A 57,303-nucleotide genomic window follows, 5' to 3' on the forward strand; every position below is an offset into this window, starting at 1 on the left:
TCGCCGACGAGGATGACGGGGATGCCCGCCTCGTCGAAGACCGACGCGGTCATCGCGTCGTAGGCGGTCAGCATGGGCCACTTCTCGCCGCGTGTCCTGGCGGCGGCGATGTCGTGGACGGTGATGCGGCGCGTGCCCGTGCCTCCGTACAGCGCCTTGCTGCTGTCGGGGGACTTCGGGGCAGGCTGAAGCGTCATGGTGAACGGCTCCTTCGTCATCTCGAGGCGCCCTGACGGCGTCCCCGGATCACGTCCATGGTGGCACTTCGCGCGGCGGTGGGGGAAGTACGCCGGAGTGGTGCTCTTCACACGGCGTACGGCCCAAGAATCCGATACGAGACGGTCTCGTATCGGAATTGGGTTAGCCTGAGGCCATGTCGCAGCCGTCCGCCGTACCCTCGGCACCCCGGGTCCCCGAGGCAGTCCACCGCCGCCGCTGGGTGGTGCTCGGCGTCCTGACGCTCAGCCTGCTGATCGTCGTCCTCGACAACTCGATCCTGAACGTCGCCGTCAAGACGATCGCCAGCCCCGCGCCCACCGGCATCGGCGCCAGCCAGAGCGCGCTGGAGTGGTCGATCAACTCCTACACCCTCGTGTTCGCCGGTCTGCTGTTCACCGCCGGCCTGCTGGGCGACCGCCTCGGCCGGAAGAAGGTCCTGCTCAGCGGCATCGTCGTGTTCGGTGTGGGCTCCGCGCTCGCCGCGTTCTCCGGATCGCCCGGAGAGCTCATCGCCTACAGGGCCGTGATGGGCCTCGGCGCGGCGTTCGTGATGCCCGCGACCCTCGCCGTCCTGATGAACGTCTTCGAACGCGAGGAACAGCCCCGGGCCATCGGCATCTGGGCCGGCAGTGTCGGTGTGGCCATCGCGATCGGTCCCATCACCGGCGGCATCCTGCTGGAACACTTCTGGTGGGGCTCGATCTTCCTCGTCAACGTGCCCGTCGTGCTCCTCGCCCTGGTACTCATGACCTGGCTGGTACCGGACTCCCGCGACCCCGTGCCCGGCCGGATCGACCTTCCCGGCGTGCTGCTGTCCGTCCTCGGACTCGTCCTCCTCGTGTACGGGATCATCCGCGGCGGCGAACTGGCGGACTTCACCGATCCCACCGTCCTCGCCCCGCTGCTCGCCGGCCTCGCGGTCCTCGTCGGGTTCGTGCTGCACGAGAAGCGCAGCGACCATCCGGCGATCGACGTCACGTACTTCAGGAAGCCCGCGTTCTCCGCGGCCGTGGCCGCCATCGCGCTGGTCTTCTTCGCCCTGATGGGCGTCACCTTCTTCTCCGCCTTCTACCTGCAGAGCGTGCGCGGCTACAGCGCGCTGCAGGCGGGGCTGCTCATCCTGCCCATCGCGATCGCGCAGCTGGTGTTCTCCCCCCGGGCACGGCTGGCCGTCGAACGCTTCGGCGCACGGGTGACGTGCGCCGCCGGCATGCTGCTCGTCGGCGTCGGCCTGGCCGCCTTCGCTTTCTTCGACGCGGACACACCGGTGTGGCTGCTGGAACTGGTCTTCTTCGCCCAGGGCGTCGGAATGGCGCACATCATGCCGCCGGTGACCGTCGCGGTGATGCAGTCCCTGCCCCGGGAGAAGGCGGGCTCCGGCTCGGCCATCAACAACACCTTCCGGCAGGTCGGCGGCGCGCTCGGGGTGGCGGTGCTCGGCTCCGTGCTGTCCACGACCTACCGGGGCGAGATCGAGGGACATCTGGCCGGACTGCCCCCGGAGCTGCGGGAGAAGGCGGGGGAGTCGGTCGAGGCCACCCTCGGCGTCGCCGCACGGCTCGGCCCGGCGGGGAAGGCGCTGACGGCCCCCGCGCACGAAGCGTTCCTGGACGCCATGCACGTCACGGCGGTCGGCTCGGCCTCGGTCGCGCTGATCGGCACGGTCGTCGTGGCCGCCTTCCTCCCCGGCCGGACGGCCGGAGCGCCGGGAGGCCCCTCCGGGCCCGCCGCGCCCGGAGGGGCCGACGACCCGGAGTGGGACCGTGCGAGCGGCCGGGAGGCGGCGGACGAGTCCGGCGGGCGGGCGTCCGTGCCGCGATCCGGGCCGATGTCCGGGTAGGAGCCCCCCGCGAGGCCCGCGCCGCGCGGAGCGACAACCGGCCCGCGCCTCCGCCGCACCCCGCTCCGTCACCGCCGTCCGGCCCCGGGCCGTGGCCGGAAACCGGGGCTCCCGTCCGGGCTGTCCCCAAGGGCGCGGGAGAATCGAACACGTGACAGCGGGCGGCCCGACGGCCCGACGGCGAAAGGTGGAGCGGACGTGTCCCTCGAAGACGGCGGCACCCCGGAGAGACCGCGCGGCCCGGCGACCGCGCGTCGCGGCAGGCCCCGCAGCGAGGCCGCCGACCAGGCGATCCTCGACGCGGCGACCTCGCTCCTGGAGTCCGGCGTGCCGCTCGCCGACCTGTCCATCGAGAAGATCGCCCGCACCGCCGGAGTCGGCAAGGCGACCATCTACCGGCGTTGGGCGGGCAAGGAGGAACTCTTCGTCGACCTCCTGCGCTCCGTCGAACCCCCCGACCCCGTCCTGCCCGGCACATCCGTCCGCGACGACCTCGTCACCCTCCTGGAATCGCTGCGACGGCGCGGACTCGCCAAGCGCAGTTCCGCCCTGCTGCACAACGTGTTCTCGCAGATGCAGCACTACCCGAAGCTGTGGGAGGCATACCACGCGACCGTGATCGAGCCGCGCCGGCGCCTCGGTCTGGACGTCCTGCGGCGCGGCGTGGAATCCGGCGAGATCCGGGCCGATCTCGACCTCGGCCTCCTCAACGACCTCTTCGTCGGGCCGCTGCTGCTGCGCACCGTCATCAGGCCCGGCGCCCCGCTGGACCCCGGCCTGCCCGAGCGGGTCGTCGACGCCGTCCTGGACGGCGTACGCCGCGGAAGCTGATCGATCCGTACGAATGTGCGCGTTCTGTCACAGCCTCTCCGCGTCCTTCACCTGCAGGAACCCGCCGCGCCCCCGCTGTCGTCTCCCGTGGCAGTACGACGGACCCGTCATCACCTAGTGTCGACGTCGGGTCACCGAGCAAGGCAGTGAGGACAGAGCGATGGCGCGGGTGGACATGACGGAGACCGGGAGCGGCGGCGCTACGGGCGAGCGCTCCGGGTCGCGGTTCCGGTCGGTGCTCGGGCGCCGGCTCCGCGAACCGGGCGTCTGGCGCCGGGGGATCCTGCTGGCCGGGTGCTCCGTGCTGTTGACGCTGCTGATGGTCCTCCACTCCGACATCCCCAACCGCATCGGCAACCTCGGCAGCCTCACCGAGACCTTCCTGCCGTGGCTGGGCCTCTGCGTGCCGGTGCTGCTCGTCCTCGCGCTGCTGCGGCGCTCGGCGACCGCGCTGATCGCCCTTCTGCTGCCGTCCGTGGTCTGGCTCAACCTCTTCGGCGGTCTGATCACGGACAAGTCCGCCGGCGGCGGGGACCTCACCGTCGCCACCCACAACGTGAACGCCGACAACCCCGACCCCGGGGGAACCGCCCGCCGGATCGCCGAGTCCGGCGCCGACGTGGTCGCCCTGGAGGAACTCAAGAGCGAGATGGTCCCGATCTACGAGCGGGGCCTGTCCGGCACCTACCCGTACCACTCCGTGCAGGGCACCGTCGGCCTGTGGAGCAAGTTCCCGATGCGCGACACGCGCGACGTCGATATCCGGCTCGGCTGGACGCGGGCGATGCGCTCCACCGTCACGACGCCCCAGGGCGAGGTGGCCGTGTACGTCGCTCACCTGCCGTCCGTACGGGTCAAGCTGAACGCCGGCTTCACCGCCAACCAGCGCGACAAGAGCGCCGACGCCCTGGGTGAGGCCATCGCGGGCGACCCGCACCGCAGGATCGTCCTCCTCGGCGATCTCAACGGCACCATGAACGACCGCTCGCTCAACGCCGTCACCTCGCAGCTGCGCTCCACGCAGGGTGCGTCCGGCGACGGCTTCGGCTTCAGCTGGCCCGCCTCGTTCCCGATGGCACGGATCGACCAGATCATGGTGAAGGGTGTGGAGCCGGTGTCCTCCTGGACCCTGCCGGAGACCGAGAGCGACCACCTGCCCATCGCGGCGCGCATCCGCCTGACGGCGTAGCCGGGGGTCTCACGCGCGGGAGACCCGCCGGCCTGCTCCCGCGTCGCGGGGCGCCCGCCGAGCGGCCGGCCAGGAGGCCGCCGGACCGCGACCGCCGTCGGCGCCCCCCGTCAGCCCGCCGTCGTCTCCCGCCAGCGGTTCGTGATCGGCAGCCGGCGGTCCTTGCCGAAGCCCTTCGCCGAGATCTTGGTCCCCGGCGGGTACTGGCGCCGCTTGTACTCCGCGGTGTCCACCATCCGCAGCGTCCGGGCCACCAGCTCCTCGTCGAACCCGGCGGCCACGATCGCGTCCTTGCCCTGGTCGCGGTCGACGTACAGCGCCAGCACACGGTCCAGGACGGCGTAGTCCGGCAGCGAGTCGGTGTCGACCTGCCCCGGCCGCAGCTCGGCGCTGGGCGGCTTGTTGAGGGAGTTCTCCGGGATCGGCGGCGTCTGCCCGCGCTCCTCGGCCGCCCGGTTGCGCCAGCGCGCCAGCCGGAACACGTCCGACTTGTACACGTCCTTGATCGGCCCGTAGGCGCCGACCGAGTCGCCGTACAGCGTCGAATACCCCACCGCCAGCTCCGACTTGTTGCCCGGTGCCAGGACGATGTGGCCCTCCTGGTTGGAGAGCGCCATCAGCAGGGTGCCGCGCAGCCGGGACTGGAGGTTCTCCTCGGCCAGACCGGAAAGGCCGAGCGCCCCCATGTAGGCGTCGAACATCGGCTCGATCGACACCGTGCGGAAGTTGAGCCCGGTGCGCCGGGCCAGTTCGGCGGCGTCCCCCCGGGAATGGTCCGAGGAGTAGCGGGACGGCATCGAGACGCCGTACACGTTCGCCGCGCCGACCGCGTCGCAGGCGATCGCCGCGACCAGCGCCGAGTCGATGCCGCCGGAGAGGCCGATGAGCACCGAACGGAAGCCGTTCTTCGCGGCGTACGCGCGCAGACCCACGACCAGCGCCGAGTACACCTCCTCGTCGTCGTCCAGCCGGTCCGCGTACCCGCCCGTCAGCTCCGGCTCGTAACGGGGCAGTGGATCCCCGGAGAGGACGACCCGGTCGATCCGCAGCCCGTCGTCCACGACACCGGTCGGCGCGTCGGCCTCGGCGGCCGGCAGATCGAGATCGAGGATGACGCAGCCCTCGGAGAACTGCGGCGCGCGGGCGACGACCTCGCCACCGGCGTCCACGACGATCGAGTCGCCGTCGAAGACCAGCTCGTCCTGCCCGCCGATCATCGCCAGGTACGCCGTGGTACATCCGGCCTCCTGGGCGCGTTTGCGGACCAGTTCGAGCCGGGTGTCGTCCTTGTCCCGCTCATAGGGCGAGGCGTTGACGGAGACGAGCAGCCCCGCCTTCGCGCTGCGGGCCGCGGGCACCCGGCCGCCGTCCTGCCAGAGGTCCTCGCAGATCGCGAGGGCGACGTCGATCCCGTGGACCCGGACCACGGGCAGGGTGTCGCCCTGGACGAAGTAGCGGTACTCGTCGAAGACGCCGTAGTTGGGCAGGTGGTGCTTCGCGAACCGCAGCACCACCTCGCCACGGTGCAGTACGGCGGCGGCGTTCTCGGGCGATCCGGCGGGCCGCCCGAGCCGGGGACGGTCCTGCTCGGAACGGTCGAGGTAGCCGACGATCACCGGCAGTTCGCCGAGCCCTTCGGCGGCGAGCCGCCCGGCGAGCGCTCGCAGGGCGTCCCGGGACGCCTCGACGAAGGAGGAGCGCAGCGCCAGGTCCTCGACGGGGTAACCGGTCAGCACCATCTCGGGGAACGCGACCAGATGCGCGCCCTGCCCGGCGGCGTGCCGGGTCCAGTGGACGATCGCCCCGGCGTTCCCGGCGAGGTCGCCGACGGTCGAGTCGATCTGATTCAGAGCGAGGCGTAGTTGAGGCACGGGCCCAGTGTAATCGTCAGACCGACGCTATGCCTGCGAACGCCGGTCCCGCCGCCCGGAGGCCCCCGGCCGGAACCGCCGGGCCGGACCGGGGACGGGACCTCACGCGGTCCTGCCGCGCACCGCTCCTACTTCGTCGGGCCCGTCCAGATCGCGTCCTCGTACTCCAGAAGCTTCGGGCCCACCTCCAGCTGCATCTCGCCGTCGGAACCGGCGGGCAGCGAGAAGGTGAACGCGTGCTTGGCCTGCTTGCCGGGCAGCAGCATGCCCGTGAACGGCTCGGAGGCGTTGCTGCCGTCGAAGACCTGGTCCGCCGGCGACCCGTCGGCGTCCTCGACGCTGGGCAGGGCCGTCGTGATGTCCACGGCCTTCTCGCTGCCGTTGACGATGGTGATGGTCACCTGGAAGGCGCTGTTGCCCTTGGCATGACCGGCCGCGAACTGGTCCGGCCGGTAGGCGCGCGGCTTGGAGACGGTCACCTTCATGCCGTCCTCGTACGTGTGGGTGTCGCCGAACGCGAGCACCGCCGGGGTGTCCTCCGCGGGCGGTGCGTCGTCCGTGCCGGGGCCGGGCTCGGACGGAGCGGACGTGACCGTCCCCTGCTCCTGGATCTCCTCGCGCATGTCGTCGGCGACCTCGCCGACCGCCACCACGATGACGACCAGCCAGACCAGCGAGACGACGATCGTGACCGCGCCGAGGATGACGCCGGCCAGCGCCGCGCCCTTGTCGCTCGCCTCACCCCGGCGTGCGCGCGCGTGCCCGACCAGGCCGAGCACCAGGGCCACGACGCCCATCACGCCCCCCAGCCAGAACAGGAACGGGATGATGCCGAGGACCAGCCCCACGATGCCGGTGACCATCGCGGCGATGCCGAGGCCGTTGCGGGCCTGGCGCATCGGCGGTGGCGGGCCCCACGGCGTCTGGGCGGGGGCGTTGGGGGGCGTGGTCATGCGACGTCCTTCACTGCGGGAACAGGAGAACCGGGAAGGCTCCTTCGACGGCGCACGACGCGCAAGCCCCCCTGGCGGACATGACCGTAAGGCAGCAGTGAGGCCGAAAGCCAGGGGGTTTCCCCGACGACCGGTCCCGGTACCGCCTTGCCGGGCGGCCCGGGAGACGCGATGAGGCCGGGCCGCCGGTTCCTTACGGACGGGGCGGCCCGGCGGAGTTTCAGGACGAGGCGTAGACGCTCGCGCAGAACGACTGCATCTGCTCGTCCGACAGATGCATGGCCAGGTCGGCCTCGCTGATCATGCCGATGAGCCTCTTCTCCTCGATGACGGGCAGGCGGCGGATCTGATGGCCCTGCATCTCCTCCAGGACCGCGCCCACGTCCGCGCCCGCCTCGATCCAGCGCGGGGTGCCGTGGGCCATCTCGCCGCAGGTGACCTTCGACGGGTCGTGGCCCATGGCCACGCAGCCCACCACGATGTCGCGGTCCGTGATGATGCCGCAGAGCCGTTCGTTCTCGTCGGCTATGGGCAGCGCGCCCACATTGAGGTCGCGCATGATCTGCGCCGCACGGTCGAGCGTTTCGTGCCGGGGAATCCACTGGGCCCCGGGGTGCATGATGTCCTTGGCCGTGGTCATGGGGTGCGTACCTCCGTAGCATCGTCTCCGTACGTCCCCGAGCCCCACCATTGTCGGCGGGGGGAGCCGCCCCCGCGACCGCTGGGGTCACGGGGGCCGCCGGGCCGTCGCGGACCGGGGGCGGAAGGCGCGCACCGCGGGGCCGGGCCCCTCAGGAGCGCGGCGCCGCACCCCGCTTCCGCAGCATGTCCGCCATCAGCTTCAGCTCGGACTCCTGCGCCGCGACCATGCCCCGCGCGAGGTCCCGCTCGACGTCCACGGAGCATGTGTCCACACAGCCCTGGGCCATGTGCACCCCGCCCTTGTGGTGATCGGTCATCAGCTGGAGGTAGAGGACCTCGGCCTCCGCGCCGTCTGCGGCGCGCAGCCGGCCGAGTTCCGTCCTGGTCGCCATGCCGGGCATCAGCGCCCCGTCGGACGGGCCGGTGCCGCCGTGTCCGCCCATCCCCATCCAGGACATCGGCTCGGTCCCGGACTCGACTTTGGGTAGTCCCCACAGGTCGAGCCAGCCAAGCATCATGCCGCGCTGGTTGGCCTGCGTGTTGGCGATGTCGTACGCCAGGCGGCGCACCTCCCCGTCCCGGGTCCGCTCCCGGACGAGGAAGGACATCTCGACGGCCTGCTGGTGGTGCACCGACATGTCCCGGGCGAATCCCGCGTCCGCGGAGTCCGAGGAGGGCGTGCGCGGCGCGTCGTCACTCCCGGCCGAGGCGACCGTGACGGCGCTCCCCGCGAACAGCAGGGAGAGCGCCACGGCGCCGATCGCGGCCCACCGCGTCCGGTTCCCGCCGGCGCCGCTCACCGGTCCATCCCCGCGCCGTCCTGACCGTCGGTGCCGAGCCCGCCGGTGCAGACCGCGCCCGGCTCCGGGGTCTGCTTGCCCTGGACGTACCGGGTGAAGAAGGCGTCGACCCGCGGGTCGCTCGCGCCGTTCACGGCCACCTGCTTGCCCCAGGCGCTCAGCATGATCGCGTTCTCCTGGTCGGCGACCGGGCTCATCAGGGAGTACGGGGTCCTGCCGACCTTCTCGGCCAGCTTCTTCACGTCGGCATCGGCGGCCTTCCCGCTGTACGTCACCCAGACCGCGCCGTGCTCCAGGGAGTGCACCGCGTTCACGTCCGGGATCCTCTCCTCGTAGACGTCGCCGTCGCAGTTCATCCAGACCGGGTTGTGGTCACCGCCGACCGGGGGCTTCATCGGGTAGGTGACGGCGGTCGTGACGTGGTCGCGGCCGAGCTTCCCGGCATCCCAGGACTTCTCGCCCTCGATGGGCGCCTTGGCGGCGGTCTCCCGCTGCTCCTTCTTGTCGGACTGGTCCTTCAGCACATAGCCGCCGAAGCCGACCAGGGAGAGGACGACGGCGGTGGAGACGCCGATCGTGAGGAGACGGACGCGGCGGTCACGGGACTTCTCGGCGCGACGCATCTCCTCTATTCGGGCGCGGCGGTCGGTGTCGGAACGGTTGGCGGCCATGATGAGTCGTCCTTCTGCGGTGGGGTCGTGTGAGACGTCGGGTCGTGACGCTGCGGGGTGGGGACGGCGCGGCCGCCCCCCGGCGCGTCACGTCCGCAGGACCTGAAGGACGTGCAGGTCCGGCGCGCGGGGCCGCGCGCCGGTGCGGGACGCCCGGCCGGCCGCGTGGGCGGGACCGGCCGAGGGGTGGCGGCCCTCCGTGTACGGCGTGGCGTCGAGCGGCGGGGCGGTGAGCACCGCGGGGCCGAGCGCGGGGAAGAGCGCGCAGTCGCCTGGGGCGTACGGGCAGACGTACGCGGTCGAGGGGTAGGCGAGGGCGCCGGACTCGTCCGTTCCGGTGCCGGTGCGCGGCACGTGCGCCCGATCGGCCGTGTCGTGTCCCGGACCGTCGCCCAGACAGACGAAGAGCGCGACGAGGAGCGTCGCCACGGCACTCAGCAGTGCCACGGGACGCGCGCGCCGGTTCAGGCGGTGGAGTGGAGGGCCCCCCATGGGCCGAGATCGTAGTGGCCGGCGCGCCGGATGGGGACGGCCGGGTGGAAGGTGGAGGGGAACAGGCGCACGAAACCGGCCTGTCCCCCGTTACCTGTGTCACACGCGAACAGGCACTATGGGTGTGCAACGTGCGCGAAACCATGTGGTGGGATGCTCAGGTGCCCCCCGATGTGCCCAAGGCGGTGGGAACAGGCGGCCTGACCAGCAAAGATGGGTATGGAAATGGACAAGCAGCAGGAATTCGTGCTCCGCACGCTCGAGGAGCGCGACATCCGGTTCGTGCGCCTGTGGTTCACCGATGTCCTCGGCTTCCTGAAGTCGGTGGCCGTGGCGCCCGCCGAGCTTGAGCAGGCGTTCGACGAAGGCATCGGCTTCGACGGGTCCGCCATCGAGGGCTTCGCCCGTGTATACGAATCCGACATGATCGCCAAGCCGGATCCGGGCACCTTCCAGATCCTTCCCTGGCGCGCGGAGGCCCCCGGGACGGCCCGGATGTTCTGCGACATCCTGATGCCTGACGGATCGCCGTCCTTCGCCGACCCCCGTTTCGTGCTGAAGCGGATGCTGGCCAAGACCTCCGATCTGGGTTTCACCTTCTACACCCACCCCGAGATCGAGTTCTTCCTGCTGAAGGACAAGCCGCTCGACGGCTCCAGCCCCACACCCGCCGACAACTCCGGCTACTTCGACCACACGCCGCAGAACGTGGGCATGGACTTCCGCCGCCAGGCGATCACCATGCTGGAGTCGATGGGCATCTCGGTGGAGTTCTCGCACCACGAGGGCGCGCCGGGCCAGCAGGAGATCGACCTGCGCTACGCGGACGCGCTGTCCACCGCCGACAACATCATGACCTTCCGCCTGGTCATGAAGCAGGTCGCGCTGGAGCAGGGCGTGCAGGCGACGTTCATGCCCAAGCCGTTCTCGCAGTACCCGGGTTCGGGCATGCACACCCACCTCTCCCTCTTCGAGGGCGACCGCAACGCCTTCTACGAGTCGGGCGCGGAGTACCAGCTCTCCAAGGTCGGCCGCTCCTTCATCGCGGGCCTGCTCAAGCACGCCGCCGAGATCTCGGCCGTCACCAACCAGTGGGTCAACTCCTACAAGCGCATCTGGGGCGGCTCCGCCCGCAGCGCGGGCGCGGGCGGCGAGGCCCCCTCGTACATCTGCTGGGGCCACAACAACCGCTCGGCACTCATCCGCGTCCCGATGTACAAGCCCGGCAAGACCGGCTCCGCCCGCGTCGAGGTCCGCTCGATCGACTCCGGCGCGAACCCGTACCTGACCTACGCGGTGCTGCTCGCGGCCGGCCTGAAGGGCATCGAGGAGGGCTACGAACTCCCGGCGGGCGCGGACGACGACGTCTGGGCCCTCTCCGACGCCGAACGCCGCGCGATGGGCATCGAACCGCTGCCGCAGAACCTGGGCGAGGCGATCTCCCTCATGGAGCGGAGCGAACTCGTCGCCGAGACGCTGGGCGAGCACGTCTTCGACTTCTTCCTGCGCAACAAGAAGCAGGAGTGGGAGGAGTACCGCTCCGAGGTCACCGCCTTCGAGCTGCGGAAGAACCTGCCGGTGCTGTAAGGGCGGGCCGGGCGCCCGAGCGGCCCCGGACGACGTTCCGGGCCGGCGGCATACGGCCACCGGCCTGGAATTCCCAGGTGCCCTGGGCCTTTCGTGGCGCGCCGGGAAGCCTTCGTTCCCGGCCCTGGGCGCCCCTTCGGTACGGGGCCCTCCGTCCCGGCCGCACGTCCTTCCCGCGGGTGCGTTCTTCCCGCCACGCGCGACCGGGTGGCGCGGGCGGCACCGTTGACCGGGCCCGGGGGCTGCCGGACACTTCCCCGGTGAAGACCGACGAGGGCCGTGCGCCCCTCAGGACCGAGCGACTGCTGCTGCGCCTTCTGACGCCCGCCGAGGCGGAGCGGATCGTCAACGGGACCCCCGGTGCCGAGGACCGGTGGGGGAGGGGTTATCCGTCGGACGGGGATGTGGCCGGGGCCGCCGGATTCCTGCGGATGCGGGCGGAGCACGGCGATCCCGGGGTGTTCGGGGCCTACGAGATACGGCGGCGCGCGGACGGGGAGGCCGTCGGAGGGATCGGTTTCCACGGACCGCCCGACTCCGAGCGGTTCGTGACGGTGGGCTACGGACTGAGCGTTCCGGCCCGGGGCCGGGGCTTCGCACGCGAGGCGCTGGGCGCCCTGGTCCGGTTCGCCCGCGAGGCCGGTGTCGCCGGAGTGAAGGGCGACGCCGACCTCGACAACATCCCCTCGCGGCGGGTGATGGAGGCCGCCGGAATGTCGTGCGTGGGGGAGGACGAGCGGGTCCGGTACTACCGCCTCGCGTTCACTCCCGGCGGGTAGCCCCACCGGAGGCGCCCGGATGGCGTCCCGTGGATAGAGCGGCGGACTCAGCGCTCCGACAGCTCCGAGGGCGCTTCCTGGACCACCCAGCTGTTGCCGTCGGGGTCCTCGAAGGACATGAACGAGTTCCAGGTGTCGCCCTTGCCCTCCTCCCAGCCCGTCGCACCCACGTGGCGGATCGGGGAGACGTCCACGCCTCGGTCGAGGAGTTCGGCGCGCGCGGCCTCGATGTCCGTGACACACAGTTGGAGGCCGTGGAGGCCGCCCGGCGCGGTGCTCTTCGCACCCGGGACCTCGGGCATCCCGGACAGCATCGCGATCGAACAGCGCGAGCCCGGCGGGGTCGCCTGCACGATCCGCATCCCGGGTGCCACCTCGTCGTCGAGATCGATCTTGAAGCCGCACTTGTCGCCGTAGAAATCCTTGGCCCGGTCCATGTCGGTGACGGGCACGGGGACGACTTCCAGCGTCCAGTTCATCGGGAATCTCCTCAGAAACGCCAGCGGGTCTGGCCGAACCGCACGCCCTCGGTGCGGCCCGGCGCGCAGGGGGCGCCGCGTTCCCGCCGGGGGCCGTTCCACCGTCGCGCACGGACCCGCCGTCGCGCACCTCGAAACGCCCCGGCCGGGCCGAAAACGCTCCATCCGGTGAACATCCGGACCCCGCGCCGCCCGCTCCCGGGAGGACCCCGGCATCCGCTCCGGATAGGCTCGATCGAGGTACACCGACGGCGGAGGGAGCGGCGGAGATGACGGTGCCGGGGCGCAGGAGCAGTACCTTCACACGGCTGCTGCGGCACGGGTTCACCGATCCGTCAGGGGCCGAACGGCTGCTGGACCTGCCCGAACTGGCCGCCCTGCGCGGCGACCCGGTACTCCTCGACGCGCTCGGCGCCACCGCGGACCCCGATCTCGCCCTGCGCGGCCTCGTCCGGATCGTCGAGGCCCAGCCCGACGAGGAGCGCCAGACGCTGACCTCCACGCTGCTCGCGGCCAAGCCGTTCCGGGACCGGCTCCTCGGCGTCCTCGGGACCTCCGAGGCCCTCGGCGACCACCTGGCCCGGCACCCCCACGACTGGCAGGCCCTGGTCACCTACGAGGCGTCCGACCTGCACCCCGGCGTCGCCGAGTTCGAACAGGACCTCGCCGAGGCGACCGATCCGGTCACGCTCCGGATCGCGTACCGGCGCTGTCTCCTGGCGATAGCGGCCCGCGACGTCTGCGGCACCACCGACGTCGCCCAGACCGCCGCGGAACTGGCCGATCTCGCCACCGCGACCCTGCGCGCCGCCCTCGCGATCGCCCGCACCGCGGCCCCCGCCGACGCGGGCCTGTGCCGGCTCGCCGTCATCGCGATGGGCAAGTGCGGCGGCCACGAGCTCAATTACGTGTCCGACGTCGACGTGATCTTCGTGGGCGAGCCCGTCGAGGGCGCCGACGAGGGTCAGGCGCTCCAGGCCGCGACCCGGCTCGCCTCCCACCTCATGAGGATCTGTTCCGAGACCACCGTCGAAGGCACCATCTGGCCCGTCGACGCCAACCTGCGCCCCGAGGGCCGCAACGGGCCGCTGGTGCGCACGCTCACCTCACATCTCGCCTACTACCAGCGCTGGGCCAAGACCTGGGAGTTCCAGGCCCTGCTCAAGGCCCGCCCCGTGGCCGGTGACCCGGAACTGGGCGCCGAGTACGTCGACGCCGTGTCCCCACTGGTCTGGCAGGCCGCCGAGCGGGAGAACTTCGTCGCCGACGTGCAGAAGATGCGCCGGCGGGTCGTCGACAACATTCCGGCCGCCCAGGTCGAACGCGAACTGAAGCTCGGCCCCGGCGGCCTCCGGGACGTCGAGTTCGCCGTGCAGCTCCTCCAGTTGGTGCACGGCCGGGGCGATGCCACGCTGCACAGCGGCACCACCCTGGACGCCCTCCGGGCGCTCGCGGCCGGCGGCTACGTCGGCCGCGCCGACGCCGCCCAGCTCGACGAGGCGTACCGCTTCCTGCGCGCCATGGAGCACCGCATCCAGCTGCACCGGCTGCGGCGGACCCATCTCGTGCCCGAGGGCGACGCGGACCTGCGCCGCCTCGGCCGTTCGCTCGGCCTGCGCACGGACCCGGTCGCCGAACTCAACAAGGAGTGGAAACGGCACGCCTCGGTCGTCCGGCGGCTGCACGAGAAGCTCTTCTACCGGCCGCTGCTGGACGCCGTCGCGCAGCTCACCCCAGGCGAGACCCGGCTCAGCCCCAAGGCCGCGGGCCAGCGCCTCGAGGCGCTCGGCTACGCCGATCCCGTCTCCGCCCTGCGGCACCTGGAGGCGCTGGCCTCGGGCGTGACCCGCAAGGCCGCGATCCAGCGGACGCTGCTGCCCGTGCTGCTCGGCTGGTTCGCCGACTCCGCAGACCCGGACGCCGGCCTGCTGGGCTTCCGAAAGGTCTCCGACGCGCTCGGGAAGACCCCCTGGTACCTGCGCCTGCTGCGCGACGAGGGGGCGGCGGCGGAGAACCTGGCCCGGGTCCTGTCCGCCGGGCGGCTCGCCCCCGACCTGCTGTTGCGCGCCCCGGAGGCGGTGGCGATCCTGGGCGCCCCGGAGGGCCTGAAGACGCGGGGCCGCGAGCATCTGGAGCAGGAGGTGCTGGCGGCGGTCGGCCGCGCCGACGGCGCCGAGCAGGGGGTGGCGGCGGCGCGCGGCGTGCGGCGCCGCGAGCTGTTCCGTACGGCCGCGGCCGACCTCATCGGTTCGTACGGGACCGAGGACAGCCCCCGCGAGCCCGATCCCGGCGCGCTCGTCGACCGGGTCGGCCGGGCCGTGACCGATCTCAACGCCGCCACGATCGCGGGCGCGCTCCGGGCGGCGGTCCGCGCCGAGTGGGGAGACACGCTGCCGACGCGGTTCGCGGTCATCGGCATGGGCCGCTTCGGCGGTCACGAGCTGGGCTACGGCTCCGACGCCGACGTCCTGTTCGTGCACGAGCCGCGCGAGGGCGTCGACGACCAGGAGGCGGCCCGGGCCGCGAACCGCGTGGTGACCGAGATGAGGCGCCTCCTGCAGGTGCCGACGGCCGACCCGCCGCTGCTCATCGACGCGGACCTGCGGCCGGAGGGCAAGAGCGGTCCGCTGGTCCGCACGTTGAAGTCGTACGAGGCCTACTACCGTCGCTGGTCACTGGTGTGGGAGAGCCAGGCGCTGCTGCGCGCCGAGCCGATGGCCGGCGACATGGACCTGGGGCGGCGGTTCGTCGAGCTGATCGATCCGCTGCGGTATCCGGCCGAGGGCCTGGGGGAGGACGCGATCCGCGAGATCCGCCGTCTCAAGGCACGGATGGAGACCGAGCGGCTGCCACGCGGCGCCGATCCCACCCTCCACGCGAAACTCGGCCGGGGCGGGCTGAGTGACGTCGAGTGGACGGTCCAGCTCCTCCAGATGTGCCACGGCTGGGCCGAGCCGGGCCTGCGCACCACCCGGACCCGGGAGGCGCTGGCCGCCGCCCACGCGGCGGGGCTGATTCCCGTGGACGAGGCCCAGATCCTGGACGAGGCGTGGGTCCTGGCGACCCGGGTCCGCAACGCCGTGATGCTGGTGCGCGGCCGGCCGGGGGACACCTTCCCCTCCGACGGGCGGGAGCTGGGCGCGGTCGGCCGCTACCTGGGCTACGAGTCCGGGCACGTGGGCGAGATGGTGGACGACTACCGGCGCATCACCCGGCGGGCCCGCGCGGTGGTGGAGGAACGGTTCTACGGGGCGTAGACGGCGGGGTGGTTCCCCGCGGGACCCCTGGCCGTCCCGCCGGTCGCGGCGGTGCCCGGCGGGCGGGTCACCTGCCGGAGCCGACCTTGTGGTCCGTGGAGCCCGCCGGACCGGTGGGTCCGGCCGGACCGGTGCCGGCCGCGTCCGCGGCACGGTGCGCGGGCGACACGGTGGCCGGGCCGCCCCGGGCCACCGGCCGGGCCGGCTCCACCAGTTTCGGCAGCCGCTGCGGCAGTGCCCCGTACCAGAAGTAGGAGACGGCGAAGCCGAAGGCCAGACAGATCATTCCGCCCACCGCGTCCATCCAGAAGTGGTTGGCGGTGGCGACGATCACGACCAGGGTCGCGACCGGGTAGAGCAGACCGAGGATGCGCGCCCAGGGCGCCGACGCCAGGGCGAAGAGGGTCAGACCGCACCAGAGCGACCAGCCTATGTGCATCGAGGGCATCGCCGCGTACTGGTTCGACACGTGCTTGAGGTTGCCCGAGGCCATCGAGCCCCAGGTGTGGTGCACCAGCACCGTGTCGATGAAGCTCTGGCTGTTCATCAACCGGGGCGGCGCGAGCGGGTACAGGTAGTAACCGACCAGGGCCACACCCGTGGTCGCGAACAGCACCGTGCGGGACGCGGCGTAACGGCCCGGCTGCCATCGGTACAGCCACACCAGCACACCGATCGTCACGACGAAGTGCAGGGTGGCGTAGTAGTAGTTCATCGACACGATCAGCCAGGTCACCGAGTTCACGGCGTGGTTGACGGTCTGCTCCACGGCGAGGCCGAGGGACCGCTCGAGGTCCCAGATCCAGTCGGCGTTCCTGAGGGCCTGGGCCTTCTGTTCCGGTACCGCGTTGCGGACGAGCGAGTACGTCCAGTAACTGATCGCGATGAGCAGGATCTCGAACCAGATGCGCGGACGCCGGGGCACGCGCGGGTGCGGGCGCCCGGATCCGCCGTCGGCCTCGGTGGGTGACGGGGTGGCGGCCTCCTGGCCTTCCAAACGCTTCACGGTCGATTCACCCATGGGGAGAGAGTCTGCCAGATCCGTTCCCCCCGACCGATCATCCCTCGGACGGGGGCGGGACGCACGCGGTCCGCCTCGCGGACGAGGCGGAAACCGTCCGGAATCAGGGATTTCTCGGGGTCGGGGCGGAGGCGGTCGAACCGCGGACCACCAGCTCGGGCATGAACACGAACTCGCTGTGCGGAGCGGGGGTACCCCCGACCTCCTCCAGCAGGGCCCGCACGGCGGCCTGCCCCATGGCCTGCACGGGCTGGCGGATCGTGGTCAGCGGCGGATCGGTGAACGCTATGAGCGGGGAGTCGTCGAAACCCACCACCGAGACGTCCGCCGGCACCCGCAGCCCCTGCTGTCGGGCCGCCCGGATCGCGCCGAGCGCCATCATGTCGCTGGCACAGGCGACGGCCGTGCAGCCCCGGGAGATCAGCGCGCCGGCCGCGGCCTGCCCGCCTTCCAGGGTGTAGAGGGAGTGTTGGATCAGCTCCGCCGACTGCTCCGCGTCGAGCCCGAGCCGGTCCCGCATGCCGATCTGGAAGCCCTCGATCTTGCGCAGCACGGGCACGAACCGCTTCGGCCCGACCGCGAGCCCGATCCGGGTGTGCCCGAGGGCGGCGAGGTGGGTGACCGCCAGCTGCATCGCGGCCCGGTCGTCCGGTGAGACGAAGGGCGCCTGCACCTTCGGCGAGAAGCCGTTGAGGAGGACGTACGGGACGCCCTTGCCGCGCAGCCGGTCGTACCGGGTCATGTCGGCCGTCGTGTCGGCGTGCAGACCGGAGACGAAGATGATGCCGGACACCCCACGCTCGACGAGCATGTCGGTGAGCTCGTCCTCGGTGGAACCCCCGGGGGTCTGGGTGGCGAGGACCGGGGTGTAGCCCTGGCGCGTCAGGGCCTGTCCGATGACCTGCGCGAGAGCGGGAAAGATGGGGTTGTCCAGTTCGGGGGTTATCAGCCCGACGAGCCCGGCGCTGCGCTGGCGCAGCCGGACCGGACGCTCGTATCCGAGGATGTCGAGTGCGGCGAGCACGGATTCACGGGTGGCCGCGGCCACACCGGGCTTGCCGTTGAGCACGCGGCTGACTGTGGCTTCACTGACCCCCGCCTGGGCTGCGATGTCGGCAAGCCGCGCGGTCATGGGGTTGGACTGTACCGGGCGCACGTCAGATTGCCCACCAGACGCAGGAGTCGGCGGGAACCCGGACCGTCTCCGTGCCGGGCCCGCGGACGCCCCCGGGCACGGGTTCCCGGGCGGGTGAGGGAAGCGCGGGCCCGGCGGTGGCGCCCCGGTCCGCGGGCTCCCCGGTCACCGGCACGGCCGGCGGACCGGGTGCCTCCGTCGTGGTGCCGCCGGGCACGGCCGTCGTGCTGCCGAGCAGGACGGAGCCCTGGAGGGGCAGCTCCACCAGGCCGTCCGTGGTGTTGAGCGTGACGAGCACGGAGCCGCCGGAGCCGTCCGCGGAGTTCCGGCGGAAGGCCAGCACCCCCTCGGGGGCGTCCAGCCACTCCACCGCGTCCCCCGCGCCCAGCGCCGGGTGCTCCCGGCGCAGCCGGAGCGCCGCGCGGTACAGCTCCAGGGTGGAGGCCGGGTCGCCGGTCTGCGCCGCCACGCTCAGGCCGCCCCACTCCGGAGGCTGGGGCAGCCAGGAGCCCGCCGGGCCGAAGCCGTACGACGGCCCTTCGGCGGTCCACGGCAGCGGGACCCGGCAGCCGTCGCGCAGCCCGTCCTGTCCCTCGCCGCGCAGGAAGGCCGGGTCCTGTCGCAGTTCGTCCGGGAGGTCGGTGACCTCGGGCAGCCCCAGCTCCTCGCCCTGGTACAGGTAGACCGAGCCCGGCAGTGCCAGTGTCATCAGGGCCGCCGCCCGGGCCCGCCGCAGACCCGCGGCCGGGTCGCCCTGCCCGTAGCGCGTCGGGTGCCGGACGACGTCGTGGTTGGAGAGCACCCAGGTCGTCGGAGCCCCCACGGCGGCCGTCGCCCGCAGTGAGTCCTCGGCGACCTTCCGTAGCGCCGCGGTCTCCCAGGGGCAGTTCAGGAACTGGAAGTTGAATGCCTGGTGCAGCTCGTCGGGACGGACGTAGCGGGCGAGCCGCTCCGGCGTCGGCGCCCACGCCTCCGCCACCCCGATGCGATCGGGGCCGTAGGACTCCAGCAGCCGACGCCAGCCGCGGTGGATCGCGTGTACCCCGTCCTGGTCGAAGAACGGCAGGCGCTGGATCCCGATGAGGCTCGCCTGGCGGCCGTGGCCGATGTCGGGCAGACCGGGAGCCTTGACCATGCCGTGGGCGACGTCGATCCGGAATCCGTCCACCCCCAGATCCAGCCAGAATCGGAACACGGACTCGAACTCCGCCCGCACCTGCGCGTTCTCCCAGTTCAGGTCCGGCTGCTCGGGCGCGAACAGGTGCAGGTACCAGGAGCCGTCCGCCACCCGCGTCCAGGCGGGACCTCCGAACACCGACTCCCAGTCGTTGGGGGGCAGCCCGCCGTCCGGGCCGCGTCCCGGGCGGAAGACGTACCGGTCCCGGCCCACGCCGGCCCGCGCCGCCTCGAACCAGGGGTGCCGCTCGGAGGTGTGGTTGGGGACGATGTCGACGATCACCTTCAGGCCGAGTCCGTGCGCCGTGCGCACCAGGTCGTCGGCGTCCGCCAGGTCGCCGAAGACGGGGTCGACCGCGCGGTAGTCGGCCACGTCGTAGCCGCCGTCGGCCTGCGGGGAGGCGTAGAAGGGCGTCAGCCACACCGCGTCCGCGCCGAGCCGGGCCAGGTGCGGGAGCCGCTCCCGCGCTCCGCGCAGGTCGCCGATCCCGTCGCCGTCGCTGTCCGCGAAGGAGCGGACGTACACCTGGTAGATCACCGCGTCCCGCCACCATTGAGGGTGACCGCCGCAAGGACTTGCAACGGGCGGCAGCGAAGGTGAGGTGAGCTCGTGGGCCATGCGGGGTCCCTCTCGCGTGAGCGTCGTGCGGGCGTCGAACTGACAACGAGGCCGAAGTCGTCATGAAACGGTCATGCAAGTCGTTACGGAAAGGCTTGCAGGCGGCCCGAAGTAGCGCAAGACCGCCTCGATTCGCTCTGTCAAGCGACCCGATGGACACCTTCGGGACACGCGGATGTAACGATCGCCGGGCCTTGCAGAAATTCCACGCAAGCTCTTTCGGCTCGTTTTCATCCCTGTTACGTTCCTGGCAACCCGGCGCGCCGCGAGGGAGCGGTCGCATGAGGAAGGTCTTCGCCCCTCGACCAAACCGGGATCAGTTGAAGGAGTTCACATGCGGCGTGGCATAGCGGCCACCGCGCTGATCGCGGCCCTGGGCGTCACCCTGGCGGCGTGCGGCAGCGACGGCGGCACCGACGACGGCGGCTCGAAGAGCTCGGGCGAGCTCTCCGGCACCGTGACCTGGTGGGACACCTCCACGGTCGGCAGTGAGGACAAGGTCTTCAAGAAGATCGCGGAGGACTTCACCAAGGAGCACCCGAAGGTCACTGTCAAGTATGTGAACGTGCCGTTCGGCGACGCGCAGAACAAGTTCAAGAACGCCGCCCAGTCCGGCTCCGGCGCCCCCGACGTCATCCGTTCCGAGGTCGCCTGGACCCCGGACTTCGCGAACCTGGGCTACCTCGCTCCCCTCGACGGCACCCCGGCCCTGAAGGACGAGAAGGACTTCCTCAAGCAGGCCGCCGCCTCCACCAAGTACGACGGCAAGACCTACGCCGTGCCGCAGGTCATCGACTCCATGGGCATCTTCTACAACAAGAAGATCTTCAAGGAGGCCGGCGTCGAGGTCCCCACGACCGTCGACGAGCTCAAGAGCGTCTCCGCCACGATCAAGGAGAAGACCGGCAAGACCGGTCTCTACCTGCGCGGTGACGACGCCTACTGGTTCCTCTCCTTCCTGTACGGCGAGGGCGGCGACCTGGTCGACGCCGAGAAGAAGACGATCACCGTCGACAACCCGGCCGGCGTCAAGGCCCTGAAGACCGTCAAGGACCTGGTCGACTCCAAGGCGGCGATCACCGACGCCACCAACGGCTGGGACAACATGCAGGCCGCCTTCAAGGACGGCAAGGTCGCGATGATGATCAACGGCCCGTGGGCCGTCAGCGACACCTACACCGGCAAGGAGTTCGCCGACAAGGCGAATCTCGGCATCGCGCCGGTGCCCGCCGGTTCGGCGGGCCAGGGCGCCCCGCAGGGCGGCCACAACCTCGCCGTCTACGCGGGCTCCAAGAACCTGGACGCCTCGTACGCCTTCACCGAGTACATGACGTCCGCCGAGACCCAGGCCAAGATCGCCACCGAGCTCAGCCTGCTGCCGACCCGCGAGTCCGTCTACGGCAACGCCCAGGTCGCGGGCAACGACATGATCGGCTTCTTCAAGCCGGTCGTCGACAAGGCCGTCGAGCGCCCCTGGATCCCGGAGACCGGCAGCCTCTTCGCCCCGCTGGTGACCGAGTACACCAAGGTCCTCACCGGCCAGACCAGCCCGGAGTCCGGAGCCAAGGCGACCGGTGACGCCTACCGCAAGCTCCTGAAGGACTGGAAGTAACAAGGAAGGCAGGCCGGCTGATGGCTGTGGACACCAGCAGCCAGTCGGTGGCGAAGGCCGCGGGCGACGACGTCGCCCGCGGCCGGAGTCGCGGTACTGGCACCTCCCGGCGCAAGACCCGGGGCTCCCTCTCCACCCACTGGTACGCCTGGGCGATGATCGCCCCGGTGACCGTGGTGATCGCCGTGATCATCGGGTACCCGCTGATCCGCGGCGTCTACCTGTCGCTCACCGACGCCAACGAGCGCAACGTCGCGCGGAGCATCGGCGTCAACCACATCCCCGCGACCTACGAGTTCGTCGGCCTGGACAACTACGCCGACGCGCTCTCCGGCAACCAGTTCCTCGGCACGCTGGGCTGGACGCTGGTGTGGACGGTGTCCTGCGTCTCGGTGACCTTCGCCCTCGGCCTGGCCCTCGCCAACGTCCTCAACCGCAGGATCGCGGGCCGCTCCCTCTACCGGATGCTGCTGATCCTGCCCTGGGCCGTGCCCGGATTCGTCTCCGTCTTCGCCTGGCGCTTCCTCTACGACGAGCGCCGCGGCATCCTCAACGAGGTCCTGGCCGGCGGCGGCATCGACGCGGTGCCCTGGCTCAACGACCCCACCTGGGCGAAGTTCTCGGTCATCGCCGTCAACGTCTGGCTCGGCGTCCCCTTCATGATGGTCGCCCTCCTCGGCGGACTCCAGTCCATCCCCGGCGAGCTGTACGAGGCAGCCGAGATGGACGGTGCGAGCGCCTGGCAGCGCTTCCGGCACATCACGATGCCCGGACTGCGCTCGGTGTCCACCACCGTGATCCTGCTGAGCACCATCTGGACCTTCAACATGTTCCCGGTGATCTTCCTGCTCACCCGGGGCGGGCCCGGCGAGGCCACCCAGATCCTCGTCACCCAGGCGTACAAGTTCTCCTTCGAGATCAGCCCGCGGGACTTCGCCCAGTCCTCCACCTGGGGCGTCCTGATCCTGGTCCTCCTGATGGCCTTCGCCGCGGTCTACCGGCGAGTCCTCCGTAAGCAGGGAGAAGTCTGGTGACCACCGCAGACACCACCGCCGCCTCGCACCGGGCCCCCCGCCGCGCCGGGCGGTCACCCGCCCCGAGCCCGGCCCCCCGCCGCGGCGGGCGTTCGCCGCTCGCCTCGATCGGGCTGCACGCCACGCTCGTCGCGGCCTCCGTGATCGCCGTCTTCCCGGTGCTGTGGGTCTTCCTGACCTCCATCAAGCCGGCCAAGTACGCGACCACGACCGACTTCTTCAAGGAGTCGACGTTCGAGAACTACACGAACCTGCTGAGCGACACCCCGTTCCTCACCTGGTTCGGCAACTCGCTTCTCGTGGCCGCCCTGACCACCCTGCTGGGCGTGTTCATCTCCTCGACGACCGGCTACGCCATCAGCCGCTTCCGGTTCCCCGGCAAGCGCGGCCTGATGTGGACGCTGCTGATCACCCAGATGTTCCCGGTCGCGGTCCTCATCGTGCCGATCTACAACATCATGTCGTCCATGGGCCTGCTCAATCAGCCCCTCGGCCTGGTCGTCACCTACCTGACCATCGCCGTGCCCTTCTGCGCATGGATGATGAAGGGCTTCTTCGACACCATCCCGCGCGAGATCGACGAGTCGGGCCAGGTCGACGGACTCACCCCGTTCGGCACGTTCTGGCGGCTGATCCTGCCGCTCGCCAAGCCGGGCATCGCGGTGACCGCGTTCTACTCCTTCATCACCGCCTGGGGCGAGGTCGCCTACGCCTCCGCGTTCATGGTCGGGGACGAGAACCTCACCCTCGCCGGCGGCCTGCAGAAGTTCGTCAACCAGTACGGCGCCCAGTGGGGCCCGATGTCCGCGGCCTCCGTGCTCATCGCCGTCCCCGCGGCGCTCGTGTTCCTCGTCGCCCAGCGCCACCTGGTGACCGGCATGTCCGCCGGCGCCGTCAAGGGCTGAGCGCCCCACCGGCCGCCCGCCCGTGTACGCACCCTCCTTACCTCTCAGGGAAGACATGACCCAGCACCTCACCGCCCCCGCCGCCGCACCGACCACCGGCACGCACGCGGGCTGGTGGCGCGACGCGGTGATCTACCAGGTCTATCCGCGCAGCTTCGCCGACGGAAACGGCGACGGCATGGGCGACCTGGAGGGCATCCGCAGCCGGCTGCCCTACCTGAAGGATCTCGGCGTCGACGCCGTCTGGCTCAGCCCCTTCTACGCCTCCCCGCAGGCCGACGCCGGCTACGACGTCGCCGACTACCGGGCCATCGACCCCATGTTCGGCAGCCTGCTCGACGCCGACGCGGTCATCCGCGAGGCGCACGAGCTCGGACTGCGGATCATCGTCGACCTGGTGCCCAACCACTCCTCCGACCAGCACGAGTGGTTCCAGCGCGCGCTGCGCGAAGGCGCCGGCTCGCCGCTGCGCGAGCGCTACCACTTCCGGCCGGGCAAGGGAGTCGAGGGCGAACTCCCGCCCAACGACTGGGAGTCCATCTTCGGCGGCCCTGCCTGGACACGGACCCGGGAGCCGGACGGCACCCCGGGCGAGTGGTACCTGCACCTCTTCGCGCCGGAGCAGCCCGACTTCAACTGGGAACACCCCGCCGTCCGCGACGAGTTCCGGTCGATCCTGCGCTTCTGGCTCGACATGGGTGTGGACGGCTTCCGGGTCGACGTCGCCCACGGACTGGTCAAGGCCAAGGGTCTGCCCGACATCGGCGCGCACGACCAGCTGAAGCTCCTCGGCAACGACGTCATGCCCTTCTTCGACCAGGAGGGCGTCCACGAGATCTACCGCTCCTGGCGCGCGGTCCTGTCCGAGTACTCCTCCGCGCCCTCGGCCGGGGGGATCGACGGCGAGCGGGTCCTGGTCGCCGAGGCGTGGACCCCCACCGTGGAACGCACCGCCCACTACGTGCGTCCCGACGAGATGCACCAGGCATTCAACTTCCAGTACCTGGGCACCCACTGGGACGCCGCGGAGCTGCGCCGGGTGATCGACGACTCGCTCGCGGCGATGCGTCCGGTCGGCGCCCCGACCACCTGGGTGCTCTCCAACCACGACGTGACCCGGCACGCCACCCGCTTCGCCAACCCGCCCGGTCTCGGCACCCAGCTCCGCGAGCCGGGTGACCGGGAACTCGGCCTGCGGCGGGCCCGTGCCGCCACGCTGCTGATGCTGGCGCTTCCCGGCTCCGCGTACGTGTACCAGGGGGAGGAACTCGGCCTGCCGGACGTCACCGACCTGCCCGACGAGGTCCGTCAGGACCCGTCGTTCTTCCGGGCCACCGGCCAGGACGGCTTCCGCGACGGCTGCCGGGTGCCGCTGCCGTGGACCGTCGAGGGCTCCTCCTACGGATTCGGCGCGGGCGGCAGCTGGCTGCCACAGCCCGATTCCTGGGGCGGGCTCAGTGTCGAGGCCCAGGCCGGCGATCCCGGCTCCACCCTGGAGCTGTACCGGAGCGCGCTGGCCCTGCGCCGTGAGCGATCAGGACTCGGTGCGGGCGAGGACGTCGAGTGGATGGAGGCACCCGAGGGGGTGCTCTCCTTCCGCCGCGACGGCTTCGTCTGCACCGCCAACACCACCGGCCGGGCCATCTCCGTCCCGCTGCCCGGCCGGTTCCTCCTCTCCAACGAGCCGGTCTCCCACGGGGAAGGCGTCGTGGAGCTGCCCGCCGACACCACCGTCTGGTGGGCGGTGTGACGATCCCCCTGCCGCGGGGCGCCGGAAACGGCGCCCCGCGGCTCGCGGACATCGCGGCGCAGTCCGGCGTCAGCGAGGCCACGGTCAGCCGGGTGCTCAACGGCAAACCCGGTGTGGCCGGTGCGACCCGGCACCGGGTGCTCGCCGCGCTCGACGTGCTCGGATACGAACGTCCGGTGCGGCTGAAACGGCGCAGCGCGGGCCTGATCGGCCTGTTGGTGCCCGAGTTGACCAACCCGATCTTCCCCGCGTTCGCCCAGGTCGTCGAACAGGTCCTGGCCGGACACGGCTACACTCCGGTGCTCTGCACCCGGATGCCCGGCGGTGCCACCGAGGACGAGCTGGTCGAACAGCTGGTGGAGCGCGGGGTCAGCGGCATCGTCTTCCTCTCCGGGCTGCACGCGGACGCCACGGCCGACCCGGACCGCTACATCCGGCTGGCCGCGCGCGGGGTCCCGTTCGTGCTCATCAACGGCTTCAACGAGGCCGTCGACGCCACCTTCGTCTCGCCCGACGACCGGGCGGCGGCGCGGATGGCGGTGCGCCACCTGGTCGAGTTGGGGCACGAGCGGATCGGTCTGGCCATCGGCCCGACCCGCTACGTCCCCTCGCGCCGCAAGGCCGAGGGCTTCGCGGCCGAGCTGCACCTCGCGCTCGGGATCGGGAAGGAGGAGGCCGAACGCTTCGTGCGTCCGACGCTGTTCGGCGTCGAGGGGGGTCACGCGGCGGCCGACATCCTGCTCGACCAGGGCTGCACCGGTGTCGTCTGCGGCTCCGACCTGATGGCGCTCGGCGTGATCCGGGCGGTGCGCGCCCGGGGGCTGGACGTGCCCGCCGACGTGTCGGTGGTCGGATTCGACGACTCCCCGCTGATCGCCTTCACCGACCCGCCGCTCACGACGGTGCGCCAGCCGGTCCAGGCGATGGCGACGGCCGCCGTCGGCGCGCTCCTGGAGGAGATCGAGGGGAACCCCGTGCAGCGCACGGAGTTCGTCTTCCAGCCGGAGCTGGTGGTGCGGGGCTCCACGGCCCAGCCGCCGGCCCGTCCGGCCCTGCAACTCCTTGCGTAACTCCTTGCGTCGGGGCTGTCCAAAGGGTTGACCGTCCGTCGGGGCGCTCGTACGGTCACGGCTGAAAATAGTTGCTGCCAGTTTCGGCAATTCCTTGCGACAGTGAAGTCAGCAGGAGGAATCATGGCCAGAAAGACCGTGGCCGCTGCACTCGCCCTCGTGGCGGGAGCCGCTGTGGCCGTCACGGCACCCGCCCCCGCGCAGGCCGCCCCGCCCGGTGAGAAGGATGTCACCGCGGTGATGTTCGAGTGGAAGTTCGCCTCCGTGGCGACGGCCTGCACCGAGCAGCTCGGTCCCGCCGGGTACGGGTACGTCCAGGTCTCGCCGCCCCAGGAACGCATCCAGGGCACCACGTGGTGGACGGCGTACCAGCCGGTCAGCTACAAGATCGCGGGCCCCCTCGGGGACCGCGCCGCCTTCAAGAGCATGATCGACACCTGTCACGCGGCGGGCGTGAAGGTCGTCGCCGACTCCGTCGTCAACCACATGGCCAACGCGTCGGGCACGGGAACGGGCGGGACCTCGTTCTCCAAGTACGACTACCCCGGCCTGTACTCGGGTGCCGACATGGACGACTGCCGGGCCACCCTCTCGAACTACCAGGACCGGGCCGACGTCCAGAACTGCGAACTCGTCGGCCTGCCGGACCTCGACACCGGCGAGGACTGGGTGCGCGGCCGGATAGCCGGCTACCTGAACGACCTGCTCTCGCTCGGCGTGGACGGCTTCCGCATCGACGCCGCCAAGCACATGCCGGCCGGCGACCTCGCCGCGATCAAGGCACGGCTGACCGATCCGGGCGTCTACTGGAAGCAGGAGGCGATCCACGGTGCCGGCGAGGCGGTCTCGCCCGGCGAGTACCTCGGCAACGGCGACGTGCAGGAGTTCCGCTACGCACGCGACCTCAAGCGGATCTTCGGCTCCGAGAAGCTCTCCTACCTGAGCGGCTTCGGCGAGTCCTGGGGCTACCTGCCCTCCGGCAAGGCCGCCGTCTTCGTCGACAACCACGACACCGAGCGCGGCGGCGACACCCTCAACTACAAGGCGGGCGCCACCTACACGCTCGCCTCGGTCTTCATGCTGGCCTGGCCCTACGGCTCCCCGGACGTCCACTCCGGCTACGAGTGGTCCGACAAGGACGCGGGCGCTCCCCGCGGCGGTCAGGTCGACGCCTGCCACACCGACGGCTGGAAGTGCCAGCACGCCTGGCGCGAGATCGCCTCCATGGTCGGCTTCCGCAACGCGGCACGGGGCGCCGCGGTCACCGGATGGTGGGACAACGGCGACAACGCGATCGCGTTCGGCCGGGGCGACAAGGCGTACGTGGCCATCAACCACCAGAACACGGCGCTGACCCGTACCTTCCAGACCTCGCTGGCCGGCGGCACCTACTGCGACGTGCAGAGCGGCACCCCGGTCACCGTGGACGCGTCCGGCCGCCTCACCGCGACGCTGGCCGCGAACACGGCGGTCGCACTGCACGTCGGAGCACGCACCTGCCCCGGGGGCAGCACCCCACCACCCGCCACCACCGGCGCATCCTTCAACGTCGACGCCACGACCGTCATCGGCCAGAACATCTACGTCACCGGCGACCTGTCCGCCCTCGGCGACTGGTCCCCGGCCGCGGCCCTCAAGCTGGACCCGGCGAGCTACCCCGTCTGGAAGCTGACGGTCTCCCTGCCCGCGGGCACCTCCTTCGCGTACAAGTACGTCCGCAAGGACGCGGCGGGCAACGTGACCTGGGAGTCCGGCCCCAATCGCACGGCCACCGTCCCGTCCTCGGGCCGGATCGTGCTGAACGACTCCTTCCGCGGCTGACCTTCCCTTCTCGTCAGGGCCACCCCGCCGGGGCGGCCCCCCTTCCCGTACCCCTGGGAGAACCCCCGTGATACGCAAGAGAACGGCGGCCGTCGTGGCCACCGCCCTGTGCGCCGCGCTGGTGCCGGCCCTGCCGGCGGTCGGCGCCCAGGCGCCGCCCGCGCCGCCCTCCGACAAGACACTCGCGGCCCAGCCCGCACGCCACGACCTCACCCGCGAGCAGTTCTACTTCGTGCTGCCCGACCGGTTCGCCAACGGGGACACCCGCAACGACCGCGGCGGACTCACCGGAACGCGGCTCGACACCGGCTTCGACCCCACCGACAAGGGGTTCTACCAGGGCGGCGACCTCAAGGGTCTGACCCGGAAGCTCGACTACATCAAGGGCCTGGGCACCACGGCCATCTGGATGGCTCCGATCTTCAGGAACCAGCCCGTGCAGGGCACCGGCAAGGACGCCTCCGCCGGCTACCACGGTTACTGGATCACCGACTTCACCCAGGTAGACCCCCACTTCGGCACCAACGCCGACCTGGAGAGGCTGATCGACAAGGCCCACGCCAAGGGCATGAAGGTCTTCTTCGACGTCATCACCAACCACACCGCCGACGTCGTGGACTACCAGGAGAAGTCCTACGACTACCTCTCCAAGGGCGCCTTCCCCTACCTCACCCGGGACGGCGTGCCCTTCGACGACGCCGACTACGCCGACGGGACCAGACGCTTCCCCCGGGTCGACCGCGACTCCTTCCCGCACACCCCCGTCGTCCCCGCCGACAAGAAGGACCTCAAGGTCCCCGCCTGGCTCAACGACCCCACGATGTACCACAACCGGGGGGACTCGACCTTCGCCGGAGAGTCCTCCGCGCAGGGTGACTTCGTCGGCCTCGACGACCTGTGGACCGAACGCCCCGAGGTCGTCGCGGGCATGGAGAAGATCTACCAGCGCTGGGTCCGCGACTTCGACATCGACGGCTTCCGTGTCGACACCGTCAAACACGTGAACACCGAGTTCTGGACCCAGTGGGCCACCGCGCTCGACGCCTACGCCGAGAAGCGCGGACGCGACGACTTCTTCATGTTCGGCGAGGTCTACTCGGCCGACCCGGCGATCACCGCCCCGTACGTGACCGAGGGCCGCCTCGACGCCACCCTCGACTTCCCCTTCCAGGACGCCGCCCGGGCCTTCGCCTCCCAGAGCGGCCCCGCGGACCGACTGGCGAACCTCTTCGCCCAGGACTACCGCTACACCACCGACAAGGCCAACGCCTACGAGTCGGTGCCCTTCCTCGGCAACCACGACATGGGCCGCTTCGGCGCCTTCCTCAAGCAGGACAACCCGAAGGCCGACGACGCCGAGCTCCTCCAGCGCTACCGGCTCGCCAACGAGCTGATGTTCCTCAGCCGCGGCAACCCCGTCGTCTACTACGGCGACGAGCAGGGCTTCACCGGCCCCGGCGGCGACAAGGACGCCCGCCAGACACTCTTCGCGTCCCGGACCGCCGACTACCTGGACGACGACCAGCTCGGCACCACCCGGACCCACGCGAGCGACGCCTACGACACCTCGCACCCGCTCTACCGCCAGATCGCAGCGCTCTCCGCCCTCACCCGGAGACACCCGGCGCTGCGCGACGGCGCCCAGCAGGAGCGCTACGCCCAGGGCTCCGTCTACGCCTTCTCCCGGACCGACGCACGCACCCGGACCGAGTACGTCGTCGCCGTCAACAGTGCCACCGAGGCGCGCACCGTGGAGATCCCCACCGGCTCCGCACACGCCGGATTCACCGCGATCCACGGCGACACCGCTCACGTCACCAGCGACGCCGGCCGCAAGGTCCGGGTCACCGTCCCGCCGCTCGGCGCCCTCGTCCTCAAGGCCGACAGGCCGCTCGGCGCACCCGCGTCACGTCCCTCCGTCAGCCTGCGCGCCCCCGAGGCCGGGGCCACCGGCACCGTCGAGATCACCGCCGACGTCCGTGGCGGCGCCCTGGACCGCGTCGTGTTCGCCGCCCAGACCGGCAACGGGAAGTGGCAGGTCCTCGGGTCCGCCGACCACGCCCCCTACAAGGTCACCCAGAAGGTGACCGCCCCCGCCGGAACCACCCTGCGCTACAAGGCCGTCGTCGTCGACGGCGACGGCCGTACGGCGAGCGCGACGGCCGCCACCACCAGCGGCCCCCCGGCCGTCGAGCAGCCCCCGACCGCCACCCAGCGCGACCACGCGATCGTCCACTACAAGCGCGCCGACGGGGACTACGGAGACTGGGGCCTGTACACCTGGGGCGACATCGCGGACGGCGAAGGCACCACCTGGCCGGCCGGCAAGCCCTTCACCGGCCGCGACGCCTACGGCGCCTTCGCCTACGTCAAGCTCAAGCCCGGCGCCTCCTCCGTCGGCTTCATCGCCGTGGACAAGGACGGGGTCAAGGACACCGACGCCGACCGCAGCATCGACCTTTCCCGCACGGGCGAGGTCTGGATCGAGCAGGGTGTCCCGGACGTCCGGGACGCCGCCCCCGACGGCGCCTACCCGCCGCAGGACACCACGAAGGCCCTCCTGCACTACCGGCGCGCCGACGGCGACCTCACCGGCTGGGGCCTGCACACGTGGACCGGCGCCGCCGCCCCGACCGACTGGACCAAGCCGCTGGAGCCGGTACGCACGGACGCCTACGGAGCCGTCTTCGAGGTCCCGCTCGCGCCCGGCGCGACCTCCCTGAGCTACATCCTGCACAAGGGCGACGAGAAGGACCTGCCCGCCGACCAGTCACTCGACCTGAAGGCAAGCGGCCACGAGGTCTGGCTGCTCGACGGCCAGGAGAAATACCTCCTGCCGCAGCCCCGGGGCAGCGGCGCGGCCCTCGACCTCACCCAGGCCCACGCCGTCTGGATCGACGCGGACACCGTCGCCTGGAACGGCAGCGCCGCCGCCGCCTCCAGCGCGCTGCTCGCCTCCCGCGACGGCTCCCTCGCGGTCCGGGACGGTGCCCTCACCGGTGACCGCACGGTGCTGCGCCTCCAGCCGACGTCCCTCACCGACGCGCAGAAGGCCGCCTTCCCGCACCTGAGGTCCTCCGCCGCCTTCACCGTCGACCCGCGTGACCGCGACCGCGTCCGCCCGTCGCTCCGGGGCCAGCTCGTCGCCGCGCAGTACGCGGCGAACGGCGCCGTCCTCACCGCCACCGGCGTCCAGCTCGCCGGAGTGCTCGACGACCTCTACGCCGCTAAGGCCACCCGCGCCTCCCTCGGCCCGGTGTTCCGGTCCGGCCGTCCCACCCTCTCCCTCTGGGCCCCCACCGCCCGGTCCGTCACGCTCGAGCTCGACGGCAGGAGCGTCCGGATGCGCCGCGACGACGCCTCCGGCGTCTGGTCGGTCACCGGCAGGCGCGGATGGACCGGCAAGCCCTACCGGTACGTGGTGAAGGTCTGGGCACCCAGCGTCGGGAAGATCGTCACCAACCGGGTCACCGACCCCTACTCCACCGCCCTGACCACCGACTCGGCCCGCAGCCTCGTCGTCGACCTCGCCGACCCGCGACTGGCCCCCAAGGGCTGGCGGGACCTGAGAAAGCCCGCGGCCGTCCCGCTGCGCGACGCCCAGATCCAGGAACTCCACATCCGTGACTTCTCCGTCGCGGACCCGACGACCCCGGCCGCCCACCGCGGCACGTACCTGGCCTTCACCGACACCGGCAGCGACGGCTCCCGGCACCTGCGCGAACTGGCCGCCTCCGGCACCTCCTACGTCCACCTCCTGCCGGTCTTCGACATCGGCACCATCCCCGAGAAGAAGTCCGACCGGAGCGAACCGGGCTGTGACCTGAAGGTCTACGCCCCCGACTCCGAGGAGCAGCAGGCATGCGTGGCCGCCGCCGCGGCACGCGACGGCTACAACTGGGGCTACGACCCGCTGCACTACACCGTCCCCGAGGGCTCCTACGCCACCGATCCCGAAGGCACCCGCCGCACGGTCGAGTTCCGGCGGATGGTGCAGTCCCTCAACGGCGCCGGACTGCGCACCGTCATGGACGTCGTCTACAACCACACGGTCGCGGCCGGGCAGTCCGACACGTCCGTGCTCGACAAGGTCGTGCCCGGCTACTACCAGCGTCTGCTGGCAGACGGGTCCGTCGCCACCTCCACCTGCTGCGCCAACACCGCACCCGAGAACGCCATGATGGGCAAGCTCGTCGTGGACTCGGTCGTCACCTGGGCCCGGGAGTACAAGGTCGACGGCTTCCGCTTCGACCTGATGGGACACCACCCGAAGGACAACATCCTGGCGGTCCGCAAGGCGCTCGACGGCCTCACCGTCGCCAAGGACGGCGTCGACGGCAGGAAGATCGTCCTCTACGGAGAGGGCTGGAACTTCGGCGAGATCGCCGACGACGCCCGCTTCGTCCAGGCCACCCAGAAGAACATGGCCGGTACCGGCATCGCGACCTTCTCCGACCGCGCCCGCGACGCCGTCCGCGGCGGCGGCCCCTTCGACGAGGACCCAGGAGTCCAGGGCTTCGCCTCCGGCCTGTTCACCGACCCCAACTCCTCCCCGGCCAACGGCACCCCGGCCGAGCAGAAGGCCCGGCTGCTGCACTACCAGGACCTGATCAAGGTCGGTCTCTCCGGCAACCTGGCCTCCTACACCTTCACCGACACCTCGGGCCGCACGGTCCAGGGCTCCCAGGTCGACTACAACGGCGCCCCGGCCGGCTACGCCGCCGCCCCCGGCGACGCCCTCGCCTACGCCGACGCCCACGACAACGAGACCCTCTACGACGCGCTCGCCTTCAAGCTGCCGGCCGGGACCCCGGCCGCCGACCGGGCACGGGCACAGGTCCTCGCCATGGCGACCGCGACACTCTCGCAAGGCCCCGCGCTCTCCCAGGCGGGCTCCGACCTGCTGCGTTCCAAGTCCCTCGACCGCAACTCCTACGACAGCGGCGACTGGTTCAACGCGATCCACTGGGACTGCCGCGAAGGCAACGGCTTCGGCCGCGGCCTGCCCCCGGCCGCCGACAACCGGGCCAAGTGGCCCTACGCGAGGCCGCTGCTCACCGCGCCGGCGCTGACGGCGGACTGCGGGCAGATCGAGGCCGCGTCCGCCGCCTACCGGGACCTCCAGAGGATCCGGACGACCGAGCCGGCCTTCTCCCTCGCCACCGCCGAGCAGGTGCAGGGCGCCCTGTCCTTCCCGCTCTCCGGAAGCGGCGAGACCCCGGGCGTGATCACCATGCGCCTCGACGGCCTGGTCGTGGTCTTCAACGCCACCCCGGACCGGCGGTCCCAGCGGGTCGCCGCCCTGGCCGGCGAGGGCTACCGGCTCCACCCGGTCCAGGCCGGCGGCGCGGACACCGTCGTCAGGACCGCGTCCTACGAGCGGGAGTCGGGCACCTTCTCGGTCCCGGCCCGGACCGTGGCGGTCTTCACCACCCGCTGACCCCGGCCCGCCACGCCCCTGCCCGCGGACACCTGTCCGGGTACCTGCCCGTGGCCTGACCGGCCGGGTCCCGGCTGGTCAGGCCACGACCTTCTCCAGCAGCGTGACCCGGTAGCACCTCCCGTCGGCGGCGGTCTTCTCCAGACCGTCGCCGATCGTGGTGTATCCGGCCGCCTCGTAGTAGTCCCGCAGCCGCGGGTTGCCCGCCTCGCAGTCCAGCCGCGCCACCCGCCGGCCCCGGGCCGCGATCCGATCCTCCGCGTGGGCGAGCAGCGTCCGCCCGGTGCCGGCCGGCGCGGCGGTACGGTCCGTCATCAGCCGGTGGACGTACCCGGCCGTCGGCGGCTGCTCCCCCCAGACCCGCTCGTCCTTCCACCACAACTCGTAGGCGCCGAGCGCCGTCCCGCCGCGCGAGGCCAGCCACACCTCGCCGACGGCCATCCGCGCCCGGAAGTGCTCCCGGTCCTTGTCGCCCGGCTTCCACTGCTCTATGCCCTGGCGGATCATCCAGTGCGCGACGTCGTCGAACAACTTCACCAGGAGGTCCAGATCGCGATCGTCCGCCTGTCGGAATGTCACTTGTACGGTCATCGGATCACCGTAAGGGTGTGGGTGGAGACACCGACGACCGGGAGTGAGAAGACCGATGCCCCAGATCACCGTGGACTACTCCGCGCCGCTCGACCGGCGCGGCTTCGCGCTCGCGCTGCACCCGCTCGTCGTCGAAACGGTCGACACCCAGATCGACACGTGCAAGACCCGCTTCCGCGAGATCGAGGAGACGGTCTGCGGGGACGGCTCGACCGACGACGTGGTGGTCCACGTCGACATCGCCCTTCTCGCCGGCCGTTCGGCAAAGACCAAGGCCCGCCTCGCCGAGGCCGTGCTGGAACTGCTCCCACTCCACCTCAAGCAGCGGGACGGGGTGCGGACCTCGGTCGAGGTGCGCGACCTCGAACCCTCCTACCGCAAGCGCTGAGAGCCTGTCGGGTCGCCTTCGGCCGCCCGGTCACAGGCCGCCCGACCGGCTCTGGGGCGGCACCCGGGGCGCCAGCTCCACGAGTCGGCCGACCAGATCGCCGAACGGGCCGTCGGCCGGCTCGTCCGCGAGGATCCGGACCAGCAGGTCCGCCATCTCCTCGTCGTAGGCGGCGCTCACCGCGGCCAGTGCGGCGAAGTCGTGCACCAGCTGCGACTCCAGTTCCGCGCGCGGTATCCGGCGTCCGTCCAGCCAGATCAGCGCCGTCGACTCGGCGAGCGACACCCAGGAACGGACCACCAGTTCGAGTCGGGCGGAGGGCTTTCCGACCTCCAGGTGTGCCAGGATCTGCTCGTACGCGGCCTGCCGCACCTCGTCGATCATCGCGTGGGTGGTGGACGAGCCGACCGCGGGCCCGCCGCGCATCAGCGCCGAGAATCCCGGCCCGTGTCCCTCCACGAAGTCGAAGTACCGGCGCATCACCCGCAGCAGTCGTGCCCCCAGCGGTCCGTTCGGCGGCTCCACGAACCGGGCGGCCAGCTCGTCGGCGGCCCGCCGCAGCGCCGCCTCGTACAGGCTCTGCTTGCCGGGGAAGTAGTGATAGACCAGAGGCCGTGAGATCCCGGCGGCGGCGGCGATCTCGTCGATGGAGACCTCGTCGGGAGAGCGGTGGCTGAACAACTCCAGCGCCACCCCGATGAGCTGCTGTCTGCGCTCCTCGACGCCCATCCTTCGGCGTACTCCGGTCGTCATGCGAACAGCCTAGCGGGCGTCCGATACGCTCCTCTCACATGAGCGCTTCTGACCAGGACACGACGGCTCCGACAGCTACCGGGAACGCGGTCCGGGACACGGACGCGACGCAGCCGGAGGAGTCGTCCTCGTCCGGAGGGAAGCCCGCGGCGGGGGAGCGTGTTCCGGCCGGAGCCGGCGAACCCGCCGAGGCCGCCGCCGAGTCCGCGGACGAGGCCGTCGTCGCGGACACGGACGGGGTCCGGGCCGGGGGCGCGACCCCCCGGCAGGCCCGCCGCCTACGCGTCGCCGCCGCCTCCGTCCTGCTGGTCGCGATGGCGGTGGTGCTGGTGATCCGGCTGGCCAGCCGCACGTCCGTGCTGGTCGTCGGGGTCTACGGACTGGCCATGATTCTCTGCGGTGTGGTGATCGAGCTCTCCCGCAACGGCCGCACACGGCTGGGCACCTGGCTCCTGGTGGGAGGTCTCGCCGCCGCGCTCGCCTTCGACTGGCTGATCCTGCCCTGACCCCGCCCGACAGCTCTCAGAGGTCGAGGACGAGCCGTTCCCCCGCGCAGCGGGACACGCAGATCAGCATCGATCCGGTCCGCTCGGCATCGGTGAGCAGTTCGTCCCGGTGATCGATCTCGCCCTCCAGGACCCGCTGTCGGCAGGTACCGCAGAATCCCTGTTCGCAGGAGTACGGGACACCCGGAAGCGCGGACCGGACGGCGGCGAGCACCGACTGGTCCGCTGCGACGGTCACCGTGCGGGCGGAGCGCCGCAGTTCGACCTCGAAGGGCCGGCCGCCGGCCACCGCGGCGGGCGAGAAGCGCTCCAGACGGGGGGCGTGTCCCTCGGGCAGCGCGGCGGTGACGGCGTCCATCAGGCCCTCGGGGCCGCAGCAGTACACGGCGGTCCCGGCGCGGACGGCGCCCAGGAAGCCGAGTTCGGGCAGGCCCGTCCTCCGCCGCCGGCCGGCGGGACCGTCATCCCGTTCCGTCCGGTCCCCGGTCACGACCGTGACCCGCCCGTCCGCCCCGCCCAGCTTCTCGACCTCGTCGAGATAGGGCAGGGTGGCCCGGCTGCGCCCGCAGTACAGCAGGCGCCAGTCGGCACCGGCCGCCTCGACGGCTCGCAGCATCGCCAGGATCGGTGTGATGCCGATGCCGCCCGCGATGAAGACGTACGCCGGGGCGTCGACCAGCGGGAAGCGGTTGCGCGGACCCCGGATCTCGATCTCGGTGCCCTCGTGGAGCCGTTCGTGCACCTCGCGCGAGCCGCCCCGGCCGCCCCGCGCCTCCTCGATGAGCCGGGTGGTCACGGTGTAGGCGCCGGTCTCGGCCGGGTCGCCGCAGAGCGAGTACGGGCGCACCAGGCCGGAGGGCAGCACGAGTTCGATGTGGGCGCCCGGCTGCCACGCGGGCAGCCCGGTGCCTTCGAGCCGGAGCTCGACGACGCCCTCCGCGGGTTCGCCGCGCCGGGTGACGAGGACCCTGCGCGTGACGGTGGCGAGCCGGCCTCGGCCGGAGACCGGCTCCTCCAGGGCGGGCATCGGCCACAGCGGTGCGGCGCCGATCCGGCGGCGCAGGGCACGCCGGGCGAGCAGCGCGGCTCCGGCGGCGAGGACGACGGTACGCGGGCGGAGCATGCTCAGCGGCCTCCGTTGGCGCCGGGGGAACGGGTCAGATAGGCCACCGCCTGCTCCGTGTTCCCCTCCTGTGAGGGGTGGTAGTCACGGCTCAGATAGCGGGGGACGGCACGCAGCAGGTCGGGCGTGGAGGGCAGGACGCCCTGGCGTCCGCGACGCACGAACTGTCCGACGGAGGCCCTGCCGTCCAGCAGGGTGGGGTCGTTCGCCATGAAGAAGCGGATGCCGCGCTGCCAGAGGAAGACCAGGGCGCCGAAGGCCGTCGCCCAGGTACGGGCCCTGCGCCGGTAGCCGCCGTCGAGGTGCATGAACAGTTCGAAGGCGACCGAGCGGTGCTCGACCTCTTCCGCACCGTGCCAGCGCAGCAGGTCCAGCATGGTCGGGTCGGCGCCCCGCCGGTCGAGTTCGCCGGCGTTGAGGACCCAGTTCCCGAGGAACGCGGTGTAGTGCTCGATGGCGGCGATCAGGGCGACCCGCTCCCGCAGCCACCAGCGCCGCGGCGCGCCGGGCGGCAGTGTCCGGTCGCCGAGCAGCTTCTCGAAGAACCAGTCGACCTGCGCCGTGTACGGGGTGGGGTCGAGGCCGAGGCGCCTGAGGTGGGGGAGGACGTCGTCGTGTGCCTGGGAGTGGACCGCCTCCTGGCCGATGAATCCGATGACGTCCGCACGCAGCCGGTCGTCGGTGACGTACGGCAGCACCTGCTTGTAGACGTGGACGAACCAGCGTTCGCCGGCGGGGAGCAGCAGGTGCAGCACATTGATCGTGTGAGTGGTGAACGGGTCGCCGGGCACCCAGTGCAGCGGGGTCTTCTCCCAGTCGAAGGAGACCTTCCGGGCCTTGAGTTCGATGTGCTCGGACGCCACCGGTACAGGCTGCGTATTAGACATGGCGTCAATGTACTGAGGGGTAAGCAGTTGGCAACAGGCTTGTGCACCGGCTTTCTGCACCGCCGGCCGCTCGCCCCGCCACCGCCCGGCGTGCCCTCCACCCGCCGCCGGTCTCGCCTTTCGCCGGCCTCCGCCCCTCCGCGTGCCTTCCTCCGGTCCGCCGCCCGCCAACGCGGCGCGCCCACCCGGGTCCCGTCCTTCAGCGTGCCGTTGACGCCCGCCCGCGCGCCCGGCTTCGCCGTCAGCGCCGGCAGATGGCCGTCCACCCGGCCGGTGACCCCGCCCGAGGTCTCCGGCGAGGCGAAGTCGCTCGTCCCCGCCGCCAGCGCGTACCACTGTCCGCTCCCGGCCTGCCGCAGCACGCCGACCAGCACGCGGGGGTCGCGCACCCCACAGGCCGTGGAGTCCTCTGCCTGCGCCGCCAGTGCCGCCGGGACCGGCGGACGGCCCACCGCACCCGGGCCCGCCGCGCCCGCCCGCAGCGGATCGGGTGCCTGGAACCGGGCGAGCGTCCGGCTCCCGTTGCCCTGCCAGGCCCCGCAGCGCGAAGGCGGCCCGCGCGGCCCCCGGAGAGCGCGGAAAGCCTCTGGTCCAGGGTCAGTTCCTCGGCTCCCCCGGCGCGCGGGAACAACCGCAGGCCCCACACCCGGGGCAGCGGCGGGCGGAACCGCGCCCGCTGCGGCAGCGCCCCGCGCCACAGGGGGAGTCCGGCGGTCAGGACCCGTCGGTCGCGTCCCAGCGTGGGCGGCAGCACGAGATACGCGATCCTGACCAGCCGCGGATAGTGCTCCACGAGTGCGGCCTCGGACTGTTCGACGTCGACGGGGCCGAAAGGGGACGGGTCGCGTTCCCGAGTGCTCACGTTCGGCGGAACGAGCGAATCATCCGATGGTCACCCCGGAGCGCGTCACCCTCCCTGCCCGGGGGGAGCGGGCGCCCGGCCCGCCGGGGGTCGGCGTCCCGCTCCGTCCCCGGCGGGGCCTTCCCTCAGGCCGCGTGGACCGTGAGGCGCTCGCGGATCACCTTCGTCACCTCGTCCGGGACCCCGAGGCCGTCCCGCACGTAGCCCTCCATCGAACCGTGCCGCGACGCCACCTCGTCGAGCGCCGCCCGCAGGTACTCCGGGACGACCCCGATCAGCGCCAGTGCCAGTTCCGGGTCCCCGCCCTGCGCCGTGAACCCCTCGACGAGCGGGGCGAAGGCCAGGCGGACGGCGGGGTTGACCGCCAGGTACTCCGTCATCACCGTCTCCGCGTCCGCGCCGAGCAGCGAGAGCACGATCGTCGCCGCCCAGCCGGTGCGGTCCTTCCCCGCCGTGCAGTGGAAGAGCAGCGGGCCCCCGTAGGGGTCGCCCAGCTCGGTGAGGAAGGCGTGGTAGGAGGCGCGGGCCGACTCGGTGGTCACGAAAGCCCGGTAGGTGTTCGCGAAGGCCGTCCGCGCCCTGCCCCCGCCGAGTGCTTCCTCGGCCAGGGCCGGGTCGGCGAGCAGGGCCTTCAGCCGGGCCGCGGGCGGCAGCCCGGAGGTGGCCAGGTGGTCGGCGAGTACGTCCGCGACGAGCAGCCGCCCGCCCTCCGGGACCCGGTCGGGCCGTTCGGCGCGCTCCGCCGCGGTCCGGAAGTCGACCACCGTCCGGATGCCCAGGTCGCCCACCGCAGTGTCGGCCGGGTCCAGGCGGTCGAGCTGTCCGGAGCGGAAGAGCCGGCCGGGGCGGACGCTGCGGCCCTCTCCGAGCGGGAGGGTGCCGAGGTCCCGGAGGTTGGCGACCGTGGCGGCGGGAATGGCGGGCATGGCGTCGACTCCTCCAGATCGGTCCTTTTCGTACCAAACCGTAATCGATCGGATTCCACCAGTCCCGCACGTTCCGCCCCGGAGCGCCAAGCCGGGCGGCACGATGTGCGGATGATGATGTCTACGCGGCGAATCGTGACGGCGGCCGTTCTGGCCGCGACGGTGCTGGTGAGCGGTTGCGGCCGGGACGAGGCCCCCGAGGAGGCGACCGGCACGCTGGAGGAGATCGCCGCCCGGGCGGACTGCGCGCCGGACCTCCAGACGGAGGCGGCCGAGCTGCGCCAGGCGAGGTGTACGACGGCGGACGGCCGGTATGTCCTGCTCACCTTCGCCACGGACCGTGGTCAGCGCGAGTGGATCAACGAGGCCAAGGACTACGGCGGTTCGTACCTCGTCGGCCGCAAGTGGGTGGCTTCCGGGGACGCCGGCGCGGTCACGGCGCTGCGCGACCGGCTCGGCGGGACCGTGGAGACCGGCGCGGCGCACCAGTCGCACTCCTCTCCCCCCTCGTCCACCTCCCCCTCCGCGCACTCGGGCCACTCCGGACACCACTGACGACCGGGACGGTGCCGGGCTCCCGGCCCCGTCCCCCCGGCCCGGTGCTTCTCACCCCGGGCCGGCCGCCCCGTCACCGCCGTCGCACCCGCCCCGCCGGCCCGGATCGAGGAAGGACCCGGCCTCAGGAGCGGAGGCCGGGTCACGGGCGAGGGGGCGCGTTCCCCCGGACACCTGCGCTCCGGGGCCGCTCCGGGGGAACGGTGTCAGGAGCAGCGACGCCCCGCGTTGATACAGCGCACCATGCGGTTCATCAGTCGCTGGTCGAAGACGTTGATGAAGTCGCCGTGGTCGGTCACCGGCTTGTGCAGCTGCTCGGGGAAGGAGTCGACGGCGAATCCGGGCCCCGGCGGCACGTTGTACACGATGCGCTGCACCAGCTGCGGGATCGCCCGGAAGCCCTTGCCACACCGACCGCTTCTCGGATCGGCGAAGGCCACATGGGTGCGGTGGTTGGCGCTGTCGGCGTTCTTCCCGTCCCAGCAGCTCTGGAACCGGAACGTGCGCACCACCTTGCTGCCCTGCGGGCAGATCGGGTACTTGTCCTTCAGCTGGCGGTTCTCGAATCCGGTACACGACCACGAGGCGTTGGCGTTCGCGTTGCCGTTGGTGAACGCCTTCGCGTCGCCCGTGATGATCCGCAGGAAGCGCGGCATCGCGGTGACCTTGGACACCGGGTTTCCGACGAAGTTCAGGGTGACCTGCGCCGGAGTCTGGATCTCGCCGACGTTCTGGTCCTTGCCGCCGCCGTCGGCCTGGGCGTCGTCCTCCGCCTGGCCGTTCTGGAGCCGGAGGACGGGCCAGTAGTAGGTCGAACGGTCGCCCTGGTTACGGCAGGTGGTCTGGCCCGCAGCGAGTTCGTCGTCCCCGGCGAAGGCGTCGTTGGCCTGGTTGCCCACGTAGTCGTGCATGTGGTGAGCGCCGTTGCTCACCCCCGGCGCGACGATGATGTTGTCCGGATTGAACTTGCCGTTGGTGTTCCGACCGCAGTCGGTGACGAAGGTGCCGCGGGAGGCGCCGGAACGCGGCCGGGGGAGCCGAGCGTTGGGCCGCACCGAGCGGATGTCGGCGAAGTCGGAGGCCACCGGTCCGTTGCCGGCCTGCCCCTGGCCCGCCTCGCCGCCCCCGCCGCTCTCCCCGTTCCCGTCCTGCCCGCCGTTCTTCCGCTCGTCGTCCTCGCGCAGTGCGCAGGGCGCCAGGTCCTTCAGGCCCTGGGGTGCTTCGCCCTCCTGGCCGAGCAGGGCGACGATGCGCTGGATGATGTTCACCCGCTCGTTCTTGAGCGGGGTCAGGATCTGCTGTTCGGCGAAGTCCGGATCGCGCTCCACCCGCCGCTTGTTGTCGGCGAAGCGCCGGTAGGCGACGGTGATCTGACTGTCCAGCGTGGCCAACTGCCGGTCCACCGCGCCTCGTACCTGGTCGGGCACCGCGGGCAGCGAATCGGCCACCTCGGGACAGTCGATCGTGGAGAGCGCGGTGGTCCCGCGGTCGGGTTGTTTGCCGCGCCGGCCCTCGCCGGCCGAGGCGTAGACATTGGCTGCGACGACGCCACCCGCGCCCAGAATCAGGGCGACGGAGGCGGCGACCGCTCTTTTCACGCGCGTCGATCGTTTACGTGTGCGTCCCATGGGGCTCTATACGGACGGGAGGCGTCCTCTGTTCACTCCGGCATCGGCGGGATACCCGCGCCCCGTCGTCCGACGCGGTCGAGGAGGCGTCAGACGGACAGCAACGCGGCTTCCTGAGCGGGGGAGAGACCCAGCGACGGCCGGTCCGGGCGCTGGGGCGGCGTCCCCCCGACCGACTCCATCCAGGACCAGGTGTCCGCGACCGTCTCCGCCACCGGCCGGCACCGCAGACCCGTCGCCAGCGCCCTGGAGACGTCCGCCGTGTGCAGGGCGTCGTACATCTCGCCCGGCGGGATCCAGACCGGAAGGTCGGACCACGGCAGCACCCCCGCCGCGAGGATCCGCTCCGGATCGGTCCAACGCAGCTCCGCTCTCCCGCCCGTCACCCGCGCGCAGGCGTCGAGCAGTTCACCCGTCGTGGTGTGCCCGGGCGGGGAGACCAGGTTGTACGGCCCGCCGAGCCCGGCCCCGGCGGCGTCCAGCATCCAGTCGGCCAGGTCACGCACGTCGATGTACTGGAGCGGCAGCGTGCGGGGCCCCGGCGCGACGACCGGACCGCCCCGGGCGATCCGGCCCAGCCACCAGGGCAGCCGCCCGACGTTCTCGTACGGGCCGACGATCAGGCCCGCCCGGACCAGCAGGGTCCGGTCCTTGCCGAACTCCGCGCCGGCCGCCAGCTCACCGCCCCGCTTGGCCTCCGCGTACGGCACCTCGCCGGCGTCCGGCGAGCCCACGGTCAGCGGGCCGTCCTCGCCCAGCCCGGCCGCGGGCGGCCAGGCGTACACCGAACGGCTCGACACGTAGGCGTAGTGCCCGGCCCGGTCCGCCAGCAGCCGGGCCGCGTCCCGCACCGCCCAGGGCGCCCCGGACCAGGTGTCGACGACGGCGTCCCAAGTGCCGTCGCGGAGGGCGGCGAGCCCGTCCGGGGCCGTGCGGTCGCCGAGCAGCGAACGGACCCCGGCCGGCGGCCGATGCCGGCCGCGGTGGAAGACCGTCACCTCCCAGCCGCGGGCAAGTGCCGCCTCGGCCGTCGCCCTGCCCACGAACTCCGTACCACCCAGCATCAGAAGCCTCATGGGTACCACGGTGCCTGCCGGGGGAGCCGACGTCGTCCGGTTCCGCTCCCGGGGGAATCCGCGTACCGGCCCGCCGGCGCGCCCGCTCATGGCGGAGGGGCGCCCACCGGTCCGCGGCGGGCGCCCCTCCGAGTACGTGCGGCCGGTCAGACCTGGCCGGCCTTCTCCAGCGCCTCGCAGCAGGTGTCCACCAGAAGGCGGGTCACCACGTACGGGTCGACGTTCGCGTTCGGGCGGCGGTCCTCGATGTAGCCCTTGCGGTCCTGCTCGACCTGCCACGGGATACGGACCGACGCACCGCGGTCCGAGACGCCGTAGGAGTACTCGTCCCACGGAGCCGTCTCGTGCAGACCGGTCAGACGGTCGTCGATGCCCGCGCCGTAGTTCTTCACGTGGTCGAGCGGCTTGGAGCCCTGGCCCAGGGACTCACACGCGGTGATGATCGCGTCGTAGCCCTCGCGCATCGCCTTCGTGGAGAAGTTGGTGTGCGCGCCCGCGCCGTTCCAGTCGCCCTTCACCGGCTTCGGGTCCAGCGTCGCCGAGACCTTGAAGTCCTCGGCCGTGCGGTACAGCAGCCAGCGCGCGATCCACAGCTGGTCGGCGACGTCGAGCGGCGCCAGCGGGCCCACCTGGAACTCCCACTGACCCGGCATCACCTCGGCGTTGATGCCGGAGATGCCCAGGCCCGCGACCAGGCAGTTCTCCAGGTGCGCCTCGACGACGTCACGGCCGAAGATCTCGTCCGCGCCGACACCGCAGTAGTAGCCGCCCTGCGGGGCGGGGAAGCCGCCGACCGGGAAGCCGAGCGGACGCTCGCCGTCGAAGAAGGTGTACTCCTGCTCGATGCCGAAGATGGGCTCCTGCGAGGCGTACGTCGCGTAGACCTCGGCCAGCGCGGCACGGGTGTTCGACTCGTGCGGCGTCATGTCCGTGTTCAGGACCTCGCACATCACCAGGATGTCGTCGCCGCCGCGGATCGGGTCCGGGCAGACGAAGACCGGCTTGAGGACGCGGTCCGAGGCGTGGCCCTTGGCCTGGTTCGTGCTGGAACCGTCGAAGCCCCAGATCGGCAGCTCCTCCAGCGTGGCGCCCGTGCCGGCCAGAATCTTCGTCTTCGAGCGAAGCTTCGCGGTCGGTGCGGTGCCGTCGATCCAGATGTACTCAGCCTTGAAGGTCACGGGCCTCATCCTTTGGGCGTGCTGCTGCGGGTGCCCGCGGCGGCTCGCTACGCTGCGAGAGCTGCGGTGTGTCTCTGCGCGCAGCTTCGCAACAGGGGATTTCCCGTCCGTTGCCCGTGTGTGAACCCCTTGTTACTCAGGTTTCCTGCTTTTCTCGCAGGCGCCGTGCGGTCACGTGCGCGCTCAGCAGCGAGCCGGGAACGGCCCCCTCGACCGGACCTCCCCGGCCGTCGGAACGCGCGGCGTGAGCCGCCGTACGTCGCAACCGGAGGCGTCGTATACGGGGTTCACGTGGACGACGCCCATCTCCCGCCGCGGATCGATCCGGGCGCGCCGGACACGGAGCACCTCGCCGGCGAGTCCGGGCGGCAAGTTCCGGAAGTCGCGCCGGAGTCCCGTGTCCGGCCGGGAGAACGTACCACCGGGTCCGGGGGCGGTTCCGAAGGATTTCCGGCCGGACGACCCGCCGTCGGAGCCGACCGGCAGACTGGGGCCATGACGAAACTTCCGGTCACCACGCCGCGCATCGGGCTCCTCGGTACCGGCCCCTGGGCCGAGCGCACCCACGCCCCGGTTCTCGCCGCTCACCCGGGGGTCGAGTTCAGCGGTGTCTGGGGCAGACGGCCCGAGGCGGCGGCCGAGCTCGCCGCCGCCCGTGGCACGCGGGCGTACGACGACGTAGACGCGCTCTTCGCGGCCAGCGACGCCGTGGCCCTCGCGCTGCCCCCGGACGTGCAGGCGCCGCTCGCGGTGCGGGCCGCCGAGGCGGGCTGCCACGTCCTCATGGACAAACCCGTGGCGACGACGGTCCCGGGAGCGCGTGACGTGGCGCGGGCGGTGGAGCGGGCCGGCGTCGCGTCGGTGGTCTTCTGCACGCTCCGGTTCGCCGAGCCGACGGCCCGGTGGATCGACGACCAGGCGGCGGCGGGCGGCTGGTTCCTCGGGGAGGCGCACTGGCTCGGAGCCCTGTTCGCGCCCGGCGCGACGAGCGCGTACGCGGCCTCCCCGTGGCGCCGGGAGAAGGGCGGGCTGTGGGACGTCGGCCCGCACGTCCTCTCGGTGTACCTGCCCGTCCTCGGCGACGTCACGGAGATCACCTCCGTACCCGGCCCGGCGGACACCAGCCACCTGGTCCTGCGGCACGCCTCGGGCGCGAGCAGCACGGCGACCCTGACCCTGAGCGCCCCGCCGGAGGCCGCCGAGGCCGCGCTCACGCTGTACGGCACGCGGGGGAAGACGACGATGCCGGCGTGGGAGGGCGCACTCGGTGCCTTCGAAGCGGCGGTCGACGCACTGCTGGAAGCCGCCCGGACGGGAGTGCCGCACGCCTGCGACGCCCGCTTCGGGCTGCGGCTCACGGAGATCCTCGCCGAGGCCGAGGCCGAGACCGGGAGAGGCCGTGGGGGAGCGGCGGGGGGAGGGCCGGTGCCGGAGCCCGGGGCACGGCCGTAGCCGGGACTCGCCGCCGCGGCGGCCGTCGACGGCGGGGACCGGAGGCGCCGGGACCCGTCCCACGGGGCACACCGGAGCCTCCGCCCCTTCCTCCTTTCCCCTGCGTCCGGGTCCGGTCCGCGGCCGGTCCCACCGGTCTCGCGGCGTCCTGCCGAACCCCTCCTGCCGGCCGGACGAGGACCCCTTCGGCCCTGCGGACGCGGGTACTCCCGCGCCGCCCGGCCCGGCACCTGGCTGTCGTCACGGCGACCGGTGACGCCCCGCCCAGGGACGCCGTTCCGCCGTGCCAGGTGCCGCACCGGGCGACGCGGACACGCACCGCGCCGATCCGGGGCCGCTCTCAGCCGACCCGTTCGATCCGGGCCCGCCGGATCAGGAACTTGCCGGGCTCACGGACCTGTTCGAATGCCTCGTCGTTGAGCAGGACGCAACTCCCTGAGACGGAGGTGACCTCCACCGTCGTCGCCTGGGAGTTGTCCAGGTTTGTCACCTTCAGCCGGGTGCCGAGCGGGAACCGGTCGCTGGACGCGGCCGGCGCGCCGCCTTCGCCGGACAGCGTCACCGTGGAACCGGCACACACCACGTCACCGCCCTGACCGCCACCGCTTTCCTGACCGCCGTCGCCCTGGCCGTCAGCCTCGGCTCCGGGGGGCGGTGCCGGGTCCGCGGCGGCCGGAGGGGCCGCGCCCACCGTCGTCTCCCGGGCCCCCGAACCCTCCGCACACCCCGAAGCCGCCTGTTTCCGCCGGATCTCCGCGAGCACCTCCTCGCGGTTGGCGATCCGCGCTTCCGAGAGCGCGTCCGGGGTGGCGCGCTGCTCCGCGATGAACCGCTCGTTTCCGGCGAACGCCGATGCCAGGCCGTCACAGGCGACCGACGCCTGGCTCGTCCCGGTCATCACCACGGCCGTGCCCCCGACGAGTACGGCCGCGCCCGCCAGCAGCGCGAACTTCCTGTTCCGACTGAGCGTCTTCCTACGTGACACGTGAGGCTCCGTTCGTCTCCTGTCGGTCCCTGTGGCCTCAGGTACGAGGAGCGCGCCCGTTCCGCTCAATTCCCTCAGGAATCAGTGGTGTTCATCGTCTCCGTGAGCGCCGCGCACAGCGCGTCGAGGGCCGGTCCGTACAACCGCTCCGGCGGCGTCGCGTAGCCGACCACCAGGCCGTCCCGCCGGGGGAGCGAGACCGCGTCCGGATGCCGGTACCCGTCCAGGCCCTCGACCGCGACCCCGTGCCGCGCCGCCGCGGCGACCGTCGCGCGCTCCGTCCCCGCGGGCAGCTCCACCACCGCGTGCAGCCCGGCCGCGATCCCGGTGACCCGCACTCGCGGAACGCGCGCGGCGAGCACCGCCACCAGCCGGTCCCGCCGCTCGCGGTGATGCCGGCGCATCCGGCGCACCTGCCGGTCGTACCCGCCCGACGCGACGAAGTCGGCGAGGGTGAGCTGCTCGGTCGCGGAGGAGTACGGTTCGCGCTCGCCCTTGGCCGCCACGACCTCGGACACCAGCCCCGCGGGCAGCACCAGCCAGCCGAGCCGCAGGGCGGGCGACAGGCTCTTGCTGACCGAGCCGATGAAGGCCGTGCGGTCCGGATCGAGATCCTGGAGCGCGCCGACGGGGCGACGGTCGTAACGGAACTCCCCGTCGTAGTCGTCCTCCAGGACCAGTCCACCGGTCGACCGGGCCCACCCCACGACCGCCGCGCGCCGCTCGGCGTGCAGGGGCCCACCGGTCGGGAACTGATGGGCCGGCGTCAGGAGCACCGCACCGGCGTCGCGGGGGAGCCGCCCGACCCGGGCGCCGTCCTCGTCGACCTCGACCGGCACCGTGCGGACACCCGCGTCGGCGAGCAGCGCCCGGTGGAACGGCAGACCGTACGCCTCGACCGCCCAGGTCGCCTCGCCACCGCCCACGACCCGGGCCAGCAGCCGCAGCGCGTGCGCCGCGCCGGCACAGATCACGATCCGCTCCGGCTCCGTCCGGACGCCGCGGACCCGCCCCAGATATCCGGCGAGTGCCCGCCGCAACTCGACCCGGCCCCGCGGGTCGCCGATGCCGAATGCCTCGTCCGGGGCCGCCGTCCACGCCCGCCGGGCCGAGGCCAGCCAGGCGGTACGGGGGAAGTGTGCGGGGTCCGGCCTGCCCTGCACCAGGTCGTAGGCGAGGGCGGCCGTCGCGCCCCGGCCCCCCGCCTCCTCCGCCGTCGGTTCCGTCTCCGCCGACACCGACGCCGCCGCCCGCGTGGACACCCGGGTGCCCGAGCCCTGCCGGGACGTCAGCCACCCCTCGGCGACGAGCTCCGCGTAGGCGTCGGCCACCGTGTTCCGGGCCAGCCCCAGGTCGGCGGCGAGCGACCGGTAGGGCGGCAGCCGCACCCCGGGCGCCAGACGTCCGCCGCGCACCGCCTCCCGCAGCGCACGGGTCAGCACGGCCCGGCGACTGCCCGTACCGGCCAGTTCCAGATGCAGATCGGCCCCGAGGACCTCGGCGGCCCCGATCCACGCACGCGGCACGGGTGTTTCGCCCCTCGACGGCCCGTCCCGCACCGGTCCCTCGGACACGTCCACCTCCGGTCTCGTTCCCCGGACCATCCGGACCGGCAGGATTATCGCCGAACGGGCCGACAGCCGTCCCCGGGAGCCACACCACGGCCGAACCGAACGCCGCGTTCCGCGCCCGCCGAGGCCGGTGGCCCCCCTCGGACCTCAGCGCGTGAGGACGTCCCGCACGGCCTCCTCGGTACGCCCCACCACGGCCGTGCCGTCCTCGGCGGTGATGATCGGCCGTTGGATCAGCCGCGGATGTGCCGCCAGCGCCTCCACCCACCGGTCCCGGCTCGCCTCGTCCCGCGGCCAGTCCCGCAGGCCCAGTTCCTCGGCGGCTCTCTCCCCGGTGCGGGTGATGTCCCAGGGTTCGAGCCCGAGGCGCTTCAGCACGGCCCGGATCTCGTCCGGGGCCGGAACATCCTCCAGATAGCGGCGCACGGTGTAGGCGGCGCCCTCCGCGTCGAGCAGAGCGAGGGCGCCACGGCACTTGGAACAGGCGGGATTGATCCAGATCTCCATATCGCCAAGGTACTGCCAGAAGGCACCCGAACACCCTCTGGCCAGGGATGATTGTCAGTGGGCGCGGGTAAAATCAGGAGTGAAGGCGAGGGTCCCGGGGAGGGCCCGCGCCTACCGTCCGTCAGGAGGTCGCCCATGGCCGTCGCCATGATCCGGACACCGTCCCTCGAACCCTGGACGCCTCTCAGGAAGCAGCCGCTCCCCGCGGGGCGCCCCCGCGAGTGGTACGTCACCCACAACCGTCGTCTGAAGGCCATGCGCCTCGCGATCGCGCTGCTCGACGCGGGAGTCCACGAACCGGCGAGGGCCGGGAACGCCAAGATACGCGTCACCGCCGAGCTCCTCGGCATCCGTCCGCCGTCCGACACCACCTGCGCGATGGTGCGTGCCCTGATCCGCTACGGCCGCTGATCCCGGCCGCACCGGTACACGACGAAGGCCGCCGTCCCCGGGATTCCCGGGGACGGCGGCCCTTACCGTCGTCGGCGAGGCGGCCCGTCGGCCGCCCTCCTCCTAGAGGTCGTAGTAGAGCTCGAACTCGTGCGGGTGCGGACGCAGCTGGATCGGCGCGATCTCGTTGGTGCGCTTGTAGTCGATCCAGGTCTCGATCAGGTCGGAGGTGAAGACACCGCCGGCCTGCAGGTACTCGTTGTCCGCCTCCAGGGCGTCCAGGACCGCCGGGAGCGAGGTCGGGACCTGGGCGACGCCCGCGTGCTCCTCCGGGGCCAGCTCGTAGAGGTCCTTGTCGATCGGCTCGGCCGGCTCGATCTTGTTCTTGATGCCGTCGAGACCCGCGAGGAGCAGGGCCGAGAAGGCGAGGTACGGGTTCGAGGACGGGTCCGGCGCGCGGAACTCGACGCGCTTGGCCTTCGGGTTCGAGCCCGTGATCGGGATACGCATGGCGGCGGAGCGGTTGCGCTGCGAGTACACCAGGTTGACCGGGGCCTCGAAACCGGGGACCAGGCGGTGGTAGGAGTTCACCGTCGGGTTGGTGAAGGCCAGCAGCGACGGCGCGTGCTTCAGGATGCCGCCGATGTAGTAGCGGGCGGTGTCCGAGAGACCCGCGTAGCCCGCCTCGTCGTAGAACAGCGGCGAACCACCGGTCCACAGCGACTGGTGGACGTGCATGCCCGATCCGTTGTCACCGAAGATCGGCTTCGGCATGAAGGTCGCGGTCTTGCCGTTGCGCCAGGCGACGTTCTTCACGATGTACTTGAAGAGCATCAGGTCGTCGGCCGCGGCGAGCAGCGTGTTGAACTTGTAGTTGATCTCGGCCTGGCCGGCGGTGCCGACCTCGTGGTGCTGGCGCTCGACCTGCAGGCCGACGTTCTCCAGCTCCAGGGAGATCTCGGAGCGCAGGTCGGCGAAGTGGTCGACCGGCGGGGCCGGGAAGTAGCCGCCCTTGTAGCGGACCTTGTAACCGCGGTTGTTCTCCTCCGCACCGGTGTTCCAGGCGCCCGCCTCGGAATCGATGTGGTAGAAGCCCTGGTTCGCCGAGGTCTCGAAGCGCACCGAGTCGAAGACGTAGAACTCCGCCTCGGGGCCGAAGTAGGCGGTGTCGGCGATGCCGGTGGAGGCCAGGTACGCCTCGGCCTTCTTCGCGATGTTGCGGGGGTCGCGGCTGTACTGCTCGCCCGTGATCGGGTCGTGGATGAAGAAGTTGATGTTGAGTGTCTTGTCCCGGCGGAACGGGTCGACACGGGCCGTCGACAGGTCCGCGCGCAGGGCCATGTCCGACTCGTGGATCGCCTGGAAGCCGCGGATCGACGAACCGTCGAAGGCGAGCTCGTCGGCCGGGTCGAACGCCGTCGCCGGGATCGTGAAGTGCTGCATCACTCCCGGAAGGTCACAGAAACGGACGTCGACCATCTTGACGTCGTTGTCCTTGATGAACTTCTTGGCCTCGTCGGCGTTCTGGAACATCCAACTCCTCCTACTCCCGGCCCGGGGAGGGGCGGGGTTGCAGCTTCCTTGTGCGGCCAGTGCGGTGGCACACGCTGGACCCGACCTTAGGCAGACGGGATTTCTCCAGCGTGACCCAATTGTTTCGCCCAAGTTAACCGGGCCGGTGGCGTCCGGCATCGCGGAGCGCCGTGTCGGACCCGGCCCGAAGTGATCAAAATCGGGCGCAGTACCGTGGACGCGTGGACAACAGGCAAGCAATGGGATCGTGGCTCTCGGGCCCCCGCGCCGCGGCCGAGGAAGCGGGCGTCGACTTCGGATACCGGGGGCAGCAGCTCGGTCTCCCCGAGGAGGGCCCCGGTTCGGTCGCCCGCCCCGGGCGACGCATGGGAGCTCTCGTCGTCGACTGGGCGCTGTGCATGCTCATCGCATACGGCCTGATCACCCATGGCTACAGCCAGGCGACCGGCAACTGGGCCCTGGTCATCCTCCTCGTGCTCAGCGTCCTCACCGTCGGCACGGTCGGCTCCACTCCCGGCAAGCGGCTCTTCGGCCTCCGGGTCGTCTCGGTCCGCGGCGGGCGCCTGGGCGCCGTCCGGGTCGCGGTCCGCAGCGTGCTCGTCTGCCTGGCCATCCCCGCCCTCATCTGGGACCGCGACGGCCGCGGCCTCCACGACCGTCTCGCGGGCGCCGTCCAGGTCCGCATCTGAGGTCCGCGTACGGTCGGCGCGTCCCCCGGGCGGCTCACGGGGGAGCCTCTCCAGTGCCGTCTCCGGGGCTTCACTCCCGCGTCCGCGCCCCGGGACCGGTGGATGCCCCCGGAGCGCCGAGACGCCACCGCGCCGAGGGCCGCCGTCGGCGTCCCGTGCCGGCGTCGACGCCGACACCCCACCGGACAGAGCGAAGGGCGCCCGGGGACCTCTCGGTCCCCGGGCGCCCTTCGCGTGTCGGAGTGCTCAGCGCATCTTTCCGCCGCGTGGCATCCGCATGCCCTTCGGCATCGGACCCTTCGGCAGCGGCATGTTGCTCATCAGGTCGCCCATCGCCCGCAGCCGGTCGTTGGCCACGGTCACCTGCGGGCCGGTGAGGACCCGAGGCAGCTTCAGCATGGTCGTGCGGACCTTCTTCAGCGGTACCTGGCCCTCGCCCTCGCCGACGATGATGTCGGTCACCGGTACGTCGACGACGATGCGGGCCATCTTCTTCTTCTCGGCCGCCAGAAGCGTCCTGAGCCGGTTCGGGTTGCCCTCGGCCACCAGCACGATGCCGGCGCGCCCGACGGCCCGGTGCACGACGTCCTGATTGCGGTTCATCGCGACCGCCGGAGTCGTCGTCCAGCCGCGCCCGACGTTCTGCAGCACCGCCGCCGCCGCACCCGGCTGGCCCTCCATCTGCCCGAAAGCCGCCCGCTCGGCGCGCCGCCCGAAGATGATCGCCATCGCGAGCAGCGCCAGGACGAAGCCCAGGATGCCCAGGTAGACCGGGTGCCCGATCAGGAAGCCGATCGCGAGGAGGACACCGAGTACGACGATGCCCACGCCCGCGACGACAAGCCCGACCTTCGGGTCGGCCTTTCGGGTCATCTTGTACGTGAGGGCGATCTGCTTCAGTCGCCCCTGGTTCGCAGCGTCACCGCTGCCCGTGTTTGCCTTCCTCGCCATGCCCCGAAGTTTACGTGGCCCGCGAAGCGCGACCAGCCACGGCCTCCATCACGTGCTGGGCCTCGACCCGGTCCTTGGCCCGGCGACGGTCCTCCAGGACGGAGGTCCAGGCGTTGCGACGGGCGGTCCGCTGGCCGCTGCCGAGCAGCAGGGCCTCCACGGCCCTCAGGGCATCGGTGACGGACGGGATCGCGGTGGCGCGGACGTGGGTCGCGGCCTGCATGACGGGGTCCTCCCTCGAGCATGGATGAGAGGTGGGGGCTGAGCGGTGTCGTGGCGGTGAGTAAAGCCAGGCTCACAGACTGGTGTTACCAGTGCGTGACCCGGTGGTCAAACACTGATGAAACGTTGATGCGGCCATTCGTACGACCCCGGAGACGACGGCGCGGCCCGTGCACCCCGCCTGAGCTGCGAGGGTGCGCGAACCGCGCGAAATCCGGCCACTACCGGCCGGTAACCACTTGTGCGCCGATTCACACGGCGCGGACGACCGGCACCCGAACCGACCCGGCGCGACCACCGGACACCGGTGGTCGCGCCGCGTCTCGCCGTCGCTGCGGTCGCGTGCCCGCCCTCGTTCCTCGGACGAACCCGCACCCTACGCTCCGGCTCGGCTCCGCTGCTCCATGGCCTGCTGGTAGAGGCGACCCGCCCGGTACGACGAGCGGACCAGCGGACCCGACATCACACCGGAGAAGCCGATCTCTTCGGCCTCCTCCTTCAGCTCCACGAACTCCTCCGGCTTCACCCAACGCTCCACAGGGTGATGCCGGACCGACGGACGCAGATACTGCGTGATCGTGATCAGCTCACATCCCGCGTCATGCAACTGACGCAACGCCTCGCTGACCTCCTCACGCGTCTCGCCCATCCCCAGGATCAGATTCGACTTCGTGACCAGACCGTAGTCACGCGCCTTCGTGATGACCTCCAGCGAACGCTCGTACCGGAAACCCGGACGAATCCGCTTGAAGATCCGCGGCACCGTCTCCACGTTGTGCGCGAAGACCTCCGGACGGGAAGCGAAGACCTCCCCCAGAAGCTCCGGCACGGCGTTGAAATCAGGAGCCAGCAACTCCACCTTCGTACGCCCGTCGGCCCGGTCCGCCGTCTGCTCGTGGATCTGGCGCACCGTCTCGGCGTACAACCAGGCACCACCGTCCTCCAGATCGTCACGCGCCACACCGGTGATCGTGGCGTAGTTCAGATCCATCGTGACGACCGACTCACCCACCCGGCGCGGCTCGTCACGGTCCAGGGCCTCAGGCTTGCCCGTGTCGATCTGACAGAAATCGCAACGCCGCGTGCACTGGTCACCACCGATGAGGAACGTGGCCTCCCGGTCCTCCCAGCACTCGAAGATGTTCGGACAGCCCGCCTCCTGGCAGACCGTGTGCAGCCCCTCGCTCTTCACGAGACCCTGCATCTTCGTGTACTCGGGACCCATCTTCGCCCGGGTCTTGATCCACTCGGGCTTGCGCTCGATGGGGGTCTGGGCGTTACGGACCTCCAGGCGCAGCATCTTGCGTCCGTCGGGTGCGACTGCGGACACGACCGGCTCCCTGTAGCTTCGATTCTTCGGCGCACACCAGGGTACGCCCGTTGTTCATACGGTTTTACGTCTGGCCAACCTATGGCCATGACTCGGCATTCCCGCCGCGTCCACCCGGACGGGCGCGAGTGACGCGACGGCGCCGGCCCGCGCCACCCGGCCTAGGCCGGGGCCGCGGCCGTCCGGGGCTCGATCTCGCGCGGCTTCGGCTCCGCGTTCTCCAGGACCGCCCGCAGATGCCTCTCCACCACCGGCAGCACCTCCTCCACCGAGACGTCCCGGCCCAGCTCGCGTGCCAGCGAGGCCACACCGGCGTCCCGGATACCGCACGGGATGATCCGGTCGAACCAGGTGTTGTCCGGGTTCACGTTCAACGCGAAACCGTGCATCGTGACGCCCTTGGCGACCCGGATGCCGATCGCCGCCAGCTTCCGGTCCTCGCGTCGCTGGCCCGCGTTGGAAGGAGCGTACTCCGGGCCGTTCAGCCGCGGGTCGAACTCCTCGTCGGTCAGGCGCGGGTCGAAATCGAGCGAGAGGCCGCCCAGCGACGGACGCCGCTCCACAGGGTCGCCCAGCACCCACACGCCACTGCGCCCCTCGATCCGGGTCGTCTCCAGCCCGAACTCGGCGGCGGTGCGGATCAGCGCGTCCTCCAGCCGCCGGACATGGGCCACGACGTCGACCGGGCGGGGCAACTTCATGATCGGGTAGCCGACGAGCTGGCCGGGGCCGTGCCAGGTGATCTTGCCGCCCCGGTCCACGTCCACGACCGGAGTGCCGTCCAGAGGCCGCTCCGACTCCGCGGTGCGGCGGCCGGCCGTGTACACGGGAGGGTGCTCCAGCAGCAGACACGTGTCGTCGATCTCGTCGGCGAACCGGGCCGCGTGGACCTCCCGCTGCTTGTCCCAGGCCGCCCGGTAATCGACGGCGTCGTCACCGAAGCCCAAGCGGACGAATCGCAGCTCACTCACGGCCATACCTCCTCCTGGGTCCCGGGCGCCGGCGCCCGGGGATCGTCCCGGCCGGCGCGGCACCCTGCTTCACTCGCGCCCACGCCACTGTACGGCGGAGCCGGGGCACCCGGTCCGGCAGGTAGCGGAAGGCCCGGCCGCGTCAGCAACACCCCCAATCCTCACACGATCGGATGAATGTGGGGCGAAGGTGGCGGTAGGGCCGCTGAAGACCGCTAAATTCGCGCCGTTCCATGAGGGCCCACCCAAGCCGCCACCCGGGCCCGGAAGGCAGGAGACCGCACAGCTGATGACGGAACGACCCCCGCAGCGCACCCCGAACCGCAGGCTCGCCGCGCTCATCGCCGAAGCCGGCTTCTCCAACGCGGGACTGGCGAGAAGGGTCGACCAGCTCGGTCTGGAGCACGGACTGGACCTGCGGTACGACAAGACCTCCGTGACCCGCTGGCTACGCGGCCAGCAGCCGAGGGGCACGACGCCCGCGCTGATCGCCGAGGTCTTCACCCGCCGGCTGGGTCGCCGGCTCTCCGCGCAGGACCTCGGGCTCGACGCCTGCGCGCCCGTGTACGCCGGTCTCGAGTTCGCGGCGAGCCCCGAGGAGGCCGTCGACATCGTGAGCGGCCTGTGGCGCAAGGACTCCGGCAGCCAGGTCGAGCTGCGCAAGATCGCCTTCACTCCGGCCGGACTCGTGGTCCCCAGCCGGGACTGGCTCATCGGCCAGGCCGACGAACGGGTGTCCCGGAGTGAGCCGGCCGGCCCCCAGGGGAGCCCCCGGGCGGACGGACGCGTGACTCCGCCCGCGGGCCTCCCGCGCGGCGGCCGGCCCGGGACCGCGACCGGCCCGGACGCCCACCCGGCCCTCGGCCCGGACGCGGGCCGGCTCGCCGCCGTCCGCCGGCCGCCCCAGGACCCGCGCGTCCCGCCGCAGGGCCGCCCGTCCGTGCCGCGGCAACGGGGCGTGGACCGGGGAGCCGGACAGCGCGTGTCCAGCGGGGACATCGCCGCCCTCCGCTCGGTCGGCGAGCTCTTCCGCACCCTCGACCACGCCTACGGCGGCGGCCACGCCCGGCAGGCCCTCGTCCGCTACCTGGAGCACGAGACAGAGCCGATGCTGCGCGGCACCTACGGCGAGTCCGTCGGCCGCCGCCTGTTCGGCGCCGCCGCGGACCTGACCCGGCTGGCCGGCTGGACCTCGTACGACATCGCCGCCCACGGCCTCGCGCAGCGGTACTTCGTCCAGGCGTTGCGGCTCGCCCAGGCCGCGGGGGACCGGGCGTACGGCTCGTACGTCCTGATCACGATGAGCCGTCAGGCCGTCTACCTGGGGCACGGGCGGGAGGCGGTCCAGCTCGCCAGGGTCGCCCAGCAGGGCGTCGGCTCCGCGGCGCCGCCCGTCGTCCAGGCCCTGCTCCACGCGGTGGAGGCACGGGCCCACGCGGTGCTCGGCGAGGCGCGCGGGTGCGGCGCCTCGCTGGCCCGCGCCGAACGGGCCCTCGAAGCGGCCCGGTCGGGCGACGAGGTGCCCCACTGGGCCCGGTCGTTCGACGAAGGGCAGCTGGCCGACGAGTTCGGGCACTGCCACCGGGACCTTCAGCAGTACCGCCCTGCCGCGCAGCACGCCGAGCGTTCCCTCCAGCTCCGCGCCCCCGGCTTCGCCCGCAGCCGCCTCTTCTGTCGCGTGGTCCTGGCCACGGCGCGCCTCGGGCTCGGCGAACTGGACCAGGCGTGCGCTCTCGGCGCGGAGGCGGCCCAGCAGGCGTCGGAGATGCGCTCGGCGCGGGCGGTGGAGTACGTACGTGACTTCGAACGCCGGTTGGAGCCGTACCGCGACGCCTCGGCGGTCCGCACCTACCGCGACCGGGTCGCCGCGATCGGCTGACGCGGTGCCGGCAGTGCCGGGGCGAGCCGCCCCGCCGGCCCGGCACCCGGACCACCCCGGGGCCCTGGTGCGGCGGAGGCTTCGGGGGGCGGTGCGCCCCCGGTTCCCGGCTGTCGGAGCCGGTGACCGGGGGTGGCCGCTCGCGGCCCTGTCACGCGACCGCGTGACAGGGCCGCGCCTCACCGTGCGGCCGGACGCCCAGGTCCGTCAGGACGGCGCGGGCCGCGCGACGGCCCGAGAGCAGCGCGGACGGAGGAGTGCCCGTCTCGCGGTGGTCGCCGCACACATAGAGTCCCGCCAGCAGGCGGACCGGGCGGTGTGTGTCGTGCGGCGGCGGCATGGCCGGGATCGCGTCCCAGGTGTGGTGGAGACCCAGCAGCTCCCATTCGTCCGTCGACGTGCCGTACAGCGTCGCGAGGTGCTTGCGGACCCGGCGGTCCGGGTCGTCCGGCGGGGCGCCGAGGACCGTCGAGGTGACCAGCGTCCGGCCCCGTGGTGCCCGCGTCGGGTCGACCGCGCTCATCACCGCCGAGTGCGCGACCGGGCCGCCCGGATCGGCCTCCAGGACCAGGACCGGAGCGGACAAGGGCGCCGCCGGGGCTGTGTGGTGCAGAACCGTCACCGCGTGGAAACGGGGCACCCACAGCCCCGGCAGCAGCTCCGCCGCGGCGCGGGCCCCGGTCGCCACGATGACCGAGCGGCAGCCGAACGAGCCGTGCCCGGCCGTCGCGACCCCGTTCGTGGACACCTCGGTCACCCGGACCCCCGTACGGACGGTGCCCGGCGGGAGCGTCGACACCAGCAGGGCGGGCAGCGTGTCCGCGCCGCCCTCCGGCACGCACAGCCGGCCCCGGGCGAAGGCCCGCAGGGCAAGGTCGGCCACGCGCCGCGAGGTGGTGAGGTCGGGGTCGGCGAGCAGCGCGGCCAGCAGCGGACGCAGGAAGCCCTCGACGGTACGGGCGGGCAGACGGGCCGCCAGCGCCTCGCGCGCGGTCCGCTCCTCGCGCCCGAGCAGCCGCTGCGCGGGCGTCGCGGCCAGCCTCGCCAGCGCGGCACCCAGGCGGGCCTGGTCGAGCGAGGCGGCCGCGTTGCGGGGGGCGCTCGCCAGGGCGCGCGCCATCGTGAACGCCCCCCGCACGCTCCCCGGTTCGCCGGTC

At 72.0% G+C, this 57,303-nt stretch carries 48 protein-coding genes and 1 pseudogene (2 of these 49 running past the window's edge); 20 read left to right on the forward strand and 29 right to left on the reverse strand.

The window, feature by feature from the left end:
- Nucleotides 1-197, reverse strand: partial view of a 3-methyl-2-oxobutanoate hydroxymethyltransferase gene (panB, locus tag OG393_RS24040; protein ID WP_327376764.1) — the beginning only. The gene continues 664 nt to the left of window position 1, outside the view; 197 of the gene's 861 nt are visible here — the first part of the coding sequence; it begins with the start codon at nucleotides 195-197; its stop codon lies beyond the left edge, outside the window.
- A 176-nt stretch (nucleotides 198-373) separates the two neighbouring features.
- Here panB and OG393_RS24045 point away from each other — a divergent pair, with 176 nt between their 5' ends.
- From OG393_RS24045 to OG393_RS24055, 3 genes are all read left to right on the forward strand, one after another.
- On the forward strand, nucleotides 374-2,059 hold the full coding sequence (locus OG393_RS24045; protein ID WP_327376765.1) for an MFS transporter: 1,686 nt from the start codon (nucleotides 374-376) through the stop codon (nucleotides 2,057-2,059).
- A 198-nt stretch (nucleotides 2,060-2,257) separates the two neighbouring features.
- Complete coding sequence (locus OG393_RS24050; protein WP_327376766.1) at nucleotides 2,258-2,890, forward strand: TetR/AcrR family transcriptional regulator; 633 nt, start codon at nucleotides 2,258-2,260, stop codon at nucleotides 2,888-2,890.
- A gap of 160 nt (nucleotides 2,891-3,050) precedes the next feature.
- Nucleotides 3,051-4,079: an endonuclease/exonuclease/phosphatase family protein gene (locus OG393_RS24055; RefSeq protein ID WP_327376767.1), complete on the forward strand. Its 1,029-nt coding sequence runs from the start codon at nucleotides 3,051-3,053 to the stop codon at nucleotides 4,077-4,079.
- A 110-nt stretch (nucleotides 4,080-4,189) separates the two neighbouring features.
- Here the strand turns inward: OG393_RS24055 and OG393_RS24060 are convergent, their stop codons facing one another.
- From OG393_RS24060 to OG393_RS24085, 6 genes are all read right to left on the reverse strand, one after another.
- Nucleotides 4,190-5,950: an NAD+ synthase gene (locus OG393_RS24060; protein WP_327376768.1), complete on the reverse strand. Its 1,761-nt coding sequence runs from the start codon at nucleotides 5,948-5,950 to the stop codon at nucleotides 4,190-4,192.
- 128 nt (nucleotides 5,951-6,078) lie between these two features.
- Nucleotides 6,079-6,903, reverse strand: a complete 825-nt coding sequence (locus OG393_RS24065) for a DUF4190 domain-containing protein (protein ID WP_327376769.1) — start codon at nucleotides 6,901-6,903, stop codon at nucleotides 6,079-6,081.
- A 220-nt stretch (nucleotides 6,904-7,123) separates the two neighbouring features.
- Nucleotides 7,124-7,543, reverse strand: coding sequence for a CBS domain-containing protein (locus OG393_RS24070; RefSeq protein WP_327376770.1), 420 nt, complete (start codon nucleotides 7,541-7,543; stop codon nucleotides 7,124-7,126).
- 151 nt (nucleotides 7,544-7,694) lie between these two features.
- Nucleotides 7,695-8,345: a DUF305 domain-containing protein gene (locus tag OG393_RS24075; RefSeq protein WP_327376771.1), complete on the reverse strand. Its 651-nt coding sequence runs from the start codon at nucleotides 8,343-8,345 to the stop codon at nucleotides 7,695-7,697.
- Nucleotides 8,342-9,016, reverse strand: coding sequence for a DUF3105 domain-containing protein (locus OG393_RS24080; protein ID WP_327376772.1), 675 nt, complete (start codon nucleotides 9,014-9,016; stop codon nucleotides 8,342-8,344). Before OG393_RS24080 ends, OG393_RS24075 begins: the two co-directional genes overlap by 4 nt.
- An 87-nt stretch (nucleotides 9,017-9,103) precedes the next feature.
- A complete protein-coding gene (locus tag OG393_RS24085; RefSeq protein WP_327376773.1) occupies nucleotides 9,104-9,508 on the reverse strand; it encodes a hypothetical protein in 405 nt (134 codons plus the stop codon).
- A gap of 225 nt (nucleotides 9,509-9,733) precedes the next feature.
- On the opposite strand from OG393_RS24085, the gene glnA (OG393_RS24090) reads away from it, so the two are divergent.
- Entirely contained in the window at nucleotides 9,734-11,095 is a 1,362-nt protein-coding gene (gene glnA / locus OG393_RS24090) for a type I glutamate--ammonia ligase (protein ID WP_327376774.1), read from the forward strand.
- Nucleotides 11,096-11,355: 260 nt separating this feature from the next.
- Complete coding sequence (locus OG393_RS24095; protein ID WP_327376775.1) at nucleotides 11,356-11,874, forward strand: GNAT family N-acetyltransferase; 519 nt, start codon at nucleotides 11,356-11,358, stop codon at nucleotides 11,872-11,874.
- Nucleotides 11,875-11,921: 47 nt separating this feature from the next.
- Here the strand turns inward: OG393_RS24095 and OG393_RS24100 are convergent, their stop codons facing one another.
- Nucleotides 11,922-12,353, reverse strand: coding sequence for a VOC family protein (locus tag OG393_RS24100; protein ID WP_327376776.1), 432 nt, complete (start codon nucleotides 12,351-12,353; stop codon nucleotides 11,922-11,924).
- A gap of 269 nt (nucleotides 12,354-12,622) precedes the next feature.
- Here OG393_RS24100 and OG393_RS24105 point away from each other — a divergent pair, with 269 nt between their 5' ends.
- Nucleotides 12,623-15,610 carry a bifunctional [glutamine synthetase] adenylyltransferase/[glutamine synthetase]-adenylyl-L-tyrosine phosphorylase gene (locus tag OG393_RS24105; protein WP_327376777.1) on the forward strand — a complete coding sequence of 996 codons (2,988 nt, stop codon included), beginning with the start codon at nucleotides 12,623-12,625 and terminating at the stop codon, nucleotides 15,608-15,610.
- A gap of 67 nt (nucleotides 15,611-15,677) precedes the next feature.
- On the opposite strand, the gene OG393_RS24110 is transcribed toward OG393_RS24105, so the two are convergent.
- From OG393_RS24110 to OG393_RS24120, 3 genes are all read right to left on the reverse strand, one after another.
- Nucleotides 15,678-16,631 (reverse strand): phosphatase PAP2 family protein, encoded by a 954-nt coding sequence (locus OG393_RS24110; protein WP_327376778.1) that lies wholly within the window; start codon nucleotides 16,629-16,631, stop codon nucleotides 15,678-15,680.
- A 103-nt stretch (nucleotides 16,632-16,734) separates the two neighbouring features.
- The gene (locus OG393_RS24115; RefSeq protein WP_327376779.1) at nucleotides 16,735-17,763 is read right to left on the reverse strand and encodes a LacI family DNA-binding transcriptional regulator; all 1,029 of its coding nucleotides are present in this window, start codon (nucleotides 17,761-17,763) and stop codon (nucleotides 16,735-16,737) included.
- A gap of 25 nt (nucleotides 17,764-17,788) precedes the next feature.
- Nucleotides 17,789-19,561, reverse strand: a complete 1,773-nt coding sequence (locus tag OG393_RS24120; protein WP_327376780.1) for a glycoside hydrolase family 13 protein — start codon at nucleotides 19,559-19,561, stop codon at nucleotides 17,789-17,791.
- 334 nt (nucleotides 19,562-19,895) lie between these two features.
- Between OG393_RS24120 and OG393_RS24125 the strand changes: the two genes are divergently transcribed.
- The 7 genes from OG393_RS24125 (at nucleotide 19,896) to pulA (ending at nucleotide 33,193) form a co-directional block, all read left to right on the forward strand.
- A complete protein-coding gene (locus tag OG393_RS24125) occupies nucleotides 19,896-21,173 on the forward strand; it encodes an extracellular solute-binding protein (protein ID WP_327376781.1) in 1,278 nt (425 codons plus the stop codon).
- Nucleotides 21,174-21,193: 20 nt separating this feature from the next.
- Entirely contained in the window at nucleotides 21,194-22,207 is a 1,014-nt protein-coding gene (locus OG393_RS24130) for a carbohydrate ABC transporter permease (protein WP_327376782.1), read from the forward strand.
- Entirely contained in the window at nucleotides 22,201-23,112 is a 912-nt protein-coding gene (locus OG393_RS24135; protein WP_442817431.1) for a sugar ABC transporter permease, read from the forward strand. The genes OG393_RS24130 and OG393_RS24135 overlap by 7 nt, the downstream gene beginning before the upstream one ends.
- 55 nt (nucleotides 23,113-23,167) lie before the next feature.
- Nucleotides 23,168-24,862, forward strand: coding sequence for a glycoside hydrolase family 13 protein (locus OG393_RS24140; protein WP_327376784.1), 1,695 nt, complete (start codon nucleotides 23,168-23,170; stop codon nucleotides 24,860-24,862).
- Nucleotides 24,850-25,932 carry a LacI family DNA-binding transcriptional regulator gene (locus OG393_RS24145; protein ID WP_327376785.1) on the forward strand — a complete coding sequence of 361 codons (1,083 nt, stop codon included), beginning with the start codon at nucleotides 24,850-24,852 and terminating at the stop codon, nucleotides 25,930-25,932. The genes OG393_RS24140 and OG393_RS24145 overlap by 13 nt, the downstream gene beginning before the upstream one ends.
- 123 nt (nucleotides 25,933-26,055) lie before the next feature.
- Complete coding sequence (locus OG393_RS24150) at nucleotides 26,056-27,753, forward strand: carbohydrate-binding module family 20 domain-containing protein (protein WP_327376786.1); 1,698 nt, start codon at nucleotides 26,056-26,058, stop codon at nucleotides 27,751-27,753.
- Nucleotides 27,754-27,820: 67 nt separating this feature from the next.
- Nucleotides 27,821-33,193 carry a pullulanase-type alpha-1,6-glucosidase gene (pulA, locus tag OG393_RS24155; protein WP_327376787.1) on the forward strand — a complete coding sequence of 1,791 codons (5,373 nt, stop codon included), beginning with the start codon at nucleotides 27,821-27,823 and terminating at the stop codon, nucleotides 33,191-33,193.
- Nucleotides 33,194-33,271: 78 nt separating this feature from the next.
- Here the strand turns inward: pulA and OG393_RS24160 are convergent, their stop codons facing one another.
- The gene (locus OG393_RS24160; protein WP_327376788.1) at nucleotides 33,272-33,784 is read right to left on the reverse strand and encodes a GNAT family N-acetyltransferase; all 513 of its coding nucleotides are present in this window, start codon (nucleotides 33,782-33,784) and stop codon (nucleotides 33,272-33,274) included.
- A gap of 55 nt (nucleotides 33,785-33,839) precedes the next feature.
- Between OG393_RS24160 and OG393_RS24165 the strand changes: the two genes are divergently transcribed.
- Entirely contained in the window at nucleotides 33,840-34,172 is a 333-nt protein-coding gene (locus OG393_RS24165) for a 5-carboxymethyl-2-hydroxymuconate Delta-isomerase (RefSeq protein ID WP_327376789.1), read from the forward strand.
- A 30-nt stretch (nucleotides 34,173-34,202) separates the two neighbouring features.
- Here OG393_RS24165 and OG393_RS24170 read toward each other — a convergent pair whose 3' ends face one another.
- Nucleotides 34,203-34,925 (reverse strand): TetR/AcrR family transcriptional regulator, encoded by a 723-nt coding sequence (locus OG393_RS24170; protein WP_327376790.1) that lies wholly within the window; start codon nucleotides 34,923-34,925, stop codon nucleotides 34,203-34,205.
- Between the two features lie 38 nt (nucleotides 34,926-34,963).
- Here OG393_RS24170 and OG393_RS24175 point away from each other — a divergent pair, with 38 nt between their 5' ends.
- The gene (locus OG393_RS24175) at nucleotides 34,964-35,431 is read left to right on the forward strand and encodes a hypothetical protein (protein WP_327376791.1); all 468 of its coding nucleotides are present in this window, start codon (nucleotides 34,964-34,966) and stop codon (nucleotides 35,429-35,431) included.
- A 16-nt stretch (nucleotides 35,432-35,447) separates the two neighbouring features.
- Here OG393_RS24175 and OG393_RS24180 read toward each other — a convergent pair whose 3' ends face one another.
- The 4 genes and pseudogenes from OG393_RS24180 to OG393_RS24195 form a co-directional block, all read right to left on the reverse strand.
- Nucleotides 35,448-36,554, reverse strand: coding sequence for a PDR/VanB family oxidoreductase (locus OG393_RS24180; RefSeq protein ID WP_327376792.1), 1,107 nt, complete (start codon nucleotides 36,552-36,554; stop codon nucleotides 35,448-35,450).
- A gap of 2 nt (nucleotides 36,555-36,556) precedes the next feature.
- Entirely contained in the window at nucleotides 36,557-37,441 is an 885-nt protein-coding gene (locus OG393_RS24185) for a metal-dependent hydrolase (RefSeq protein WP_327378528.1), read from the reverse strand.
- A 498-nt stretch (nucleotides 37,442-37,939) separates the two neighbouring features.
- A pseudogene (locus OG393_RS24190) lies at nucleotides 37,940-38,303 on the reverse strand (hypothetical protein); the annotation flags it as partial.
- A gap of 125 nt (nucleotides 38,304-38,428) precedes the next feature.
- Nucleotides 38,429-39,229 carry a tyrosine-protein phosphatase gene (locus OG393_RS24195; RefSeq protein ID WP_327376793.1) on the reverse strand — a complete coding sequence of 267 codons (801 nt, stop codon included), beginning with the start codon at nucleotides 39,227-39,229 and terminating at the stop codon, nucleotides 38,429-38,431.
- Nucleotides 39,230-39,346: 117 nt separating this feature from the next.
- On the opposite strand from OG393_RS24195, the gene OG393_RS24200 reads away from it, so the two are divergent.
- Entirely contained in the window at nucleotides 39,347-39,784 is a 438-nt protein-coding gene (locus OG393_RS24200; RefSeq protein ID WP_327378529.1) for a hypothetical protein, read from the forward strand.
- 206 nt (nucleotides 39,785-39,990) lie between these two features.
- Here the strand turns inward: OG393_RS24200 and OG393_RS24205 are convergent, their stop codons facing one another.
- From OG393_RS24205 to glnII, 3 genes are all read right to left on the reverse strand, one after another.
- The gene (locus OG393_RS24205; RefSeq protein WP_327376794.1) at nucleotides 39,991-41,412 is read right to left on the reverse strand and encodes a DUF1996 domain-containing protein; all 1,422 of its coding nucleotides are present in this window, start codon (nucleotides 41,410-41,412) and stop codon (nucleotides 39,991-39,993) included.
- 89 nt (nucleotides 41,413-41,501) lie between these two features.
- On the reverse strand, nucleotides 41,502-42,488 hold the full coding sequence (locus OG393_RS24210) for an NAD-dependent epimerase/dehydratase family protein (protein ID WP_327376795.1): 987 nt from the start codon (nucleotides 42,486-42,488) through the stop codon (nucleotides 41,502-41,504).
- 146 nt (nucleotides 42,489-42,634) lie between these two features.
- The gene (glnII, locus tag OG393_RS24215) at nucleotides 42,635-43,666 is read right to left on the reverse strand and encodes a glutamine synthetase (protein WP_327376796.1); all 1,032 of its coding nucleotides are present in this window, start codon (nucleotides 43,664-43,666) and stop codon (nucleotides 42,635-42,637) included.
- Between the two features lie 495 nt (nucleotides 43,667-44,161).
- Between glnII and OG393_RS24220 the strand changes: the two genes are divergently transcribed.
- Nucleotides 44,162-45,118 (forward strand): Gfo/Idh/MocA family protein, encoded by a 957-nt coding sequence (locus OG393_RS24220; protein WP_327376797.1) that lies wholly within the window; start codon nucleotides 44,162-44,164, stop codon nucleotides 45,116-45,118.
- 340 nt (nucleotides 45,119-45,458) lie between these two features.
- On the opposite strand, the gene OG393_RS24225 is transcribed toward OG393_RS24220, so the two are convergent.
- The 3 genes from OG393_RS24225 to OG393_RS24235 form a co-directional block, all read right to left on the reverse strand.
- Nucleotides 45,459-46,103 carry a hypothetical protein gene (locus OG393_RS24225; RefSeq protein WP_327376798.1) on the reverse strand — a complete coding sequence of 215 codons (645 nt, stop codon included), beginning with the start codon at nucleotides 46,101-46,103 and terminating at the stop codon, nucleotides 45,459-45,461.
- Between the two features lie 74 nt (nucleotides 46,104-46,177).
- The gene (pdxR, locus tag OG393_RS24230) at nucleotides 46,178-47,707 is read right to left on the reverse strand and encodes a MocR-like pyridoxine biosynthesis transcription factor PdxR (protein WP_442817355.1); all 1,530 of its coding nucleotides are present in this window, start codon (nucleotides 47,705-47,707) and stop codon (nucleotides 46,178-46,180) included.
- 114 nt (nucleotides 47,708-47,821) lie between these two features.
- Nucleotides 47,822-48,181: an arsenate reductase family protein gene (locus OG393_RS24235; protein ID WP_327376800.1), complete on the reverse strand. Its 360-nt coding sequence runs from the start codon at nucleotides 48,179-48,181 to the stop codon at nucleotides 47,822-47,824.
- A 135-nt stretch (nucleotides 48,182-48,316) separates the two neighbouring features.
- Between OG393_RS24235 and OG393_RS24240 the strand changes: the two genes are divergently transcribed.
- Entirely contained in the window at nucleotides 48,317-48,592 is a 276-nt protein-coding gene (locus OG393_RS24240; RefSeq protein WP_327376801.1) for a hypothetical protein, read from the forward strand.
- A gap of 102 nt (nucleotides 48,593-48,694) precedes the next feature.
- On the opposite strand, the gene glnA (OG393_RS24245) is transcribed toward OG393_RS24240, so the two are convergent.
- Nucleotides 48,695-50,104, reverse strand: a complete 1,410-nt coding sequence (glnA, locus tag OG393_RS24245; RefSeq protein ID WP_327376802.1) for a type I glutamate--ammonia ligase — start codon at nucleotides 50,102-50,104, stop codon at nucleotides 48,695-48,697.
- Between the two features lie 221 nt (nucleotides 50,105-50,325).
- Here glnA (OG393_RS24245) and OG393_RS24250 point away from each other — a divergent pair, with 221 nt between their 5' ends.
- Nucleotides 50,326-50,793, forward strand: coding sequence for an RDD family protein (locus OG393_RS24250; protein WP_327376803.1), 468 nt, complete (start codon nucleotides 50,326-50,328; stop codon nucleotides 50,791-50,793).
- Between the two features lie 246 nt (nucleotides 50,794-51,039).
- Here the strand turns inward: OG393_RS24250 and OG393_RS24255 are convergent, their stop codons facing one another.
- The 4 genes from OG393_RS24255 to lipB all read right to left on the reverse strand — a co-directional run bounded on the left by OG393_RS24255 (nucleotide 51,040) and on the right by lipB (nucleotide 54,267).
- Nucleotides 51,040-51,744, reverse strand: a complete 705-nt coding sequence (locus OG393_RS24255) for a DUF4191 domain-containing protein (protein ID WP_327376804.1) — start codon at nucleotides 51,742-51,744, stop codon at nucleotides 51,040-51,042.
- 10 nt (nucleotides 51,745-51,754) lie between these two features.
- Nucleotides 51,755-51,967 carry an SCO2195 family GlnR-regulated protein gene (locus OG393_RS24260; protein WP_327376805.1) on the reverse strand — a complete coding sequence of 71 codons (213 nt, stop codon included), beginning with the start codon at nucleotides 51,965-51,967 and terminating at the stop codon, nucleotides 51,755-51,757.
- A gap of 375 nt (nucleotides 51,968-52,342) precedes the next feature.
- On the reverse strand, nucleotides 52,343-53,296 hold the full coding sequence (gene lipA / locus OG393_RS24265; protein ID WP_327376806.1) for a lipoyl synthase: 954 nt from the start codon (nucleotides 53,294-53,296) through the stop codon (nucleotides 52,343-52,345).
- Nucleotides 53,297-53,457: 161 nt separating this feature from the next.
- Entirely contained in the window at nucleotides 53,458-54,267 is an 810-nt protein-coding gene (gene lipB, locus OG393_RS24270) for a lipoyl(octanoyl) transferase LipB (protein WP_327376807.1), read from the reverse strand.
- A 289-nt stretch (nucleotides 54,268-54,556) separates the two neighbouring features.
- Between lipB and OG393_RS24275 the strand changes: the two genes are divergently transcribed.
- Nucleotides 54,557-56,146, forward strand: a complete 1,590-nt coding sequence (locus OG393_RS24275) for a regulator (RefSeq protein ID WP_327376808.1) — start codon at nucleotides 54,557-54,559, stop codon at nucleotides 56,144-56,146.
- Nucleotides 56,147-56,297: 151 nt separating this feature from the next.
- Here the strand turns inward: OG393_RS24275 and OG393_RS24280 are convergent, their stop codons facing one another.
- On the reverse strand, nucleotides 56,298-57,303 hold the 3' portion of the coding sequence (locus tag OG393_RS24280) for an NAD(P)/FAD-dependent oxidoreductase (RefSeq protein ID WP_327376809.1). It continues 302 nt past the right edge of the window; only the last 1,006 of its 1,308 coding nucleotides appear in the window; its start codon lies off the right edge, out of view — the gene reads right to left on this strand; its stop codon occupies nucleotides 56,298-56,300.

The sequence above is a fragment of the Streptomyces sp. NBC_01216 genome (genome assembly GCF_035994945.1).
Lineage (GTDB): Bacteria > Actinomycetota > Actinomycetes > Streptomycetales > Streptomycetaceae > Streptomyces.

Coding starts and splice junctions, on each gene's coding strand:
- OG393_RS24045 (WP_327376765.1), top strand. CDS start 374: ATGTCGCAGCCGTCCGCCGTACCCTCGGCACCCCGGGTCCCCGAGGCA.
- OG393_RS24055 (WP_327376767.1), top strand. CDS start 3,051: ATGGCGCGGGTGGACATGACGGAGACCGGGAGCGGCGGCGCTACGGGC.
- OG393_RS24065 (WP_327376769.1), bottom strand. CDS start 6,903: ATGACCACGCCCCCCAACGCCCCCGCCCAGACGCCGTGGGGCCCGCCA.
- OG393_RS24070 (WP_327376770.1), bottom strand. CDS start 7,543: ATGACCACGGCCAAGGACATCATGCACCCCGGGGCCCAGTGGATTCCC.
- OG393_RS24080 (WP_327376772.1), bottom strand. CDS start 9,016: ATGGCCGCCAACCGTTCCGACACCGACCGCCGCGCCCGAATAGAGGAG.
- OG393_RS24085 (WP_327376773.1), bottom strand. CDS start 9,508: ATGGGGGGCCCTCCACTCCACCGCCTGAACCGGCGCGCGCGTCCCGTG.
- glnA (WP_327376774.1), top strand. CDS start 9,734: ATGGACAAGCAGCAGGAATTCGTGCTCCGCACGCTCGAGGAGCGCGAC.
- OG393_RS24100 (WP_327376776.1), bottom strand. CDS start 12,353: ATGAACTGGACGCTGGAAGTCGTCCCCGTGCCCGTCACCGACATGGAC.
- OG393_RS24105 (WP_327376777.1), top strand. CDS start 12,623: ATGACGGTGCCGGGGCGCAGGAGCAGTACCTTCACACGGCTGCTGCGG.
- OG393_RS24110 (WP_327376778.1), bottom strand. CDS start 16,631: ATGGGTGAATCGACCGTGAAGCGTTTGGAAGGCCAGGAGGCCGCCACC.
- OG393_RS24115 (WP_327376779.1), bottom strand. CDS start 17,763: ATGACCGCGCGGCTTGCCGACATCGCAGCCCAGGCGGGGGTCAGTGAA.
- OG393_RS24120 (WP_327376780.1), bottom strand. CDS start 19,561: ATGGCCCACGAGCTCACCTCACCTTCGCTGCCGCCCGTTGCAAGTCCT.
- OG393_RS24125 (WP_327376781.1), top strand. CDS start 19,896: ATGCGGCGTGGCATAGCGGCCACCGCGCTGATCGCGGCCCTGGGCGTC.
- OG393_RS24130 (WP_327376782.1), top strand. CDS start 21,194: ATGGCTGTGGACACCAGCAGCCAGTCGGTGGCGAAGGCCGCGGGCGAC.
- OG393_RS24140 (WP_327376784.1), top strand. CDS start 23,168: ATGACCCAGCACCTCACCGCCCCCGCCGCCGCACCGACCACCGGCACG.
- OG393_RS24150 (WP_327376786.1), top strand. CDS start 26,056: ATGGCCAGAAAGACCGTGGCCGCTGCACTCGCCCTCGTGGCGGGAGCC.
- OG393_RS24160 (WP_327376788.1), bottom strand. CDS start 33,784: ATGACCGTACAAGTGACATTCCGACAGGCGGACGATCGCGATCTGGAC.
- OG393_RS24165 (WP_327376789.1), top strand. CDS start 33,840: ATGCCCCAGATCACCGTGGACTACTCCGCGCCGCTCGACCGGCGCGGC.
- OG393_RS24170 (WP_327376790.1), bottom strand. CDS start 34,925: ATGACGACCGGAGTACGCCGAAGGATGGGCGTCGAGGAGCGCAGACAG.
- OG393_RS24175 (WP_327376791.1), top strand. CDS start 34,964: ATGAGCGCTTCTGACCAGGACACGACGGCTCCGACAGCTACCGGGAAC.
- OG393_RS24180 (WP_327376792.1), bottom strand. CDS start 36,554: ATGCTCCGCCCGCGTACCGTCGTCCTCGCCGCCGGAGCCGCGCTGCTC.
- OG393_RS24185 (WP_327378528.1), bottom strand. CDS start 37,441: ATGTCTAATACGCAGCCTGTACCGGTGGCGTCCGAGCACATCGAACTC.
- OG393_RS24195 (WP_327376793.1), bottom strand. CDS start 39,229: ATGCCCGCCATTCCCGCCGCCACGGTCGCCAACCTCCGGGACCTCGGC.
- OG393_RS24200 (WP_327378529.1), top strand. CDS start 39,347: ATGTCTACGCGGCGAATCGTGACGGCGGCCGTTCTGGCCGCGACGGTG.
- OG393_RS24205 (WP_327376794.1), bottom strand. CDS start 41,412: ATGGGACGCACACGTAAACGATCGACGCGCGTGAAAAGAGCGGTCGCC.
- OG393_RS24210 (WP_327376795.1), bottom strand. CDS start 42,488: ATGAGGCTTCTGATGCTGGGTGGTACGGAGTTCGTGGGCAGGGCGACG.
- OG393_RS24220 (WP_327376797.1), top strand. CDS start 44,162: ATGACGAAACTTCCGGTCACCACGCCGCGCATCGGGCTCCTCGGTACC.
- pdxR (WP_442817355.1), bottom strand. CDS start 47,707: ATGGTCCGGGGAACGAGACCGGAGGTGGACGTGTCCGAGGGACCGGTG.
- OG393_RS24235 (WP_327376800.1), bottom strand. CDS start 48,181: ATGGAGATCTGGATCAATCCCGCCTGTTCCAAGTGCCGTGGCGCCCTC.
- OG393_RS24240 (WP_327376801.1), top strand. CDS start 48,317: ATGGCCGTCGCCATGATCCGGACACCGTCCCTCGAACCCTGGACGCCT.
- glnA (WP_327376802.1), bottom strand. CDS start 50,104: ATGTTCCAGAACGCCGACGAGGCCAAGAAGTTCATCAAGGACAACGAC.
- OG393_RS24255 (WP_327376804.1), bottom strand. CDS start 51,744: ATGGCGAGGAAGGCAAACACGGGCAGCGGTGACGCTGCGAACCAGGGG.
- OG393_RS24260 (WP_327376805.1), bottom strand. CDS start 51,967: ATGCAGGCCGCGACCCACGTCCGCGCCACCGCGATCCCGTCCGTCACC.
- OG393_RS24275 (WP_327376808.1), top strand. CDS start 54,557: ATGACGGAACGACCCCCGCAGCGCACCCCGAACCGCAGGCTCGCCGCG.